Raw genomic sequence first — 57,671 nt, 5'->3', positions numbered from 1 at the left:
GTTTGTTAAATAACTGTCAATCAAACTTGGTTCTTGGTCGCGGTAAGAAATTTTGATTTCAAATTGTTCAAAAAACTTCGCAACAACCGGAATCACCTGACTTGCGTCACCACACCAAGATTCAGAAATAATCAATATTTTTCCTTTGAAATTTTTCCCGGCAAATTTTTCAACCTGTTCAGAATTCGGAAGATATTTCTCCGTCATTCTGTTCATTCTTTGGATTCCTAATCGGTAATATTCTGCATAATCAGCTTCTTGCGTATCTTTTGGATTTCCTAATCTTTCTCCTGCATCACGAAGATATTCTGTGTAAGAAACAGCGTTGTCCCAATATTGTTTGATGTCCATTATATTTTTCTGGTTTTATTAATTAAAGACATATCTGCCAAAACAAAAGCGGCCAAACTTTCCACAATAGGAACAGCTCTCGGAACTACACAAGGGTCGTGTCTTCCTTTACCTTCTACGATTACAGTTTCTCCATCTTTATTGATACTTTCCTGAGGACGTAGAATTGTTGCAACAGGTTTGAAAGCCACACGGAAATAGATATCCATTCCATTGGAAATTCCACCTTGGATTCCGCCAGAAAGATTGGATTGCGTTGTTCCATCTTGATTGAAAAGGTCGTTATGCTCCTTTCCTGTCATTTTTGCTCCACAGAAACCGCTTCCATATTCAAAACCTTTGCAGGCATTGATATTCAGCATTGCTTTTCCTAATTCTGCGTGGAGTTTATTGAAAATTGGTTCGCCTAATCCGGTCGGAACATTTTTGATAACACAAGTTACCGTTCCGCCAATCGTGTTGCCTTCTTTTTTGATTTCCTTGATTCTTTCAATCATTTTTTCAGCAGTTTCCTCATCAGGACAACGAACGATATTACTTTCGGTTTTAGAAAAGTCTAAATGTTGATAAGGCTTCTCACAGAAAATCTCTCCAACCGAAGAAACATAAGCATTGATTTCAATCTCAGGTAAAAATTGTTTTGCTAAAGCTCCAGCAACAACCCAGTTCAGAGTTTCGCGAGCAGACGATTTTCCACCACCACGATAATCTCGAATTCCGAATTTTTGGTCGTAAGTATAATCGGCGTGACTTGGACGATAGGCTTGTGCGATATGGTCGTAATCTTTGGAACGCTGGTTTTCATTTTCTACGATAAAACCAATTGGTGTTCCGGTAGATTTTCCGTCAAAGATTCCTGACAAAAATCGAACAGTGTCACTTTCTTTTCTTTGAGTAACGATTGCCGATTGTCCCGGTTTTCTACGGTCAAGTTCGAGTTGGATCTTCTCTAAATCGATTTCCAGACCAGCTGGAAAATTGGTGATAATTCCGCCATAAGCTTCTCCGTGACTTTCGCCAAACGAAGAAAGCGTTAAAAAGTTTCCTAAAACATTATACATATTACAAAATTAAGGATTTTTGAAGTGTTCTATTCTATATTTTTGTAAAATGAATACTCATAAAACTGTTCTGATTCTGGGTGCCAATTCGGATGTTGCAAAACAAGCCGCCAAACTTTACATTGATAAAGGCTATTTCGTGATTCTCGCTTCCAGAAATCTAAAATCTCTGCAGAATTTTGCTGATGAAAATCATCTGGATAAATCTAAATTTGAGATTAAATATTTCGATGCCACAGATTTCTCTTCTCATCAATATTTCTATGATGAATTGCCTGTAAAACCGAATATTGTAGTTTATTCTGCAGGGTTTTTAGTGGAAAATCAAGAAGCTTTAAGGAACTTCGAAGGAACATTTGAAATGATGAAAACGAATTACATTGGTGCAGTTTCTATTCTGAATATTATTGCGACAGACCAATCAAATAAAAACTTAGAAAGAATTATCGGCTTGTCATCGTTATCAGGTGTTCGCGGACGAAAAAGTAATTTCGTTTATGGAAGTACAAAATCTGCTTTTACACAATACTTGGCTGGACTAAGACAAGAATTGAATTCTAGAAAAATTATTGTAAATGTTTTGGTTATTGGTTATATCAATACTAAAATCAATGCTGGATTAGAACTTAACAAAAATTTGATAATGGAACCGGATTATGTTGCGAACTATATTGTAAATGCAGGTAATTCTTTCACAATTGTTCCAAACTGGAAATGGAAAATTATCTATTGGATTTTGAAATTATCTCCTGAATTTTTGGTGGCGAAGTTGCCTTAATACGAAAACTTTAATTCATATTATTTTAGTATGAATTAAAATTATTTTATAGATTTGTTCCTTTAAAATCGTTTTTAATGGAACTCAAATCATTAGATAAAGTCAAAAATATTACTTCAGACCAATTCGTTTCTCAGTATATGAAACCGAATGTTCCTGTAATTATCGAGGATTTTGTTGATTCTCAGAGTGCTGCATTCCAAAAATGGAATTATGATTATTTCAAGGAAATCGCCGGAGAAAAAGAAGTGGATGTTTATGGCGGGGAAATCCATTCTCTCAACAGAGCGGCAAGTAAACCGATTGCAAAAATGACTTTTGCAGAATATCTTGACCTCATTTCAGAAAAAGCAACAGAATATCGTTTGTTTCTTTTTAATCTACTGACCATCAAACCGGAACTAAAAAAAGATATTCAATACAAAGACATTACAAAAGGTAAAGTTCTTCATTGGCTCCCATTTATGTTTTTCGGAGGCGAAGGTTCCAATACCCGAAATCACGTTGATATCGATATGTCACACGTCTTTTTGACACAATATCAAGGTGTGAAAAGAGTTTGGCTGTTTCCACTCAATCAATCTGATTTACTTTACAAGTTGCCTTACAATTTTCATAGCATTGCCAATCTTAAAACTTCAACCCAAGAAGAATTCCCAGGATTGAAATATCTTAAAGGTTACGAAGCAATTCTCAAACCAGGACAAACACTTTATATGCCATCTGGCTGGTGGCATTTTATTCAATATGAAACGGAAGGTTATTCAATTTCGGTAAGAGCATTGCCATCTAAATTAATAGAAAAATGGCGAGGTTTCAGAAATCTAGTATTTACAAGACATTTTGATAATCTAATGAGAAAATTATTCAAGGAAAAATGGTTTAATTATAAAGTTTCAGTTGCCAAGAGAAGAGCTCAAAAAGCGATTGACAAAATCGAAGGAAAACATATTTTGGATGATATTCCTGATATTCCAATACATTTTTGATTGAAAAACATCATCTGTCTTGTACAACCTTATCTAAATAATAGCCATAATTAAAAGAAACAATATAAGAATGTTCTTGTTTTAAAAGTTTGTTGTCATTGAGATATTTTTGCCATTCCCAGGCTCTATCTGTTGGTGTGCAAATGTAAATTCCAGCAGAATTACAAAGTTTATCAGGATATCCAAGTCTTGTTTTTTCATTCAATTCTAAAATTTTGATTATTGCTCCAACTTCATTTTCTTTGATATTACTTCCGGTATAAGGATAGATAATATTAAATTTTAAAATCTCATAGATTTTATCATAATTTATTCTGCCATCATTATTCTTATAATCGACTCCAGCTTTATCCAAATAATATTCATAAAGTTGCTTTTCAGTGTGGGACTGATAAATGGAAAGAAAATCTTTTCTAATTTCCTCAGAATTCCAATTTTCAATATTGAAAAAGCCAAAATCTCTTTCTAAGAAAGAATATTTGTCCCGGAAACTTACTTTTTCAAATTTGATTTTATCTGCAAATTTTATTGCTTCTGGAATTTGTGAATAACCAATTTTTGAAAACAAAGTCAAAATATTATATCTAAAATCGTCTTCATCTTTTGATATAATTCTTATTTTGTCGACTTCATCTTTTATGTTTATTTTTTGACTGTTGAAATTTGCGTTACTTATTTTTTTGTCATCAATTGGATATTCTAATTTCTGTAAGCAAAGTTTTTTTATACGAATAATTTGATTTTCTAAATCAGGATTCTCAGTTTTTATATTATTTAAAATTTCAACTGCTAGAGAACCATTCCCCATAAACTTATAGGCATAATAATTAAGATTTCCATTGATACCAATTCTGCTGAAGAGTAAAGATTTTTTCAAATAAAGCTTTAATTGTTGATTATCATTTAATATTTTACTCCAGTTTTTGGTGTAATAGATATCTAGGATTCTAGAGACAGATTCTTGTAGATTTAATTTCTTTTGATAAATAAGAGTCCAGTATTCTAAAGGTGTAATATCTTCAATTTTGAGATTGTCAATTAATTCACTTTCAAGTTTTCTTCTTTCGGAAAATGATAATTTAGAACTTAACTTTTCAATGATCGGATCAAGTCTTTGGTTTCCTAAAAAATCAATGTTATTTTGTTTGCAATATTCTGTAAATAAAGAAAGTTGTATTAAGAATCTGAAAGGAAACATAGGAATTGAGTCATTTGTTCTTTCAAGAAAATTTTTATCCTTCTCTCCAGCTAATTTGGACACTCTTTCAGGGTTACTTTGTGATAATTTCACAAAAGATTCTAATGCAATTGCTTCATTATCATTATGTAAATCTTCAAACAAATCAGAAATTGAATCGGTCTTTTCTGATTTTAAAGTCTGATTTATAAAGTAGTTTTCTGAATCATTCCAAGTGAAATTTTTATAATTTTTTGAAAAATAAATTAATAAATTAAGAATAGAATTATTGTCGAAGTTATAACTTTTAGTATCCCAAGACAAAGATTTATGCCTGCCGATAGAACCAATATCCTTTCGAATCAAAATTCTTAGCAGATCATACATTTCATCTTTATCCCTGTTGTATTTATTAAATTTGTCTCTATCTCTGTAAAATTCTTCGCAAATTCTTAATAGACTTTCAGGATTGTTTTTCTGAATTAATAAAGCAATGTTTTTATTCTTAACCCAATCTTTTTTTAGGATTTCAGATTTTCTAATAATTAATTTTTCAAATTTTGACTTTGGAAGTTCTCTAAATTCTACAAATTCCTTTCTTTTGTCAATCGAAGTAATATAAAAAGCTTGTATCTCTTGAGAATATTTTATTTTACTATTATTTTTCTTTAAAAATTCTGAGAATTGTTTTGAACTAATACTGTCGATTACTATTTCTTTCGGCAAGAAAATTGAATTTTCAATAATAGCCCGTTTTGCCAAAATATGTTCTTCAGTTTCTAAATAATGATAGCCTAAAAATTCAGCAAGTTTTTTATGACTGTCAAGAAAAGGAACTATTTCATAGAAAGCATTTCTATTACCTTTTTCAAGGCTGTCTTTCAAAGAGTAAATTTTACTTTTTGAATATTGCTCATTTAAAAATTGGCAATTAAAAAGATTTAGAAAAAGTAAAAGGATTATTGGTATTAGTTTTTTCATAATAAAAAAGCGAGAAAAAATTTCCTCGCTTCTAATTTATGATTTTAAATCTAATTTCAATTCTAACTCTGTGAGTTGTTCCTGATGAATCGGCGCTGGTGCGTCAATCATCACATCTCTTCCTGAATTGTTTTTCGGGAATGCGATGTAATCTCTAATCACTTCGTTTCCGTCCAAGATGGCAACCAATCTATCGAATCCGAAAGCTAAACCTCCGTGAGGCGGAGCGCCATATTTGAAAGCATTCATTAAGAAACCGAACTGCGCTTCTGCCTCTTCTTTTGAAAAACCAAGCAAGTCAAACATTCTTGACTGTAAATCTTTATCAAAAATTCTGATAGAACCACCACCGATTTCGTTTCCGTTCAAAACCAAATCATAAGCGTTGGCTCTAGCTTTTCCTGGCTCGGTTTCCAAAAGATGGAAATCTTCGGTTTTTGGAGAAGTGAATGGATGGTGCATTGCGTGGTATCTTCCGCTTTCTTCGTCAAATTCCAACAATGGGAAATCTACAACCCAAAGTGGTGCAAATTCGTTTCCTTTTCTCAATCCAAGACGATTTCCTAATTCCATTCTCAAGGCTGAAAGCTGCGTTCTAACTTTATCAGCATTTCCACTCATAATTAGCATTAAGTCGCCAGGTTTTGAATTAAATGTTTCAGCGACACGCTGCAAATCTTCTTCAGAATAGAATTTGTTAACTGATGAAGTTACAACACCGTCATTTTGGAATTTAATCCAAACCATTCCTGTAGCTCCGATTTGAGGACGTTTTACCCAATCAATTAATTCATCGATTTGTTTTCTGGTGTAATCAGCAATTCCTTCAACATTAATCCCGACAACCAGTTCTGAATCATCAAATATTTTGAAATCTTTTCCTTTAACCAATTCATTCAGTTCCACGAATTCCATTCCGAAACGGATGTCCGGTTTGTCGTTTCCATATTTCTGCATTGCATCGGCAAAAGTCATTCTAGGGAAATCTCCAAACTCTTTTCCTGTGATGTCTTTCAATAATGTTTTGGTCATTCCTTCGAAAACATTCATAATGTCTTCTTGTTCTACGAACGCCATTTCGCAATCGATTTGTGTGAATTCCGGTTGTCTGTCAGCACGCAGATCTTCGTCACGGAAACATTTCACGATTTGGAAATATCTGTCCATTCCGCCAACCATCAACAATTGTTTGAAAGTTTGTGGCGATTGTGGCAAAGCGTAAAACTGTCCGGGATTCATTCTGCTTGGAACTACGAAATCTCTCGCACCTTCGGGAGTTGACTTAATCAAAACGGGTGTTTCAACCTCAATGAAACCAGAGTCTGAAAGATAGTTTCTAACTTTCTGCGCCATCTTGTGACGGAAAATCAGTTTGTCTTTTACAGGATTTCTTCTGATATCCAGATATCTGTATTTCATTCTCAATTCTTCTCCACCGTCGGTTTCATCTTCGATAGTGAAAGGAGGAAGTTCAGATGCATTTAATATTTTTAAATCAGAAACCAAAATTTCGATGTCGCCAGTTGGGATTTTGGGATTTTTGGAAGCACGTTCGATAACAATTCCTTCCACCTGAATCACAAATTCGCGACCTAATTTCTTAGCCGATTCCAATAGTTCTGTTGAACTTCTTTCTTCGTCCAAAACCAATTGTGTAATTCCGTAACGGTCTCGCAAATCGACCCAAATCATAAAACCTTTGTCACGAATGGTTTGAACCCAACCGGAAAGTGTTACTTTTTCATTCAGATTTGCCAGCGTCAATTCGCCGTTTGTGTGTGTACGGAACATTTTTTTTAAGATGTTAGATGTTAGACTTTAGATATTAGACTTTTAGTAGCCTAATTTCCGAATGCAAAGATAACAGATATATAAAAAATATATACATAATGTATAAATTAATTATACAGTGTAAATAAATTATATACAAAAGTTGAATCTTGGCGCAGCGCGTAAGGGATAGCAGTGGATATCCTTTTTCTGTTCTCTGAACAGGAAAAGATAGGAACGGATAGCCCGACCCGAGAGGCTGGATGAGCGCTGGCGAGGGATACGCCCAAAATGTTGGATAATTAAAAATTAATTCATAAATTCGTAATAATCAAATACTTAATTATTATGGGAAAAGGTGACCAAAAATCCACCAGAGGCAAAAGAGTACGTGGAAGCTATGGCAAAACGAGACCGAGAAAATCCTCTCAACCAATAGCTGTAACAGAAAAACCGACCAAAGTAAAAGCTGAACCAAAGCCGAAAACAGCAAAACCAAAAGCTGAAAAAGCTGAAAAAGCAGAAGAAACAGAAGAAAAGCCAAAAGTAAAACGAACAAAAAAAGCCGAAGAATAATCTTCGGCTTTTATATTTTAAATGTGGAATTATTTTCCAAAAATGCTTCCCAGCAGTCCACCCAATCCGCCTTGTTGAGATTGTTGCTGTTGGTTTCCACCGCCAAGAACATTGCCTATAATATCTCCCAAACCGCCGCCAGAAGATTGCGTTGCTCCGCCGATAACGCTTCCTAAAATATCACTCAAAGGATTGTTGGATGCCTGAGCTTCCTGAGCAGAACCGCCAAGAATTCCGCCTAACAAATCTCCTAATCCTCCTCCGGAATTGACATTGTTGGCTTGCTTTTGCTGACCGATATAACCCATAATCACAGGTGCCAAAGTTGCTAAAACCGGTCCGATTTTGTCCATAGAGATTCCTGTATTTGCTGATAATTGATTTTCTACGTTGGCTTTGTTTCCGCCAAAAATATGGTCAAGGATTGAGTTTCCTTCAGATTCTCTTTCAAGTGCCTGAGCTGGATTATTCAAGATGCTTCCATCGTGATGTTTGTCTAGGGTTGCATTCAGCTTGTCTGCTTCTTCGGCGTTTTCTGATTTCTTTTTCAAATAGCTAATCACCAAAGGTGCTGCTACAACCAATAATGCAATGATTTGATTTTTGCTGATTCCGAATTTGTTTTCAGCCTGTTCAGCGACTTGATTACCAGCGCTTCCTGTGATAAGGTCTAATAGACTCATAATTTATGTTTTTAAAAATGTTGTTAGTAAAGATAAACAATAAGACTAAAAGTTTTTGATTTCCTCCAAAGAATTTTTTCCTTTTCTGAGTTTTAAAAATTCCTGACAGTTGTTATACATAAAATCCGATGTATCAGCAGGTGTTTTGTCATTAAGATAATATTCTAAAACGCCAATATTCTCATTCATCCACGGTAAAAGATAATATGATAAACCACCTTTAAAAGATTTTTCTTTTTCAAAGTTTTGACCTTGAGGAATTTTTGAAACAATAACAAAGCTTAATAAATAGAAAAAAGGAGTAACTAAAACAGATAATGAAATAATCTTATATAAGTTTTGTTTATGATTTCTGATATTAATTATTCCTTCTATGATAAAAAGTAAAAAGAACAAATAAGCATTCAAAAAGAAAACATAATTGTCGGACACATTGTAGATGGTTGCAAATCCAAAAGGAATTAAAAAACTAATTAAATAAAATTGATTTTTAAAATATTTTATAGTTTTCAATTTTTTAAAAATAACTAAAACTCCTGGAATGACGAAAAGCCAAAAATTGTAAACCAAATACCCAAAAGCAACTGCAATATTTTTAGCAAATCCAGAAATTCCTTTGTTAACACTTCCTGTAACCCAATCAGAATTGCCAGAACCGTAAACTTTTGAAGTATCATAACCATTAATAAAAGCTAAGAAATATGGTCCAAAAGCAAAGGCTAAAAAAATTATTATACTGGATAAAATATTGATTTTAAATTTTCTATAAGCATAAAAGTTTAAGATAAGCCATCCTGGAATTAGCATGATGTTCTGAGCGTGAGCCCAAAAAGATAATCCTAAAACAAAACTTAAGTAGAAAAGATATTTCTCCTTCTTAAATTCTAAAAATTTAATAGAAAAATAAATGTAAAGTGCAATCCAAAAACTATTAAAGGTATAAACTTCAATAATTTCTGTCTGTTTCCAAAATGTAAAGCCAAAAGCAAAAATTAGTGTTCCGAGATAAGCATAGATTTCCTGCTTAAACTTTAGGTTAATAATTGAAAAAATAATAGCTAAAGTTAAAACCGAAAAGATCAAGTTAAAATACCTGACTGCAGGAATAGAATCTAGATTGAAAATCTGCTTAAATCCAATCAAAAAATTAGTATAAAGAAACTTACCAAAAACAGTAGTGTCATTTGTAAATTTATTAATTTCTGCTAGGTTTACAAATCCTAAAGCATCCCCAAAAGGAACTTTTGAAAAGCTAAAATACAAATAAAGTAAAAATAGAAAAGAAAAAAAGAAAATTCGGTAAAGATTCTTCATCCAGATTTAGTTTTTAAAAATCGGAACATTACTGCAAGCTTCCCCAAACATCAAAGATTTTACAAGCGGTTTCAGTTGCTCAACCAATTCTACATACGCATTGTTCGGAATCATCTCATCGCTGCAGCCTTTTACTAGAACACGTTTGTCTCGCATCTCAGAAAAATCATAAGTGTGGATAGCATTATGCATCAACAAAACTTCCAAATCTTCTCGATTTCCAAAAACAATTTTCTTCGCAACATCTGTAATTTTGGACGTAATCAGAAAGTAAGCCCACAATGGAATAATCACATCCTCAGAACAATAGATGTAAACATAAGCGTCTTTGTAAATCTCAGTATCAATGTTTTTGATTTTCTCACGGAAATCTTTTTCTTTCAGAATCATGCCTTCCCAAAGAAAATCCTTGATATCAATTCCCAATCTTTTCCCCTTCGGAACAAGGTCAGAAATATCAAAATTCACCAATCCACTTTCCGCAACTTTATTTTTAATTTCTTCCATTTTAATATCATTGTTTTAGGAGCTTAATCCCGCTATCCACTATATCTTTTTTGTCTTCGGCAGTTTGTCATTACTAGAACATTTCCAAAAGACAAAAAAGGATGCCGTTACTATCGGGGCTAGGCACTAGTCTGTAAAACAAATTTTTCCAGATTAGAACTTTCCCAAGCCTAATAGATCAAAAAGCTTTAATTTTGTTCAAAGTTAACTATTTTGAATGGAAAACTTCTTTAGATTTATCTATCGAAAAGACTTTCAAAATCTAAAACCCAGAAACCTTGAAATATTACATAATAGCAGGAGAAGCTTCCGGCGATTTGCACGCTTCCAACTTAATGAAAGCCATCAGACAAAAAGACCAAAACGCAGATTTTCGATTTTGGGGCGGTGACCTGATGCAGAAACAAGGCGGAACTCTGGTTAAACATTACCGTGATTTGGCTTTTATGGGTTTTCTGGAAGTCGTTCAGAATCTTAGAACCATTCTCAACAATATCAAATTCTGTAAAAAAGACATTCAGGAAAATAAACCTGATGTTTTGATTTTAGTTGATTATCCGGGCTTCAATTTGAGAATTGCGAAGTTTGCTAAAGAATTGGGAATTAAGGTTGTTTATTATATTTCGCCACAACTTTGGGCTTGGAAAGAAGGTCGTGTAGAAACAATTAAAAAATATGTGGATGAGATGCTCGTGATTCTTCCTTTCGAGAAAGATTTTTACAAAAAACATCAGGTCGAGGCTCATTTTGTTGGACATCCGCTTCTTGATGCAATCGAAGGTTTACCGCCAATTGATACTCAGAAATTCAAAAAAGAGAATCATCTTAACGATAAAGAAATCATTGCACTTCTGCCAGGTTCCAGAAAACAGGAAGTCTCCAAAATGTTGGAAACGATGCTGTCCGTGAGAAATGATTTTGCGGATTTTCAATTTGTGATTGCCGGCGCACCAAGTCTTGACAAAGATTTTTATGAGCAATTTGTGGATGCCGATGTCCATTTCGTTTCCAATAGAACTTATGATTTACTCAGATGTTCCAAAGCGGCTTTGGTAACTTCTGGAACGGCAACTTTAGAAACGGCTTTGCTCAATATTCCCGAAGTGGTTTGCTACAAAGGTAGCCGAATCTCCTATGAAATAGGAAAACGATTAATCAAGAATATCAAATATATTTCTCTCGTCAATCTCATTATGGACAAAGAAGTTGTGACAGAATTAATTCAAAACGAACTGAATACTAAAAATCTCGTTGAAGAACTTAATAAAATTCTCAACACGAATAAAAGAGACGAAGTTCTGAATAATTACGAAGTTCTAAGAACCAAACTTGGAGGAAGCGGCGCCAGTCAAAATGCCGCTGAAATTATTGTAAATCTGAAATAATGGCATTGGAAAGATTATTGCAAAAAATAGAATCGTTGCTTCCTGAAATTGATAAAGAAAATTTAAAAGTTTCCAAAGCATCGATTGGCTGGCATCTGGAACATTCTTTATTAATCCTGAATGCAAGTCTGAAAGGTTTAACGATGACCAATCCGGACAATTACAAACCAAAATTCAGTATCAAAAAGTTTATATTTCTCAATTTCGGACTGATTCCGAGAGGGAAAATCAAGTCTCCGAAGCAATTTATTCCATTAGAAACGTCGACCAAAGAAAGTATCGAAAAGCTTTTTAATCTGGCGAAACAGAGATTGGAAACTGTGAAAAATCTACCTTCAAAATCCTATATCACGCATCCTTTTCTTGGCGACCTCGATAAAAAAACAGCACTCAAATTTTTAGGACTTCATACCAATCATCATTTGAAAATTATCGATGATATTTTGAAATCTTAATTAATATTTAAAGATATTTTACCACAATATTTGTCATTCCATAGGAATCTAAATTCTTTTTATCAATTCTCATAGAGATTCCTACGGAATGACAAACTTTCTATTTTATTTCTTATCTTTATTCTAGGATACTTCGACTTGGCTCGGTGTAACAACTCTAATACTAAAGTTGTTATATTGAACTTGTAGAATGTCAGGCTGAGCGGAGTCGAAGCCTCTCATAAACACATAAGACACAAATGAACTTCAATGAAAAAACAGCCATTATTAATATTGCTGCTATGTTTCATTCTTGGAATTCTGTTTCAAGACTACCTGATGGTGAGTCAGATTTTTATCTTTTCTTTTCTGATAACTTCATCTGCCTCTCTTCTTTCTATATTAATTAGGAATGCGTTTTTCCAACGTATCAAATATTACTGTTTAGGATTTTTCTTTTTTTCGATTGGGATGTTTGTCCATTTTCAGAATTCCCAACAACCAAAACTTCCAACTTTAAAAGAAAAAGAAACGATTGTTTTTCAATTAGATAAAAAGCTTAATTCTAATGATAAGAATAGGAAATATTATGTTGAGGTTCTTGAAGTTTCTGATTTAAAGCAAAAAGAAAATTTTCCTTTTAAAACCGTTATTAGTATTCCAAAAGATGTTGAAGCTTTAGACTTTGAAAATTATTATAAAGCCGAAGTTTACATTCATCATCCAGAAGAAATCAAGAATGATTTTCAGTTCGATTACAAAAAATATCTGGCAAGACAAGAAGTTTATTTTCAAGCCTACCTTCCGAATGACATCCTAAAAACCGAAAAGAAATCAACGGATTTTAAAGATAAAATCAAACAAAAACGTTTGGATGTTCTCAATCAAATCAATCATTCTTCTTTGTCTCCGAAGATTCAGGAGTTTCTGAAAGGAATTATTCTCGCTGACAGAACTGAAATGGATGCTGAAACGGTCAAAGACTTTAATCAAACCGGATTGGTTCATCTTTTAGCGATTTCTGGTTCGCATATGGTCATTATTTTCTGGATAACACTTTTGATTTTGAACCAAATTCTTCCTGTGAAATTTAGAAAAATTTCGATTGTTCTGAGCATTCTTTTGATTTGGACTTTCGCTATTTTCATAGATTATGGAAGTTCCGTAATGCGAAGCTGTCTAATGATTACGTGTTATTATATGATGGTTTTGCTGCAACGGAAATCGGATTTGTTGCATTCTTTGGCATTATCGGCTTTTATTATTTTGATTTTTGATTCAAATCAATTGTTTGATGTTGGATTTCAGTTGAGTTATGTTGCTGTTTTAGGAATTTGGTGGCTGACGAATCCAATTAAAAACTTGTTCAGAAAACCAAAGTTCAAAGCTGAGAAGTTCTTTTACGAAATCTCTGCAATGACTTTCGCAGCACAGATTGCGACGTTGCCTTTGGCGATTTATTATTTTCATCAATTTTCTTTTGTTTCAATCATTGCTAATCTTTTGATTATTCCATTGTCTGAATTGATTATTGTTTCTTCCTTGTTAATTGTGGTTTTGATTGCTTTTGGGTTCAGTAATATTCCGTTTTTATACAAAGGTTTTGATATTTTTGTCCAATTTATTTTAAAACTGATTCATTGGTTTTCCGGTTTCGAATCTTTAATGAATAAAAATATTTCGCTCAATATTTTAGAATTAAGTATTCTTCTTGTGGCTATTTATTTTCTTAAATTTTTAATCAAAGACATTTTAAATCCGAAGAATCTGTTGAGGTTTTGTTTTTGTTTTCTGGCATTTTTCGCAGTAAGAATTTCATTCAATATTTTTAATTATAACAAAGAAGAAATGTTTGTTTACAACTTTTATAAAGAGAAAATTGTAATCGTTAAAAATAAAGACCACGCAATATTTTGGATGAAAGAAAGTAAGAACGAAGACAAGATTCGGGACTTCGTCATAAATCCATATTTGACTTCGGGAAGAATTAAAGACTTTAAAATCAATTATATTCCTGAAGATTCAGAAGCTTTTGTTTATCAAGGAAATAAATTTGAGTTAAAATAGTTTGAGTTAATATAACTTAACCATTAAAACTTAAATTAATGAAAAACCTGATTCTATTTTCATTATCTCTTTTGCTTTTCATTGTTTGTCTGACAATTGTTACTCATTCTGGAGATTCTTCTAAACTTTTGCTATTAGTTTTTCTAACTAACTTGATTTGTGGATTAAGCATTTCTTTTATGGTCTTTGCATTGTCTAGAAGCAATCATAGAAATGCTTTTATTGAAAGCTTAAAATACTCTTTTGGCATAAGCTCCTTGATAATGATTCTCGGCTATTTAACGTTTTATTTTCAACCAATTATTTTCTAATGATGAGGATATTTTACAAAGTATTAGCATCCATCTTGCTGTTTTCATCCGTTTTTATAACATTTATGTTAGGAGGAGCGTTAACTGTAGAGGGAAAAAATATATTTTCCCCATATATAGATACCCAATTTGCATCTCAATATTCACCTGAAAAATTTGAATTAGTAAAGATTGGACAAACTGTAGATGAAGTTGGAAGGATGATTGGCCAGCCTTTACAAAAGAATATAGATTCTATAAATAACAGAGCAGAATATTGGTACACAATGGATGGAAAGTTATCTGTAAATAATAAAGATGGAGATTTTGCTTGGTACAGGTCTATAATACACTTTGATGAAAAGAAAAAAGTTGTAAGCATAGACAAAGGATGGAGCTTTGATTAAATTAATTATTTTAAGTATTAATAAAAAAGGTCAAGACGTTTTATCAAAAACATCAAGACCTTTTGACTAAAACATCAAGACCTTTTTAATGACCTCTGCAAACGCTCTATCCATAGGACTTGCCAAAGGGTAAAAATTTTAATTAAAAAACAATAAAAAACCCCTTCAGAAATTGAAATCCTGAAAGGGTTTTATTTAAAAAGTCATATTGTTTTATCTTACTATTGGAGCCACTTTCTCACCAAACAGCTGGATAGAATTCATCATCACGTCGTGCGCCGGATCGCCAACATCCATATGTCCGATGAACCTTGTCAAGCCAAATAGCTCTTTCATCTCGTTGATTTTGTCCGCAACCTCGTTAGCAGTTCCAATAAACAAAGCACCGTCTTTGCTTCTTCCGCCCTCGTATTGCTCTTTGGTGTAAGGTGCCCAACCACGGGTTCTGCCGATTCTGTCCATCTGAGATTTGTAGTTGAAGAAATATTGATCAATATCCTTCTGGTCATCGCTCACAAAAGTGTGAGAATGGATGGCAATCTGCATTTTGCTTTCGTCGTGTCCGGCTCTCAGATATTCCTGCTTGTAAAATTCGATGAGGTTTTTGAATTGTCTTGGCATTCCACCAATGATTGCGACAATTAATGGTAAGCCCAGCTTCGCTGCTCTTAGAACAGATTCGGGAGTTCCACCAACCGCAACCCAAATCGGTAATACACCGTTGTTGAAAGCTCTTGGATAAACGGTTTGGTTTTCCATTGGTCTTCTCAAAATACCGCTCCAGCTGACGTTTTCTTCGTTGTTGATTTTCAATAATAAATCCAGTTTTTCCTCAAAAAGCTGATTGTAATCTGACAAATCGTAGCCGTACAAAGGAAACGACTCGATAAAGCTTCCTCTTCCAACAAAGATTTCTGCACGACCTTTTGAAATCAAATCAATCATCGAAAAATCTTCATAAACTTTTACAGGTTCTGAAGAACTTAGAACCGTTACACCACTTGCTAATTTTATATTGTCAGTAATACTTGCAGCAGCTGCCAAAAGAATCTCGGGAGAAGATACGGCATAATCTGCACGGTGATGTTCGCCCATTGCAAAAACATCCAGACCGGTTTGGTCCATTAGTTTTACCTGCTCAAGGATTTCGTTAAGTTTTACGCTTGCATCTCTATATTTTCCGGTTTTCGTGTCTAGAGCAACATCTCCAAACATCCCAATTCCTAATTCCATAATAGTCTCAATTTTTTAATGAAACAAATTTACGACTTCACATTTTGGTTCGCATTGATGTAGGATAATTATGATATTTTCAATTTGATCTCAATAAAAAGCCCCAGAAAAATCTGAGGCTAAAAAATTAAAAAAGAAGAAAAAAAAATTATTTTACAATGACTCTCTTCGTTTCGCCTTCAGAAGTTTTTACTAGATAGACACCTGTTGAAAGTTTGGAAGTATCAATAGTTAAAGCATTACTTTCTTTGGATAACATTTTTCCTGACATATCATACAACTCATAGCTTTGAACTCTGTTGAAATACAAGATATTTCCTTTATTAACCGGATTCGGGAAGATGTTGAATGTTGTTTTTTCATTTTTAACATTGCCTGCTGCTAAAGTTGGTGAAAGCGCTACTTCGTACATCGATAAAGTTCCGCTGATTTCGTTTGCAATCACAACATAACCCTTTCCTGTCCCTGAGTTTTCAGGAGCAATATAGGTGATGCCTTCCGGACCATTGTCGCCTCCATAAGCAGAAGTCATTCTGGAGTGTTTGTAATCTGTAAAGGTTACATTATTTGGGTCTGTTACGTTATAAACCATTACACCGCCGGTTCTTTCCAAAGTGATGAAAGCGAAAGTTTGCCCTGATATCGTTCCTAATGTCACACCCTCTGGTTCAGGACCTTTTGCACGGCTTCTTACTTTAGCGCCATTTGCTTCGTTATCTGCATTGAAAATCAAAGGATGATGGGCTGCGATATATCTTTCGAACTGATCGCCACTGTCATAAACGATTTGTTTTGTATCCGCATTGAAGATAGAGAAAGACCTTGCTCCTAAAGCGTGGATTTCTTCAAAGTCTGAGTTCGAATCTGTGTTTCCATTCACATTTGTTACGCGGAATCTCCCTAAGTTGTGAGAAGCTTTCAAGATGGAAGAGTTAGGGAAATTATTTGGATTTAAAACATAGCCATTAGCACCAACTGTCGTTCTCTCACTGAATCCACCTAAATCTTTTTCGTCTCCTTCATTCGCAGTTACCAGATAATTGGTGTTTCCGATTTTAAAGGAAGCCATTGCATCCGGATTATAATAAGCTTTTACAGGCCAGTTCGCAATCAAAACTTCACCGTTATTATCAGAAGCATCGAAGCCATTTCCTGGAAGACTCATATCTTTTTTGCCTAATCCCCAGATGTTTCCTAAAGTATTGGTCGTAAGGTCGACCTCGATGATTCCGTTGTTTTCCTGACAAGAAACCCAGGCTTTTTGGCTGTCTGAACTGATAGCGATATATTCCGGTTCAAGATCTTGAGCTAGTGTACTCGTAGATTTTACTTTTCTTCCACCAGATGCGATGAAGGCAGCTTCCTGAGCATTATAACCTTGGAAAGAAAGTGTTGTTACATTAGACTGAGAAATATTTGCAATTCCTGTTGAAATATCAATAATACTGATAGAACCTTCTGGGTCAACAGTGTAAGCATCATTTGGCTCGCCTTCGTTGGCGGTCATTACTTTGTTTCCGTCTGGTGTGAAAGTTACCATATCTGGTAAAACACCAACTGTCAATTGTTTCTGGAAATTTCCATTAATATCAAAGAAAACAACCGAGCCATTTTGCTGTGCATCTGTTCCGTTTGGTGACGCTACAGCTAGGATTCCGTTTTTCACAGCAATACTTGTGATTCCTCCATAAGGCTTCATATCCACGGTTTTGATAACCGTTGGAGTTAATGGATTTGAGAAATCAATAATATCAAAAACATCCGTCAAAGAACTGATCGTGAATAATCTCTTGGTTGCTGGGTCGTGAACTACAATCTCTGTAGAGCTGTTGCCGTTACTGGAAGGGTCAAAGCTTCCGATGTAATTCAACGTGATTTGGTTAGATGGTGCAGGAGCTGGCTTATCATTATCGATAATATAGACTGTAGAAGATGCATCTCCAGAAATAGTTGCACCAACAGGATTTTCAAGACTTAAAACAAAATATTCAGCCTGCTGTTCTTGTCTCGAATCATCAATAATTGGAATGTTAACGGTATAAGTTGAAGTTCCGGGAACAATATTAATAACCTCGGAAATGAAAGTGTAGTCATTATTGTCAGCGGTTCCGAAAGTTGGTTTTGCAATTAAATTAACTGTCGCAGTAGAAGGATTCGTAACATTGATTTTGAATGCTAAAGTTCCGGCACTTTCATCAACTTTAATTAGAGCTTTGTCTAATGAAATGCTTGTTCCCGCCGTTGTGAATGTACTAGAAGTAGAAGTTGTTACAGCATTGTCGCTTTCGTCTTCAACCATATTTGGTTTCAATGCCAAATAATAAGTTTGATTTGGATTTAAAGTTGCAGTCGGGATAATTGTAATTTGATTATCTGCAAATGTCGCTGTGAATGGAATTACGTTTCCTGAAACGTTATTTAATTTTAATTCAATAAGATTCTGAGCATTCGCAGAAGTGATTGGCGAGTTGTCAATCAATCTTACATTCTCATTGAATTTGATTGTAGGATTAACACTTGTTGAAGCATTATTGATATTGTTTGCAGGAGAATAAGTTACGGTCGGTGCTGTTGTATCAGTTCCACCGATGTTATTTCCATCCACTGTGAAATTGTCAAATCTGTTATTTCCAACAGCACCGCCGGCGCCTTGAGTAAACTGAACTTTGAGCTTGAAATTAGGATTGTTGGCAACACCTGCTACACCTGAAAAATCAAAAGTAATCAACTCAGGATTAGTATCTTTTGACACAACAGTTTGATATTCAATAAAATTGGTTCCGTCCAAAGAGTACGTCCAAACTTGATTCCCTGCACCGGAACCAGACCTTCTTGTTGAGAATTTGATAACTATATTATTATAGCCAGTTGTTGGGATATTGAATTGGATGGTTCCATTAATAGGATAATTATATCTCAAATGTGTTCCGGAAGCGTCGCCGTTTCTTGCATTCAGATTATCCACATTGAAGTTTTGTCCAGTCCCTCCAGCAAAATCAACAAACGTATCTGTACTTCCTGTGCCGGTTGAACTAGCGTTAATAGAGCCATTTATTAGAGTAGAGGTAGGAGTTGTAATACTTGCAGCATTAGCATTGTTGTTGAAGTTCCAATAATGGAGTAGAGACTGACTCTGAGCCGGGTTATAAAATAACGCAGCGATAGGCAATAGACCTTTGAAAAGGTAATTGTTTTTCATTTTTACTTTTATTTAGATTGGCGTAAAGATGAAACAATATCCTCTTCGGGTACTTTAAATCAAGTTTAATTAATATTTAATAAAGCTTGTAATAATGGGTGCTTTCGGGAAGATTTGAATTGAAAATTAATCCAGAATTATTATTAATATAATTGAATTCAGAACAATATTTTGCAATTTGGATATCCTTATTTTTTGTCTATAAGATTTGTGTAAATATTATGAATCAATCCATCTGCAACGGAAATTTTTGGGACGTAGATGTGTTTGATTTCTGCCCAATTCATGACATTATTGAAGATTTGAAGCGCCGGAACAATCACATCTGCGCGGTCTTCCCGGAACTGGTAAAGCTGCATTCTTTCTTCTACGGAAAGATTTTGCATCTCTTTCAGATATTTTTTGATGACAGAAACAGGCATTGGTTTTCCATCTTTGGTTTTGCTGAGAGAAAATATTTTGTTGATATTTCCACCGGAGCCGATGGCTACAACCGGGTTTTTACTTTTGATTTTATCTTTAATTTCCTCCTTCATTTCCTCCCAAATATTTGGAGTTACCAAACCATTTAGCAGTCTGATTGTTCCAATATTGAAAGAATGTTCATACTTCATCTTATCATTCTCATAGAAAGTGAGTTCCGTAGAACCGCCGCCAACATCCACATAGAGATAGGCGAAGTTTTTGTCAAGACCTTCTGCAACGTGATTTTCATAAATCAAAGTCGCTTCTTCATCGCCTGAAATGATTTCTATATTGATGTCGGCCTCTTCTTTTACAATGTCAATAATTTCCTGACCATTTTTGGCATCTCGCATTGCACTTGTGGCACACGCACGGTAATGTTCCACTTTGTACATTGCCATTAACTGACTGAAAATCTTCATTGTATTAATGGCCATCTGCTTTCTTTCCGGACCAATTTCGCCTTTGCTGAAAACATCGAAGCCTAATCGCAAAGGGATTCTAAGAAGATTCAGTTTCGTGAATTCTACTTTTCCTTTAGACTCTTTTACTTCATTGATGAGCAGTCTTGCGGCATTACTTCCTATATCTATAGCGGCGATTATCATTTTCTTGTGACGAATTTTAAAGCATAAATTTAAAGTAAATTCTTAATATTTCTGGTTTTTCAGGTAATTATAAGTTTCTATTTGTGACCTTTTCTGGTCTGTTTTATCACTTTCAACATATTCGTTTCGCATATTTTTGTCCAGGATTCTGGCTTTCACATTGTCTTCCAGCTGTATATCCAGCAGGGTTTTCAGTTCTTTTTTCAGGTTTTTTTGCAAAACCGGAGTGGCAGCTTCTATTCTGTAGTCCAGATTTCGGGTCATCCAATCGGCAGAAGAGATGTACATATTTTCCGCACCTTTGTTATAAAAATACATCACTCGGGCGTGTTCCAGATATTCGTCAACAATACTTATCGCATAGATTTTCTTCTTGAATTCTTTCTGATTCACAGCACAATAGATGCCTCGGACAATCATTTTGGTATTCACACCGGCTTGTGCAGCTTCATAAAGTTTCAAAATCAAAGTTTTATCACTCAGGGAATTAACTTTGACAATCATTTCTGCTTTTCTGCCAGCTTTGGCTTCTTCTATTTCTTTATCGATGTGAGCGATGATTTTTTCTCTCATAAAAACCGGACAAACCATCAAGGTTTTACAACTTTTTAAAGCGATGGTTGGGTCTGCTTTTGGTTTGTTAAGGGCAAGAAAAACTTTGTTGATGTCTGCCATTATTGCTCTGTTGGAAGTCATTAACAAATGGTCACCATAGATTTTTGCCGTCTTTTCGTTGAAGTTTCCTGTGCTGACAAAACCGTATTGGATGGTTCGGTTATTCACTCTTTTCTTGATGATGCATAATTTGGCGTGGACTTTTTTATTCGGAATTCCGAGAAGAACTTTTACACCTTCCAGCTCGAATCTGTCCTTCCACCAAAGATTAGACTCTTCATCGAACCTCGCCCTCAGTTCCAGCATTACCGTTACTTCTTTACCATTTCGAACAGCATTAATCAAAGCATTGGCGATTTTGGAACTCGATGCCAGTCTGTACGCCGTAATTTGGATTGATTTCACATCAGGATCCATCGCTGCTTCTCTCAATAGGTCAATGACAGAGTCATAAGAATGGTAAGGAAAAGTCAGTAACACATCTTTCTTGATGATCACATCCGTCACTCTCTGTTTTTTAGCAAATTCGGGGTGGATGAAAGTTGTCCTTTCTACAGGTTTCTGATAAGCCTTGAACACATCAGGAAAATCCATAAAATGCCTGAAATTATGAATTTTCTGTCCCGGAATAATACTGTCTTTTTTGCTTAAGCTTAATTTCTTGATGAGAAATTCCAGCAGAGCTTTATCAATTTCTTTATCGAAGACAAAACGTGTCGGTTTTCCTTTTCGTCGGCTTTTAATTCCTTTTTCGATTTTATCTGCTAAGGTTGTTTTGATGTCGTTATCCAAGTCAAATTCTGCATCTTTTGTCACTTTGAAACAATGTGCCGTATACTCGTCATAACCAAAATAGGAGAAAATATGCGGAAGATTATAGATAATTACGTCTTCCAAAAGCATCACATCTTTTTGTTCTTTGTCTTCTGTCGGCAAAAGAACAAATCTCCCGTTAGCGGTTACAGGAAGTTCAATAATCGCATATTGACTTTCGTATTGCCATTCTTTTCTTCGCATTGCCACACCAATGAAAAGACTTTTTTCCCGAAGGTAAGGCATGGGTTTATTGTCGTGAAGCAAAATCGGGATGACATTACTCTCCACTTCTTCATCAAAATATTTGACAACAAATTCTTTTTGCTCTGCTGTCAGATGTTTATAATCTTTGATAAAAACCTTTTCTTTTGCCATTTCGCGCTGAACATCTTTCCATGTTTTGTCAAAATCTTCCTGCTGATGGATAACCAATTTATTGATTTTTTGAAGAATTTTGGAAGGTGCATCGTAGAAAGATTCGGCAAGAAGTTTTTGTTTAAAGTCCATTGCACGTTTCAATCCTGCAACTCTCACGCGGAAAAACTCATCCAAATTATTAGAAAAAATTCCTAGAAAACGAATTCTGAGATGTATCGGAACACTTTTGTCCATTGCTTCCTGTAAAACTCTGGCGTTGAAACCGAGCCAAGTGACGTCACGCGGATTAAATTCTTGTGGCATTATCGGGTTTTTGATTATCTCAAAATTAGTAAAATTCATTGTATTAATTTGGGTTCGAAAACTACAATCTTAATGAGCTTACTAATGTTTCGAGAATGTCAATTAAATTTTAAATTGAGTATAAATGCTTTGTACAGGTTGCTTTTTGATATTATTTTAAATTTTTAATAAAATTATCTTGTTGTTTTGAAAAATTTAATACATTTGCTTCCCTTTTATTAAAAAAAATATAAATATGAAGAAAATTCTATTAACATTAGTAAGCGTTCTAAGCTTGAGTGCTTACGGACAAAGAACTTGTGGAACGGATAAGAAGATGGCAGAATTTTACGCTGCTAATCCACAAGCGAAAGCAAACAGAGAAGCTCTGAAAGATTATTTGGTTCACAATGACTATGCAAGTTCTAGAAGAGCAGGTGTTGTAACCATTCCCGTTGTTGTGCATGTTTTATATTCCTCTACTGCTATGAATATATCTGAAGCTCAGATTGCTTCTCAAATCAAAGTGTTGAATGACGATTTCAGAAAACTCAATGTAGATTTCAATACAGTTGTTCCTTCTTACTTCCAGGGAAACGCAGCTGATATGGAATTGGCTTTTTGTATGGCGACCAAAAAACCAGATGGTTCTGCGACTACAGGAATCGAAAGAAAATCTGTAACGGCAAATTTCAATTTTGATGACAATTATTACAAAACTTCGGGTTTGGTAGCTTGGGATCCTACAAAGTATCTTAATATTTGGGTTGGTAATATGTCAGCAGATTATTTAGGTTGGGCTTACCTTCCGGATTCTGCTGGTGCTGCTTACGATGGGCTTGCTATCGGATATAAACAGTTTGGAACTACAGGAACAGTTGTTTATCCTTACAACAAAGGTAGGACTGCAACGCACGAGATTGGCCATTATTTCGGACTGGAACATCCTTGGGGTTCTGTGGAAGATTATGGTAATTCTCCAGTAAAAAGTAATTGTGGTAAAACGGGTTGGGATGATTTCTGTGCTGATACGCCTGCTACTTATTATCCACACTTTACGAAACCAACCAACGTAAATATTTATACCTGTATTTCGACAAACAATGGTGCAATGTTTATGAATTATATGGATTACGTACAAGATAATCAGATGGCATTTTTTACAAACGGACAAAAAACAATCGCTCAGAATACAATGGTAGGACCAAGAGCTAGTTTATTGAATTCTAACGCTTGCTCATCAACTATGGGTGTTGATGATGTAGAGAAATCAAACTCGATTAATATTTTTCCAAACCCTGCAGTTAATTATATTTCAATTGCTTCGCCTTTGGTGAAAATCAATGAAGTGGAAATTTTTGGTAATGATGGAAGATTGGTGAAAAGAGCTAATATCAAAAATGAAACGGACAAAATTGATGTGAAAAACCTTCCTGTCGGAACTTATTATGTGAGAACTTATGACAATGGTAACTTCATCAAGTCAATGAAGTTTATCAAGAACTAAACTAACTAAAATTTGACTTAAACGAAACTCCGTCTAGTACGGAGTTTTTTTATTAATGACAATTTGTCACTTTTTATGTCGTGGTACAGATATTGAGAATTGCAGATTGTAATCATTAATAATAACAAAAAATAACATATAAAAATGAGTAAAATAATCGGAATTGACTTAGGTACTACCAACTCTTGCGTAGCAGTAATGGAAGGTAAAGATGCTGTAGTTATCCCTAACGCAGAAGGTAAAAGAACTACGCCATCTATCGTGGCATTCACAGAAGATGGTGAGAGAAAAGTAGGTGACCCTGCAAAAAGACAAGCTGTAACCAATCCAAAGAAAACGGTTTATTCAATCAAAAGATTTATCGGGACTCACTTCAAAGAAGATGCTCAGGAGATTTCTAGAGTACCTTATGAAGTAGTTGCTGGACCAAACGATACTGTAAAAGTAAAAATTGACGACAGAGAATATACACCACAGGAAATTTCTGCAATGACGCTTCAGAAAATGAAGAAAACTGCTGAAGATTATCTTGGACAGGAAGTAACAAGAGCGGTAATCACTGTTCCGGCTTACTTTAATGATGCTCAGAGACAAGCTACTAAAGAAGCAGGAGAAATCGCTGGTCTTAAAGTAGAAAGAATCATCAATGAGCCTACAGCAGCAGCTTTGGCTTATGGAATGGATAAGTCTCACAAAGACCAAAAAATTGCAGTTTATGATTTAGGTGGTGGTACTTTTGACGTTTCTATCCTTGATTTAGGAGACGGCGTTTTCGAAGTATTGTCTACAAACGGAGATACGCACTTAGGAGGTGATGATTTTGATGATGTAATTATCAATTGGATGGCAGACGAATTCAAAGCTGAAGAAGGTGTTGACTTAAAATCTGATGCAATCGCATTACAAAGATTGAAAGAAGCAGCTGAAAAAGCTAAAATCGAGTTGTCTTCTTCTCCTCAAACTGAAATCAACCTTCCTTATATCACAGCTACAGCTTCAGGTCCTAAACACTTGGTTAAGACTTTGACTAAAGCTAAATTCGAGCAATTATCTGCTGACTTGGTAAGACGTTCTATGGAGCCTTGTAAAAAAGCGCTTTCTGATGCAGGTCTTTCTATCTCAGATATCGACGAGGTAATCTTGGTAGGTGGTTCTACAAGAATCCCGATCATTCAGGAAGAAGTTGAGAAATTCTTCGGTAAAAAACCTTCAAAAGGTGTTAACCCGGATGAGGTTGTTGCTATCGGAGCAGCTATCCAAGGTGGAGTTTTAACGGGAGATGTTACAGACGTTCTTTTGTTAGACGTTACGCCACTTTCTTTAGGTATCGAAACTATGGGTTCTGTTTTTACTAAATTAATTGAAGCGAACACTACGATCCCAACTAAAAAATCTGAGGTTTTCTCTACAGCGTCTGACAATCAGCCTGCAGTAAGTATCAGAGTAGGACAAGGTGAGAGACCTATGTTCAACGATAACAAAGAGATTGGTAGATTTGATTTAACAGATATTCCACCAGCACAAAGAGGAGTTCCTCAGATCGAAGTAACTTTCGATATCGATGCAAATGGTATCTTGAGCGTTTCTGCTAAAGATAAAGGAACAGGTAAAGAGCAGTCTATCAAAATTCAGGCATCTTCTGGTCTTTCTGATGAGGAAATCGAAAGAATGAAAAAAGAAGCTCAGGAAAATTCTGCAGCAGATAACAAGAGAAAAGAAGAAGTTGAAATCTTCAACAAAGCTGATGGATTGATCTTCCAAACTGAAAAGCAATTGAAAGAATTCGGTGATAAATTGTCTGCTGACAAAAAAGCAGCAATCGAAACTGCACACGCAGAATTGAAAACCGCTTTCGAAGCTAAAAACGGAGATGATGTGAAAGTCAAAACCGAAGCTCTTGATGCAGCTTGGATGGCAGCATCTGAAGAAATGTATGCACAAGGTCAACAGGCTCAAGGTGCTGATGCAGGACAGTCTCAAGGAAGTGCAAACGGAGCAGAAGATGTTCAAGACGCCGATTTTGAAGAGGTAAAATAAGACTCATCGAGTCACGCAATATAGAAAGTCCCCTAGCGTATGCAAGGGGACTTTTGTTATTTTTTAGTTTGCGGAAAATGATAATTCGAATTTTAACATAATTATAACATTAATTATGAAAGCTTTAAAGTTTCGTGGCGTGGTTATTGTTTCTAATTGAAGCGATTCTCATGTTTAATTTGAGTTTTCATGGTTATTAGTTTTTACCCAGCCTCGGCTGGGTTTTTTATTTGCCACTAATTGATGAATTTTATTCCGAAAGAAATAATCCTTACATTCGTTTTACACTAAATATTTAATTAATGAAAATTTCAAAAATTCTGGTGCTCTTCGCATTGTTTGTAATCCAAATGAATTTCGCTCAGGAAAAAGCAGATGTAGTCCTGAATAAAGCCTTAAGCCAAGCTAAAGCAGAGAATAAAAATGTCCTTTTGATATTCCACGCTTCCTGGTGTGGCTGGTGCAAGCTGATGGAAAAGAATATGAATCTGCCGACAACACAACCACTTTTTGATAAGAATTATGTGACGGCTTATATTGATGTTCAGGAACGTGGCGAGAAGAAAAATTTAGAAAATCCCGGTGGGCAGGAATTAATGAATAAATATAAAGGAGAAACGGCAGGGCTTCCTTTTTGGCTGATGATAAATCCTAAAGGTGAAATTTTGGCCGATTCTTTTGATGATAAATGTGAAAATATCGGTTCGCCTGCATCCAAAGAAGAGGTTGCTTTTTTCTTAGCAAAGCTTGAGAAAACATCTCATCTCAACAAGACTGAACTTCAAACTGTACAACAGGTTTTTGTAAAGAAAAATTAAAATAAATCCCCGAGTGACATACCTGGGGATTTTTATTTTTTTGAAGAAGATTATCTGCGGTATTGATTTTTTTTATAATTTTCAACTAATTCTAAACCAAAAAATTATGAAAAAATTATTTGTTTGTATGATGGCTGTTGCCACCTTGAGTTCTTGTGACAAATTAAAAGAAACTGTGAATTCTGCAACGGAAGCAACTGTTGGGGCAGGAGAAATAGATTATCAGTTTTTTTCTAAGCCGGAAGAAGTGAAAAAATGGTACGATGAGATTGTTAAGAAATCCGGCGCAGGAGCCAAAGTGATGGATGAAGTTTCCTTTAACATTTTCCGTCCGTCAAAAGAAGGGATGATCCAAAGAGCTGGTGAAAAAGATTATTTGTATCTGACGATTGTTTATCAGGATAATGTGGACAAAAGGAGAGTGGAAGAGATACAATATCTTGGAAATGTAGACGGATGGCACCAACCGCAGAAAAAAGACATTCAGGTTTCTGGAATTGGTGCAGAAGACTTTAAATTGGAGGATGAACTTTTTGATTTTGGTCAGGTTTCTCTTGAGACCTTCAATAAAGTGATGGCGGATGCTCTAAAGAAATATAAAGACGATGCCAAGTATGAATACCAATATATCTCCAGTGTTTTCATCAAGAAAAACGGTTTTGATGTTTCGGTGAAAGGGAAATTGAAATCCAATTCACAATTGAAAACGGAAACTTACAGAACGGATCTGAAGGGCACTGAACAATAAACCAAAAAAATCCCTTAGCTTTTTGCTGAGGGATTTTTATTTGGAATCTGTTTTTGGAATACATTTTCCTACCAACTGATATACAATTTTTAGTCTTTCGACAGTTTCTTCCATATTTTTTGTCAGTTTTTTGACTTCTTGTGGATCTTTGGATTTCAGGACTTCGTCGCCACTTTTGGAAATGCATCTTTTGGTTTCTGTTTGGGAGATGGTTCCTTCCGGGGATAGTTTGCTGTGGATGCATTCGCAGGATTTTTTCGCTACTTCTTCCTCTATGGTTTGCGCTTTCGACAGAGAGAATGTCATTAATAAAAATAAGAACAGCATATATTTTTGAGAGGATGAGGTCATTTTGATCAAGGTTTGTATCAAAGATAAAATATTCTGGGTATTTGTGATGATGTGTTTTTATAATGTGTTATTATTTTATAGAATTCAATCATAATTTTATAGTTGAGTGTTTTGTCCCTATTGATAAGGTTTGAAGATCAACATAAAATAATTTAATATAATTTTAACTAAAAATATAGTTGTAAAATTGGGTTTAAGTTTCATCTTTGAATAACTAATTAAATAGTGATAAAAATTAAATCATAATAATTATGAAAAAAATACTCGTGATGACATTCGGCTTTCTTTATTCAGCTTTACATTTCGGGCAAACTAATGAGAGTGCCATCAGCAAAAATGTGGACCAGTTTGTGAACGAGCAGATGAAAAATTTGAAAATTCCGGGAATGGCTGTGGCTGTTGTCAAAAATGGAAAAGTCATTAAGAAAACGGTTTACGGTTTTGCAAATCTCGACTGGAAAAATAAAGTCACGGAACACACCAATTTCCAAATAGCTTCCTGCACTAAACTGCTGACATCTACGCTACTTTTGAAAACGATGTATGACAAGAAAATCAATCTGGAAGATTCTGTTTCGAAATATATCAAAGATTGTCCAAAAGAATGGATGGCTATTAAAATTGTAAACCTGATTAATCATTCCAGTGGAATTGCGGATTATTACGAAAGTGATGTCTATCTGCCCACCGAAAAAATTGTCGAGGCTGTTAAAAAACTGCCACTGATTTTCAAGACCGGTTCCAAACAGCAGTACGGGCAGTCGGATTTTATGGTGTTGTCTTATATTTTTGAACAGATTTATAACAAACCTTTTGTTCAGATTTTGAAGGATGAAGTGTCAATGCCTCTAAAAATGAATGATGGTGCTTTCGATATGGAATACAAAGTGAATGGTCAGTTTTTGCGAACCGATATCATCCCGGAAAAAATCACTACTTATTATGACCTTAATGGAAAAATGAAGGCCTATAAATATCTGTATCCTCAATACACTTATCCGGCAGGAGGCTATTTTGCATCGATTGATGATATGACAAACTGGGCCATCGGTTTGGACAACGAGATCCAATTTCCAAATTCTTTTTCTGAAAATTATATTTACAAAACAGACCAAATCGATGGTAAAGATGCTGATTTTTCAAAAGTTGGCTGGGTTGTCGGCAAAGAAAATGTCTTGTATGCCGGTCACAGTGGCGGGCCGGGATTGTCTGATATTTTGAGGTTTCCGAAGGAAGGCTACACCATCATTGTTTTGTCTAATGATGGCGAACTTTTGCCAACATTTTCACGGGCAATTGCTTCTTTTTATATTAAAGAGCTTAGTTCGAAATTGAAGATAGAAAAATTTGAGAGGGACTAGAAAGTGTTTGAAAAGATAATTTGTCATTCGTTGAAAAGAAGAGAATAAATTATCTTTGCAATCCTAAACAACAAAAAATGTTTTCAAAAATTACAGTTCACAGAGTCGGGAATAAAATCAATGGAGAATCTTTAACGCTTTCTCAGGAAGAGCTTCAGTTGGAAGATGAGATGAAAGAATTGCTGGGAAATTATTTCATCAATGCTTTCAAATCTGAGGAGCAGTTTCAGTTTTACAGTGATTCTTATTTGGTTAATAATCCTGTTTACAGTGCTGTGTCGGAGATTTTTGAAGATAAATCCAAATTCCAGTGGGAATCTGAAAACATTGCCAAACATCTTTACGAAGCAGCTGAAAATCCGAGAGTTCAGGCAGGTGAGATGTTCCTGGTTTACTTTGAAGGCGAAGTTTTTGAGTCTGCAGATGGCAAAAGTGAGAAGACGGATTCTATCGGGATTTTCAAAACCGAAAAGAGAGAAGGTTTTCTGAAAATCAATCCTCAGGACGAATCTTTTGAAATCGAAAGAGATTTTGGAATCAGTTTGTCAAAAATTGATAAAGCGGCTTTGATTTATAACAGCGAAAAAGAAAGTGGCTACGTTTTATCAGTGATAGATAACAACAAAAACGGCGACATCTATTATTGGTTTGAGGATTTCCTAAAAGTAAAACAACGCGACAATGAGTACTTCTACACGCAGGAAACTTTGTCTGTTTACAAAGATTTCATTACCCAAAAATTACCTGAGGAATTTGAGGTTTCTAAGGCTGACCAAGCCGACTTCTTGAATAAATCTATCAATTTCTTCAAAGATAAAGAAGAGTTCAAATACGATGATTTTGTCAAAGAAGTTTTGGTAGATGACAGTGTGATCGAAAGTTTTTCTAACTTCAAATCCGACTATGAGCAGGATATGCAGATTGCGATTGCAGAAGATTTTCCTATTAACAATCAGGCGGTTAAAAAGCAGCAGAGACATTTCAAATCCATCATCAAACTCGATAAAAATTTCCACATTTACATCCACGGCGACCGAGACAAATTAGAAACCGGACAGGATGATAAAGGGAAATATTACCGTTTATACTTCGATGAAGAGAAATAGAATTTTGAAATAATTCGATAAAATTATTCTCGCAGATTTTGCAAATTAAGCAGATTTATGAATCATCTGCGGGATCTGTCAAATCTGCGAGAATTTTTTTTACATTGTTTTTAAAGTCTAAATATTTCCAGAATTTAACATAATATTAGATTCAGTTATAAAAAATTTCTACCTTTGTGGCTATGTTGAACAAGAAAAACAAACAATTTCAGAAAATCATTTCGGTATTTTTCACCGCGATGTATGTTTTTGTGGTTTTGTTTTCTTCAGAATTACATAATCACAAGGGCGAATCTTTTTTCAAAGATTCTGGTTCCAAAAAAACAGAAAAGTCTATTACGAAGGAGCTTTCGAGTAATCAATCAGGTGACTGTCTGGCTTGTCATTTTTTGGCAACGGGCAACACGCTGGTTCCGGAGCAGTTCACTTTTCATTTTGAGAACCACACACAAGAAACCGAGCAGATCATCTCCGCTCAGGAAAAAATTTGGGAACAAACCAAATCAACCATTCAGCTTCGCGGTCCACCCGCACTTTCTTAAATTCCAATTTTCTCAATAATCCGTTGAGAACTTCTTTGAATTAATTCAAACCATTTTGGCAAGAGACGAAGTCTTGTAATTTCGGTAACGTAAATATCAACCATTTAAAAGGAGACGAAGTCTCGACATATTGGTAGTAGGTAAAAATCCGAAAATTATTTGGGCAGCTTTATCCGCCCTCCACTCCCGCTTTTTTCTTTTTTTGCTAAAAAAGAAAAAGAGCTCCGTTCAGGTCGGGCTGCGTGTGATTCAACGCTCCAAAATTGCGTCAATAATTAATTCAATAAAAAAGATGGACTTTAGAATTGAGTTTTAATATCTCTAATCTAAATTCTAGCATCTACCTCATATTACACATTTTACAAAAATGAAACACATTATAAATCTGATGTTGGTCTTTTTCGGGCTTTCATTAGTAACTGCGCAGAGCTATTCTGTAGAGGGAACTGTTCAGGATTTTCATGACAAAACAATGTTGGAAAATGCTGTTGTAACGTTAGGAAATTCTACCACGAAAACCGACAAAAAAGGAAGGTTCTCATTCAGTAGCATCTCTGCAGGGTCATATCAACTGGTCGCAAAGCATCCTCTCTGCGACGATTATACTGAAAATGTAAAAGTCGACAGAGACTTGCATTTGGCCATCACATTGGAGCACCATTCCAACGAGATACAAGGCGTTACACTCCACGGCAGTCACAAAACCAAAAGTTCTGTGATTATGAGTACGCTGGACAAAACAGAAATTGAGAGGAATTCCACGGAAAATCTGGGAAATTTATTATCCAGAATCACAGGTGTTTCAGCTTTGAAAACGGGGAATAATATCACAAAACCTGTTATCCGTGGCTTGTACGGAAGCCGAATTTCTATTCTGAACAACGGTGTGAAAATGGCTGAGCAAGAATGGGGAGTAGAACACGCACCCAATGTGGATGTCAACGATTTTGAACACATCGATGTTGTAAAAGGTGCTTCCGCTCTGAAATATGGCAATGAAGGTGTTGGCGGTGTTGTCGTTTTGGAGCCAGCTATTTTACCCAAGAAAGATACGATAATGGGCAACATTAGACTTTCCGGAATTTCTAATGGAAGAGGAGGCGAGTTAGGCGCTACAGTCCTTAAATCCTGGGAAAATGATTGGTTTATAAAAGCTGGTGGAACTTACAGAAAAACAGGTGACCAATATATTCCACATCATACATTGCAGAATACGGGTCAGGAGTTTAATTCTTTTAATTTCTCTTTCGGGAAACATAGTTTTCTACAAGGGTTTGATGTTTCTTACAGCGGAACCAATCAGGAATTCGGGATTTACAAAGGGGCGCATTTGTCGAGCCCGGAGGATTTCTACAATGCTGTGAATTTTGGGCAACCTTATTTTTTGGATAACTTCAGTTACGATATTGATAATCCTAAGCAGGAAGTTGCGCATCATATTGCTAAAGTTTCCGCTTACAAACGTTTCGCCGATTTTGGGAAACTGACTTTTCAATACAGCTTTCAGTATAACCGAAGAAAGGAATTTGATATCAGACGAGGAGAATTATTTAATGTTCCATCAATGGACTTGAGGTTAATTACGCATTCTGCCAGTTTGGTTCATTTGATTGAGCGTTTGAACTGGAGTTTAGAAAGTGGAATTTCAGGAAATTTTCAGGATAATTTCCCGGACCCAGCAACCAAAGCAAGACGTCTGATTCCGGATTATTACCGATATGACGCCGGCGCATTTTCAATTTTCAAATATAGATTCAGTTCAAAATTGAATGCAGAAGCTGCAGTGAGATATGACTTCAGCCGATATGATGCGTACAAATATTATGATTCTGATAAATGGAATGATAACTATGCCAACCAATTTTCGGAATTCTTTGTAAGCGAATCCGGAAGCCGAATTCTGACAAGACCGATTCTGGATTATCATAACCTCTCTGCCAATGTCGGTCTGAATTATAAACCAACTCAAGATTTTGAATTCAAACTCAATCTTTCGAGAGCGGAAAGAACGCCGAATCCTGCGGAACTTTTTGCGGACGGATTACATCACTCTGCAGCCATAATGGAGGAAGGGAATCTGAGTATCAAAAAAGAAACGATTAACAACGTGAATCTTTCTTTGGCAGGTCAGTTTGATGTCTTGAAAGGTCTTCATATCGAAGCGAATCCTTATCTGATGTATTCTGATAGTTTTATTAATCAAATTCCGACGGGTGTTTTGAACACCAACAGAGGCGTTTTCCCTGTAGAATCTTATCAGCAAGTTAAAGCAAGAGTGCTAGGTGTGGATATGGATGCAGAACTGTCAATTTTGGATAATCTGAAATGGAAATCAGGTTACAGCGTTTTGAGAGGCGATGACCTAACGAACAATCAGCCATTGATTCTGATGATGCCGGCGAGAAACAGAAACTCAATTGAAATTATGCTGCACAAGCCGTCTCAATTCTATATAACATTAGAAAATGACAATGTGTTCAGGCAGAAACGTTATCCGATTGCCAATCTTCCTGTTACTTTTATAAAAGATGGTGTGGAGAGAAGTGAGATTGTCGATTTCAGTACGCCGCCTGCAGCCTATACAAGTTTCAATGCGACATTGGGCGCCAACTTATTCAAACATCTGAATGTCAATTTCAGAATCAACAACTTATTTAACACAGAGTATCGAGAATATCTGAACAGGCTTAGATATTATATGTACGAGCCGGGAAGAAACTTCGTGGTAACTCTGAAATACAATTTTTAATTATTACAAACTTAAAATTTAAATCGAAATGAAAAAATTATTAAATATTACACTAGCACTTTTAGCAGCCTTTTTTATCTTGTCTTGTAGAAACAGCGATGATGATGTTCCAGAAGACGTACACGAGCACGATGAAATCGGAAAAGTAGTTTTGACATTAACTAATAAAGCTAATGCTAGTGATGTTCAAACTATTAGTGTAATTTCTGGTGTTGCAGATGGGCATTTGCATTTGCACGCTGGCGATACTTATTCTGCTGTTTTGGATTTCCAAATCAAGCACGATGATCATTACCACTCTTCGGATGAGATAGAGGAAGAGAAGGATCATCATTTTATTACATTCAATCCTGCTAATGCGGATATTGTTGTCGTGAGAGCTGCTAATGATATTGTAAGAACAGATGGACAAAAATTAGGTCTTAGAACAGAATGGACCATTAATTCTACACAGGAAACCGGAAAAATGAATATCAAGTTGGTTCACGGTCCAGCTACAGTTAATCAAAATTATCCTTCTGCAGCTAATCAGCTAGGTCAAACTACCGGAGGTGAAACAGATGTTGATATTACTGTAGATGCTCATTAATCCAATATTTATTTAATATGTTGAAATAAAGATGTCTTTCCAAAAGGCATCTTTATTTTTTTGCGAAAACTTTATGATTTTTTTATAAATATCAAGGAAGTAAATAATTTTGAATTTCCTCAGAATTTACCTACTTTTGCAACCTAAAAATTTCAATTAATGAACGTTACAGCTAAAAACCACGATGAGGTAAGTGCATTACTTACAGTGACATTGGAGAAAGCAGATTATAAGGAAAAAGTAGAAAAGCAATTAATCAACTATGCAAAAAATGCGCAAGTTCCTGGATTCAGAAAAGGGAAAGTGCCATTGAGTATGGTAAGAAAACAATATGAAGCTGGTATCGCTTTCGAAGAAATCAACAAGCAGGTTTCTGAAGCTCTAAACGGTTATGTAAACGAAAACAAACTGAGATTGGTTGGTCAGCCGGTTCCTCAGCCAGTAAACGATTTCAACCACAATGCAGAATCTTTATCTGTAGCTTTTGAAGTTGGATATGAGCCAGAATTCACTGTAGATTTGACTAAATATGAAGCGCCTCACTACAAAGTAGAAGCTTCTGACAAAGAAATCTCTACAAGTGTAGAAAATATGCAAAAGCGTTTTGCAGAAAGAGTTCCTGAAGAAAAAATAGGTAAAGATTCTTACGTAGCTTTAGAAGTTTCTCAGGTTGTAGAAGCAGACGCAGAAGGTGAGCACCACCACGCTCCGAAAAATGTAACTATTTCTAAAGAGCAAAAAGAAGCTTACGATTTGGTTAAAAAATTGAAGAAAGATGATTCTGTAAAAGTTTCTAAAGAAGACCTTGCTGCTAAAGAAGAATTGGCAAAACAATTAGGTTTCTCTAAAGAAGAGGCAGAGCACCTTCACCACAACGAGGTTGAAGTAACTGTAAAAGATATCTACGGATTGAACCTGGCAGAACTTAATCAAGAATTGTTCGACAAAGTTTACGGTAAAGATGTTATCACGACTGAAGAAGAATTGAAAGCGAGAGTAAAAACTGAGTTGGATGAGTATTTCCAACAAAATGCTGATGTTCATTTCGTAAACAAAATTTTGGAGCAAGTAAACGAGAAAGAAGAAATCAAATTACCTGAGGCATTCTTAATCAAATGGTTGTTGTTCTCTAACCAGAACATCACTTCAGAGGAGCAAGCAAAAGAAATCCTTGAAAACGAGAAAAATATTATCAAAGGTCAAATCCTAGAAGGAAAATTGATGAACGATAATGAGATCAACTTGGATTATGCAGAAGTTCTTGGACAAGCTGAGCAATTGGTAAGAAACCAGTTAGCCATCTATGGAATTCACCACTTAGGAGATGATGAGGTTCAAAAATATGCTGCAGAAATGTTGAAAGATGAGAACCAGGTAAGACAAATTTCTTCTGAAGTAGCTATGGCGAAACTGAAAGACGTTATCCTTGAGAAGTCTAAAAAGAAAGAAACTAAAATCTCTCACGATGAGTTTCTTGAAGTATTGAAGAAGTAATTTCCTCAAAATATATTGTGAAAAACGCTCCAGATTTTTTGGAGCGTTTTTTTATTTTTTATAATTCAGAAGTTCGAGGTAAGGATTTCCTTTTAAGCCTAATAACTCAGCAAAAGCAGGTTCTGTTTTCCAACCTTTTTCTTTTAGATTGATGATTTGCTTTCGGAATTCTTCGCCCTCCTGTTCCAGAATGTCATATTCTATTATCATATGACGATAAGCATTTTGAAGTTTCGTCGGAACGTTCTGAGCAAATAACTCTACCGGAAATTCTTCTATAGTGAAATTGCAAACCAGAGAATCAACGCCATTCATTTTGCAAAAGTGAATTTCAAAGTCCTTTTCATTCTGAAATTCATTAATGATAAAATCTTGAGCTTTAATCAAATCATCACTCTCCAAAATAATATCCAAATCGCTTTTTTCGATATTGATATTAATGGGAAAAGTGCCTGTGAGAATAGGATTGTATTCCTTTAATTTATCAAAAATCTGATGTTTTTCTAAGACAAAATGAATTCTTTTCTGTATTTCAGAACCGTTTTTAAGATAATCTAAATTCAGAAAATTCATTAGTACAAATTTTTATTTGTCAGTCTGAAGCTCTCGAAGACTCATTTAATTAAAAATTCAAAAACAACCTCGGATTGATCGGCTGATTATTTTTATGAACTTCATAATGAAGATGAGGTCCTGTAGAACGTCCTGTATTGCCAGATTTTGCAATGATTTGGTTTACTTTCACTCGGTCATTAGCCTCAACCAAAAGTTCGGAAAGATGACCGTACAAAGTCACAAGACCGTTGCCGTGTTCTATCATCACACAATTTCCGTAACCGCCTCTTACGCCAGAGAAGATTACTTTTCCTGCGGCGGCTGCTTTTACAGGGCTTCCGTAAGCTACAGCTACGTCTAATCCTTTGTGGAACTGCATCTGGTCTTTTTCTGCCGGCGCATTGCTGGATGCATTTCTGTCTTCTTTTACCACAGCTTGTCTTTTTACGACATTTCCAAGACTGTCTTTTTCTTCTGCGATATTAGAGTTATTGGCAACTTCTGTAGATTTTGGAGGAATTGGATTTTTTCTGATTCCAAAATTAGAAGAGATGTAGCCATCTGTCGGAATTCCCAATGGAACTTGCTGTAATCTTTGTTCCAAATCTACCAAATATTGGCTGTATCGGTTGCTCACTTTTGCCAGATAAATTTCATTTTGAAGGCTGTCTTTAGCCAAATTTTCTATGCGAATGTCAGAAACATTTTTAGATTTTAGGAATCCATCGATGCTGCGGATACTTTGGTCTACCATCGCCAAATCGGTTTTCAGCTGAAGATGGTCGATGCTGTCTTTCTCGTTATTGATTTTGACGATGTTTACCTGATAGACCTTATCATCTTTGTCATTGTAAAATTTCCCGATGACTAAGCCTTCTATAAAACAAATCACCAGCAATATTATAAGAACAATATTTTTTTTCTTTTTCGATTTTAGAAATTGGACCATTAATAGATTTTTAAAATGGATTGCAAAAATAATAAATTTTTATTTTTCCTAATGTTAATCGTACTTAAGAATGTGATTTGTTATAATGAAAGTTAATTTTTATTAATTAATTGTTAAACGGGATTTACATTGATGTAAAATCATAAATTATATTAGATTTGTAGCAATGAAAAAGACGACAAAGAATGAGTAAGAAATCGACTAAATCATCTAATAACGTGCGCGTTGGCGTTTTAGGAAGCGGAAGCTTTGCTACTGCGATCGTTAAAATGCTGGCCGAAAACTGTAAAACTGTCAATTGGTGCGTGAGAAACGAGTTTGTGAAAGGCGCAATAGAACAACGCGGACACAATCCAAGTTATTTGACAACGGTTTCTTTCAACCTGAAGAAGCTGCAGATTACGACAGATATCAACGAGTTGGTCTCTAATTCTGATGTGATTATTTTGGCAGTTCCTTCCATTTATTTAGCAGAATCTATGGAGAAACTGACTTGCGAATATCAGGACAAATTATTCTGTTCGGCTATTAAAGGGATTGTTCCAAAGCATAATGATATTGTTGCGCATTATTTGAAAGATGAATTCAAAATCGGGTTCAAAAATCAAGCGGTCATTGCTGGTCCTTGCCACGCAGAAGAGGTGGCGATGGAGCGTTTGTCTTATTTGACGGTTGCTGTGGCACAGAAAGAGGATGCTGATGTTTTGCAGGAGATTTTGTCTTCCTGTTATATCAAAGTCAATACAAGTTGTGATATTCTCGGAAACGAGTATTCTGCAATTCTAAAAAATATCTATGCGATAGGCGCCGGGATTGCAAGTGGATTGGGTTATGGAGATAACTTTATTGCGGTGTATGTTTCCAATGCGATTCGTGAGATGGAAACCTTCTTGGAAGCGATTTATCCGGAACCAAGAGACGTGAATGATAGTGCTTATCTTGGAGATTTGATCGTTACGGCTTATTCATTATTCTCAAGAAATAGAAACTTAGGAAATCTTATTGGGAAAGGTTATACAGTAAAGTCTGCCATCCAGTCAATGAGTATGGTGGCAGAAGGTTATTATGCAACAAAAGGTATTTACGCTATTTGTCAAGAGAAAAAATTAAAGTTGCCGATTATTAATGCCGTTTATGACATTCTTTATGAAGGGAAAAATGCGGAGAAACAATTTGCGAAACTGACGGATAAATTGACGTAACCAATTGTTAATTAACAAAACATTACGATTTTCTATTAAGTGATTGGAATAGAATTTGCGAAATTTGATTCGTTGAAAAATAAACACAAAAACAAAAATGAAATATTCAAAATTTAAACTGGCTCAGGAAGCTATTAAACACAAAGGTTTTTTGCAAAAGATTCCGTCTGTTTTCAGGATGATAAAATTGTATTACAAAGGCGAATACAAAATGAAGTTTACAGATATCCTTTTGCCGGCTTTGGCTTTAATTTATGTCATTTCTCCCATCGATATTATTCCGGATTTCGTTCCTGTAATTGGCGCTTTGGATGATTTGGCTATCTTAGCTTTAGCAATTCCTTTATTGATGAAAGAAGTTGACAAATTTTTACTTTGGGAAAGTCAGAAGAATAATCCTGATACGAAAATCATCGACGCAGAAATTGTAGAGTAATAAAATACTTAGAATAAAAAAATCCCGACTCAGTTTTGAATCGGGATTTTTATTTTTAAACGCTAATCACCTCCTGTATCTCTGGAGCAAATTGTTTGATGGTGTTTTCCACACCCAGTTTCATTGTAGAAGCACTGATACCACAGCTAGAGCAGTTTCCTAGTAATTTCACATAGACTTTGTCTTCCTGCACATCTACTAACTCAATATCGCCGCCATCTTTTTGCAAAAACGGACGGATGCTGTCCAAAGCGTCCATCACTTTGGTTACCAGTTCTTCTTGAATTTGATTAATATTATTCATTTTATTATTTTTTCTTAGGCGAGCAACCAGCCATCGTCGTGATTTTCACAGCTTCGGTTGGTGGCAAATTGGTGTTTCTTTCTACAAGACTCTCAACCATATTTTGAGCAGTTTTGGTGTAGATGTCAGAGATTTTAGAATTTTCCTGCAAAGCAGCTGGTCTTCCTACATCTCCGGCTTCTCTGATGCTCTGAATCAAAGGAATCTCTCCCAAAACCGGAATTCCCAAATTCTCTGCCATAAACTGAGCGCCCTGTTTTCCAAAGATATAATATTTATTCTCAGGAAGCTCTTCCGGCGTGAAATAAGCCATATTTTCTATCAATCCCAAAACCGGAATGTTGATGCTTTCCATATTGAACATAGCAATTCCCTTTCTTACATCGGCCAATGCAACGTGTTGAGGCGTACTCACAATCACAGCGCCTGTAACCGGAACTTCCTGAATAATAGAAAGATGAATGTCGCCAGTTCCCGGAGGAAGGTCAATCAAAAGGAAATCCAATTCTCCCCAATCAGCATCACGAATCATCTGATTCAATGCTTTGGAAGCCATTGGTCCTCTCCAAACTACAGCCTGGTTAGCACCTGAAAAATATCCAATCGATAACATCTTCACACCGTAATTCTCGATGGGTTTCATCAGATTTCTACCGTTCACTTCTACAGAAATTGGTTTTTGACCTTCTGTGTCAAGCATTGTAGGAACAGATGGTCCGTAGATATCCGCATCCAGCAATCCAACTTTGAAACCCATTTTTGCCAACGTCACCGCAAGATTTGCCGCAACAGTAGATTTTCCAACGCCACCTTTTCCGGAAGCAATGGCGATGATATTCTGGATTCCCGGAATCTGTTTTCCTTTGATTTCGTTCGTCACAGGAGTTGCAGGCAATTCAGGAGAAGCGATTTTCAATTTCAAGTTGATATGTTCCCCGAATTCCGAAGCAAAAGCTTGTTTCATAGCAACTTCCAATTTCTTTTTCTCGTGCATTGCAGGCGAGTGAGATGTCATATCGATATACACATCATCGCCCATCACTTGGAAATTACTCACAAGGTCATCCACTTCTATCTCTTTCAGAAAATCCTGAACTTTTGATTTCGTCAGCATAAAATTTATTATTCTTTAAGTGGCTACAAAATTACGGATTTTAAAATTAATTTAGAATTAATTGAATTTATGATTTTGTCTATCTGAATGATTTTTGGCAGGTTAAGTTGGGTGGGAGAGTTTGAGAGAAATAGAGATTAAAAATTCACGAATTCTCAAACTCTACAACTCTACAACTTTTTTCAGAAGCCGGGAACCTGCTGTCCACTATATCTTTTTTGTCATTGCGAACGAAGTGAAGCAATCTTTAGAAATTTTCCCCGCAATGACAAAAAAGGATGCAGCTCCCATCAGGGCTATGGATTTAGTCTACCGATTTTAACTTCGTCTACAAAACACAATTTTGTCATTCTGAAAGAAACCCAACGAAGTGGTTCGACGAAGTCAATCTCAGCCATTATGGAGTTTGAATTTATAAAGTCTTCGAGAGACTCAGACTGACATTCGTGAAAGAAGAACTATTAATATCAAAATGTCACACTGAGCGGAGTCGAAGTGTCTTCAATTAAGATTAATCAACTCTAAAAGTCAAATTATTATCATTCGGATTTCCATTGGTGTTGAGTGCGCTGTAAGGCGTCGTGAACCAACCACTTTTGTTCATTACAAACCGGAACTCATAAGTCTTTCCTTTCTCGAATTGAGATTTCGGCAACACCAATTCAAACGTATTTTTGTCCTTTAATACCATTTGATAAGCTTTATTCCCGGGATTCCAATCGTTGAATGAACCAGCAACAGCCATTTTCGTTATTGCTTCAGCGTTTAAGTTTTTAGGAACTTTGTAAGTAAAAATCACTTTATCATTTTCAATCAGATAACCATAAATTTCCTTTTTAATATTAGGTTTATTAATAATTTCAGAAGCAACTGATTCTTCCCTTGACCAATACGGATTTGCTAATTGTTTATCAATCAATCCTGCAATATGATTGACTATAAAATAAAGTGGGGGAAAAGAATTGTATTTGTAGCCGTTCGACATAAAAATGATTGACAAATCATTGTCAGGAAAAATACTGTAAGCATTGATGTTTCCGCCGGAAAAACCATAAGACGTTACATTTCCAGTTTTGGTAATTTCCCAACCGTGCGCAAAAATATCTTGTTTATTGGTATAATCAAAAGGTTTCCACATCAACTTTTTTGTCTGGTCTGTGAGGAATTTGTTGGTGTCAAGATTAATGCTCCATTGTAAAAAATCAGGAAGCGAAATTGCTAAGCCATTCGCAGGATGAGCTCTCAAACCGCCAACGTGTGTAGATTTTTTAAACTGTTTCAGAGAATCATTATATCTGTAAAGCTGGATTCGATTGGGGATTTCTTCAAGAGAATTGGAATTGATTATGATTTTATTCTTTGCATCAGAAAATTGATTTTTCAGAACAAAATCTTCAAATTTTTGTCCACTTATCTTTTCGACAATCATCGCCAAAATCATATAATTAGTCTGATTATAACTATATTGATTTCCTGTTTCGAATTCCATTTTTTCTTTGGACAGTCGTTCAAAAACTTCAGAGTTGGAAATGTCTGTAGGTAAATTATGACGCTCAAAATCAGGAATGCCAGATGAGTGGGATAAAAGATTTTTTACTTTGACATTTTGCCATTCTTTTGGAAGATTATCCAAATATTTTGAAATGTTATCTTCTAAAGACAATTGTCCTTTCTCAATCAATTGGAAAACGGCAACATTTGTAATTAGTTTTGTAGTAGAATAAACTCTGAAAAGAGAATTAGCATCTACTTTCTTCCCAGACTCTAAGTTTTCTCTGCCATAATATTTTTGAAAAATAATTTTATCATTTTTGATAACACCAACCGCCATACCAGGAATTTCAAAAGTTTTCATCACTTCGGTCAGGTAATTGTCAATGGCTTTTGTCTGTTGTATTTTTTGACAAAATCCTAAAAATGAAATATTTAAGAATAATAGAATTAAGAATGCTTGTTTCATTAGTACTGGCTTACGACATAAGGACAATTCTGAAGTATGTTTTGTTACATCATTAAAAAGAAATTTTGTCATTCTGAAAGAATCTCAGCAGTTTAGATTCCTCCGGAATGACAAAATTGTATTTATATATAATGTAAAATAAATATCTAACTCTCCAACTGTCCTTCCCACTTACTCACAGCAGAAGTCGCCAACGCATTCCCAAGAACATTAGTCATACTTCTTCCCATATCGCAGAAATGGTCGATTGGTAAAATCAAGGCAATCCCCTCAACTGGAATATCAAACATTCCGCAAGCCGCAACAATGATGACAAGACTCGCTCTTGGAACGCCGGCAATACCTTTACTCGTTAACATCAAGACCAAAAGCATTATGATTTGTTGCCCGAGAGGCATATCAATACCGTAAATCTGAGCAATGAAAATCGAGGCAAACGTCATATACATCATACTTCCGTCTAGATTGAAAGAATATCCCAATGGCAAAATGAAAGAAACAATCCTATTATTACACCCAAATCTTTCCAGTTCTTCTACCAACTTGGGAAAAACTGCTTCGGAACTTGTGGTGGAAAATGCAATCAACAAAGGTTCTTTGATTCTTCTCAATAAATCAAAAAGGCGGTTGCCAAGAATCATATAACCCACTAACAAAAGCACAACCCACAGAACACCTAGGGCAAAGAAGAAATCACGAAGGTAGATTGCATAAACTTTGAAAATTGTAAAACCATTGGTAGCAACCACCGCAGATATTGCTCCGAAAACACCCAACGGCGCCACCCACATTATATATCCAACCATTTTCAAAATCGCGTGAGCAATTATATCTAAACCTTTGATAACTGGTTTTGTGTATTCTTCGCCCATTGCGGATAAAGCAATCCCGAACATTACGGAGAATATCACAATTTGCAAGACTTCATTGGTCGCAAATGCTTCGAATAAACTCTTTGGAATGATATGTTTTACAAAATCTTCCATCGTAAAACCTTTGCTGCTGCTTACAATTTCGGAAGCTGAGGCTGCATCCTGGATTGGTAATTTTGTCACGTGACCTGGCTCCAGCCAATTCACTAAAACCAAACCGATTAACAGAGAAACCAAAGAAGCAGATATGAACCAAAGCATTGCTTTAGTTCCTACACGTCCAACCATTTTGATGTCGCCCATTTTTGCAATCCCAACTACCAAAGTTGAGAAAACCAAAGGCGCAATAATCATCTGAATCAATCGGATAAAAACTGTTCCCAGCAATTTGATGTTTTGAGCGAATTCTTCCTTAGAGTCCGGATAAGTTGTGTGGACAATTCCTCCTAAAACAACACCCAAAATCAATGCGAAAATAATCGCAAAAAACAGTTTATTCTGACCCTTCATAAGTAACTTTTATTATAAATTATTTTTAAACGCAAAGATTATTTATTGAAATGAAATTGAGAAGGCAAATAAATAAATTTTCCAAGCGTCAATTTGTTTTCAGCAAAAAATCTTTGTTTCCTAAAAAATATTTTCAGTTTTCGAAATCTTTGCAATTAGAATTACAAGTATTGAAACTAAAACATTTTCAAAGTCCAATTTAAATTGAAACTGAACAAAACTAATATTTTTGAGAGAATAACCACTAATATTTTAAATTAATATTAAGACAATCAAATAAAAATAGCCGATTCTCATCAATAAAAATAAAATAGCATTCACGCACAGTTTAAATTAGAATTCGTTCTTTGTATAAATCTGATTGTGAATGAAATCGCCATTAAATCAAATATGAAAAGAGATGTTGAAATTGTCATTATTTCTGATGTGCATCTTGGAACTTACGGTTGCAAGGCGAAAGAACTGTTGAGATATCTGAATTCTATCCGTCCCAAAACTCTGATTCTGAATGGCGATATCATCGACATCTGGCAGTTTAAGAAATCTTACTTTCCGAAGTCTCATTTGAAAGTGGTTAAAAAATTAATATCGTTTGCAACCAAAGAATCCGAGGTTTTTTACATCACTGGAAATCACGATGAAGCGTTTAGGAATTTCACAGATTTCGAATTAGGAAAACTGAAGCTTTGTAACAAACACGTTCTGAAGTTGGGCGACAAGAAAGCCTGGATTTTTCATGGTGATGTTTTTGATGCATCGGTTCAGCATTCCAAATGGATTGCGAAGTTGGGTGGAAAAGGTTACGATTTGCTCATTGCAATTAATAATCTCGTGAATTGGTTTCTTGAGAAAATCGGAAGGGAAAAATATTCATTCTCTAAAAAAATCAAGAATAATGTAAAGAAAGCCGTGAAATATATTGGTGATTTTGAATTGACAGCTTCCGAACTGGCGATTGAAAATGACTTTGATTATGTGATTTGTGGACATATTCATCAGCCTCAAATCCGAGAAGTGGTTGGAAAAAAAGGAAAATGTATGTATCTGAATTCCGGTGACTGGGTGGAAAATCTTTCGGCTTTGGAATATCATAATGGCGACTGGAAACTTTTTGTTTATGAGGATGAAAAACATAATTTAATCGATGAAGAACCAGAAGAGATGAAGGAAATAGACAGTGCAGAGCTGATGAAAATCGTGACGCAGGTTGTGTAATTGAGAAAGTTGCTTATCATATTTAAAACTAAGGTGTTAAAGATTGAAACAGAGGTGAAAGAATATAAAACAACATCGATGAAAATGAAAACCACATTAGTATAATATAAAACAAAAGTGATGAAAGTGAAAACTAATTTGTTATAACTGATAACAATTACGCAAAAAATTGAAACAGGGCTGAGAGAAATAAAAACAACATCGAAAGAATATAAAATAGAGATGTGAGAAGTGAAAACTATTACAAATCATAATACATCTTACGATTATCTATAAAAACACAAATATTTAATTTTTTTAATCCTTATGAAAATATTATACGCCTTCCAAGGCACAGGAAACGGACATCTTGCCAGAGCTCAGGAAATCATCCCGATTTTGAAAAAACACGCATTGGTGGACACTTTAATCAGTGGACATCAAACACAGTTGAAGTCCGATTTTGATATCGATTACAGGTTCAAAGGGGTGTCTTTGCTTTATAACAAAACGGGAGGTTTATCTTACAGAAAAACTTTTTTTGAGAATAATTTCTGTAGAGCAGCGAAGGTGATAAAGGATTTGGATTTGTCTGCCTACGATTTGATTATCAATGATTTTGAACCACTGACTGGCTGGGCAGCGAAACTAAGGAATCTTCCCATTGTAGAATTGAGTCATCAGGCTTCTTTAACTTTCAAGGAAACACCGAAACCGGATAAAAAAGATTGGTTTGGAGATTTTATTCTGAAACATTATGTGCCTTGTGAGAAGAAAATAGGATTTCATTTCGAGAACTATAATTCCCATATCAAAAAGCCTGTCATCCGACAAAAAATAAGAAAACTGAATCCTGAAAACAAAGGTCATTATCTAGTTTATCTTCCAAGCTTTTCTGATGAAGTCATTACGAATTTCTTAACAAGAATTGATGTTCAGTGGAAAGTTTTTTCCAAATATGCTAAACAACATCAGAAATTCAATAATGTGGAGATTTTCCCAATTGATGAAACAAAATACTTAGAGTTGTTCGAATCTTGTGAAGGAATACTTTGTAATGCTGGTTTTGAAACACCGGCGGAAGCTTTGTTTATGAATAAAAAATTGTTTGTAATCCCGATTGAAAATCAATATGAACAAGAGTGTAATGCTTTTGCTTTGGACAAATTAGGTGTTGCAAATTCGGATAAATTGGACCCGATAAAAATCCGTGAATGGATTAATTCTGACCAAATGATAGAGGTGGATTATCCGGATAATATCGAAAGTATTTTGACGAAAGAGGTTTTGTTTTAGCCATACAGTTTGTTATTCCGTAGGAATCTAAGCTTAGCTGTCGAGATTTCTACGGAATTACAATATTGTGTGTTATATTTTAATCATTTTGATCAGCTTTTCTTGCCTCCGAACTTATTTAGATTCATCATCAGCGAGAGCATAAAATAACGTTTCAACACAAGTTCTTCTCTGTCTTCGATGTAATTGTCGCCGATGTTTCTGATGGCATTTTGACGTTGATTCAGAACATCATTGATGTTGAATCGCAGTGTCATTTGTTTTTTGTAGAATTTGTAATTCACGCTGGCATTCCAGAAATAAGAGGTCCTGTTGAAACCTGCGGAAATGTTATTATTCTTAGTCACATTGATATCGTTGCTGAAATAAAGATTGGATTTCAAAAAGTAATTCACCATTCCGATAGTGTAATTCTGTTGAGCCGCACGTGTTTTATCAATCCGATAATTGGTGTAATTGGAGAAGTTATAATTGAGATTGGCAGAACCTGTCAGATCCAGAACATCCCTCAGGTTGAGCCTTACGGTCATCTTCGGCGCAATATTGTAAATCGTGTTGGTGTATTGGACACCATCTACAAAACCTTTTCTGTAGGTATAACTTGTCAGAAATGATGGCGAAATCCGGAATTCATTTTTATCCCATTTGTAGGTTTTTGAAAAACGGCTATCCCAACTCAGTGTTTTGTTTCCGCTAATGTTGGCAAAAGTCCTGAACTGCCTTCCTGTATCGTCATAGTAAGAAAAATCGGAAACATTATTATCCGTATAATTGAATTTTAACGAGGTTGAGTAAGTCATGTGCTTGGGAAGATTCCTATTCACAAAATAAACTGAAGTCGTATTTATCCATGTGCTTTTCAAATCAGGATTTCCCTGTGTCGTAAGCAACGGATTGGAAAGGTCTATGTAAGGGTTGAGTGCCGTCATCTGAGGTGCTGTAAAATCGCTTTGGTTGGATAGTTCCAAGGATTTGCTACTGGAAAACTTGTAAACGAATCTCGTGTTATAATTCGGGAAAACGAAGTTTTTTCTGAAATCGATATTTTCATTATTAAAGAAAGAATGAAAATCGTTGTTGTTGATTTCCAGATTAGCATTGAAGAAAAACCGGAATTTGGTTTTATTCAAATCATAACCCATCACAGCATAAAGCGAGTTGATATCCTGATTGATTGTATTAGACAATAGCGAGTTATATGTAGAAAATTCTCCTGTTGCCGTATCAAAATCGTGAACTTTTCTATCATTTTTGAGTGACAGAGATTTGTAGGTAATTTCTGTGGAAACGATGGCCGAGTCGGAAATTGGTTCATCGTATCTCGCATTGAAACTAAAATCTGTATTTTGATTTTTAGAAACTGAGCGCTGGTTTCTGTAATCGTTTTCTTCCGGAGACTGATGAAAAATGGTCGTCGTAAGATTATAATCGGTACCACTGTTATCCATCACGTTGCTGCTGACAGACGCTGAAAAAGTTCGTCTTTGTTTCTGAAATCTTCTTGTAATTCCTAAGGATTGTGAAAAACCATTATTGACAGATTTTTGTTTGACAGAACCCGAACTGGAGTTGAGAAGGACATCATCCCGCAAGGTTACAGATTGATTGTCAGAAGTGCTTTCGGTGGTATTGTTATTAAAATTGGAAGAGAAAATAATGTTTGTGAACTTGTCAAGTTTCAAAATTGAATTGGTGCTGAATCCCAATCTTCGCAAATCTCTGTCGCCAGTACGTTCTGTATTTCTATCTAATTTGTAGTCGGGCAGAAAGGTGGTTCGGGCAGATTTGGAGTAAGTTTCGGAGTTTCGTTCATAATAATTGGCATTCAATCTTTCCAAATCGAAGTTGTCAAACTTGTTAGAATAGGTCGCATTCACAATTGTTGTACTGAAAATTCCTGCTCCGGAACCCGTTTTTCCTGATAATCCGGCATTAATATTATTGGAGCCTGCCGCTAAAGAAAGCCGTGAATCCTGTTTTATTTTTGTAAAAAAAATGGCGCCGTCATAACGATCATCCGAACCATAACCTAACCTTATGTTGCTTGTAACTCCGACTTTATTTTTAGGATCCATTTCAAAATTCACTGTGAGGCTGTCCGTGATTGGCGCTCTTCCCGTCAGTTCTTCTTCCTTGGTTTTGGAAGTGGTAACCTGTATTTTTTTGATGATGTTGGCAGGAATTGTTTCCAGTTCCGTTTTTCCGTCTTTATCAAATAAGGGTTTCCCATTGATGTGGATTTTGCTTACTGATTTTCCGTTAACCGTAATTTTTCCATCCGCATCGATTTCAGCACCTGGAATTTCTTTCAGCAAGTCGTCTATCTTGGAGTCAGGTTTTACTTTCAGGTAAGAAGCGTTGTACTCAACAGTATCTTTTTTAATTTTCACAGGCGAAACCGTGATTTTGACTTCCTCAATATTGGTTACAAGTTCTTTGCTGAGTTTTACTGCTCCTAGATTTTCATTTTGATGAATGGACTCGAATTTTCTAGAGAATGGTTTGAGTTTATCTCCGGAAATCTGTAGAAATGAAGCTTCGTTTTGTGGAGGAACTTTGATGCTGAAGTTTCCGCTTTTACTTGTTCCAATGTAATTGATAATCGCCGAATCCTTTTGTTTCATCAAAGAAACGGTGATATTTTCCAACGGATTATTATTTTCGTCCGTCACTTTTCCTGTTACGTTGTAGGTCTGCGCATTCAGTTTCAGAAAAGTGAATATGAAAATAAGCCAGAATTTTTTCATCAAATGTTAATAGTTTTCGGCATCAAAAATAGAAAAAACCCCTGAAAAATCAGAGGTTTTAATTTTTATTAAGTTTTGAAATTAAGCTTTCAAATATCTTGCATAAGCATAACCTTCCTCACCGTCAGCAGTTTTGATTTTCCACCAGTCGTCAGAAGACTGCTCAACCAAAGTTACTGTTTCACCTTTTGCTGCTTTTCCAACAATAGAAGCTTCTGTAGAAGGTTCTTGTCTGATGTTAAGATTAGACTCATCTGTTGCAACAGTTAAAGAAGCACCAGCTGCCAATCCGGAAACTTGCACATCGATATTAATATCTGTTGCTGTATATGAGGAATCTATGGCGCCCAAAGCATTCCAAACTGTATCTTTTGCTGCGCTGCTAGACGCTTTTCCTGTGATATATAGAACACCGTCTTGCTCCTGCACAGAAAGATCAGATAGTCCTGCAGACTGAGCTGCTGAAACTACACTTGCATATTTGTCTTGTAAACTCATTTGTGATTATTTTACAGTGATTTTGTTATCGTATTTACCAATTTTAAGAGCATCTACAGACTCTTTCACTTTTCTTGCGTTAGCAGAAGTTGTAGAACCTGTCAACGTTAATGTTCCCGCAACATCTTCAGCTTTTACGCCTGGGATATCTTTCAATGCAGTATTTACTTTAGCTAGAACAGCAGCGTCAACCATATTCACTTCTACAGGAGCAGCCATTGGCGCTACAGTTGCCATATCGTGAACATCTTTCACGCCCTCTACTTTTTTAAGAGCTGCAATAGCTGCTTGTTTGTCAGCTTCTGTTGCGAAAACTCCGCTCAAATGTGCTTGTCCTTCCTTCACTTCCACAGAAGTTCCGGGATAAGCAGTGATTGCTGTAGTTGCGTTGGTCGTTAATTCTGCATCAGAAACTTTCTTTTTGCAGGAAACGGCTGTCATCGATACCATCAAGGCAAGAGCAGCGATTTTGAATGTTTTTTTCATAGGATAAAATTAATTAAGTTGTGTTTTTTAAAGAGTAAAATTGATGCCAAAAGATTTTGTTGACTTTTTCTTGATATTCAGATTTTAAACTTTCACTTATTGTAAAGTTAATTTTTTTTTTGATACAGCACTGAACTTTAAATAAATTTAACAGACATTATTATAATGTATTATTTAATCCTCAAAAACTCCTTCGCCAATTCTATCATTTTTGGGTCGCCGGTATATTTTCCTTTTTCGTCAGATAGTTTCACAGTCGGAATCCATTCATTATTAATTCCTTTTACACTAATGAGTTTCATTACGATGTTCATTGGTTTAAGTCCAACATCATTAGTAAGATTGGTTCCGATTCCGAAAGAAATTCCGATTTTACCTCTGCAGTAATTGGTGATTTCTTCAACTTTTTCAAGATTCAGTCCGTCAGAAAAAATAATGTATTTGAATAATGGATTGATGCCGTGCTTTTGATAATGCGCAATGGTTTTATCAGCAAATTCAAACGGGTCGCCGCTGTCATGACGTACGCCGTCAAACAACTTTGCAAACTTTTTATCAAACTGCTGGAAGAAAACATCCGTGGTGTATGTGTCGGAAAGTGCAACTCCCAAATCGCCACGGTAAACATTAACCCAATTTTCCAAAGCAATAGAATTGGCCGTTTTGAAACCAAATTCTGCGGCGTGAAACATAAACCATTCGTGGGCATGTGTACCAATTGGTTTTACGTTGTAAAGCATAGCCAGATGAACATTGGAAGTTCCTGTAAAAGTCGATTTTTTATCCTGAATCAAGGCATCCATCACCAATCTGTGAACTTTGTAAGAATGTCTTCTTCGTGTTCCAAATTCAGCAAAAGGAACGCCCAATTCTGTCAAATGAACCGCTTTTTCTACAGTTTTATTAATGACCTCTTCGTTGGTTTGTCGCTCCATATGATTCATCTCATAATGAAGTTCGCTGATAAGTGCTAGCAAAGGGACTTCCCAAAGAATGGTTCTGTACCAGAGACCTTCCACCGAAACTTTTAGTTCGTTGCCATTTTGTTCAATCTTCACTTCAGAAGGGTCGTAATGAAAACCTTCCAAGAAATCGAGGTAGGGTAGAGCAAGATATGGACAAGTGGCTTTCAGATATTTTTTTTCGTCTTTGGTCAGCTTCAGTTCTGCCATTGCGTTGACAGACTTTCTAAGTTCTTCTGCAAAACCTTCCGGAAACTGATGTTTTCCCCGGTTGATGAATTCGTATTTTACAATCTCGTTCGTGAATAATTTCACTACTGCATTTTGCATTGTAATCTTGTAGAAATCGTTATCCAGAATAGAGTTTAGTCTTACCTCGCGCATAAAAAAATCATTTAAACAAATCTAAGGAATTTTGTTGAGGAGATTTTAGAATCTTGTGGAATTTATCATAATGGCACAAAGATTTTCTTTTTGATTTATAGTATGTTTTTGAGGCACAAAGTTAACTTCGTCAATATGAAAATTTTTGATTTTTCTCATGTCTTAAAAACAGTTAGAGGAAAATATTTTCATAGTGCTTTTGTGTTAGACTTCATGGATTAAATTAAAGCAAAACTTTCCAAAAGTAATTTTCAAATTACAATCCTTACTTTTGTCAAAATTTTTTGAAATGATAAAAGCGCTGATGTATTTTGTAGTTGGAACCTTGATTAGTTTTTTCTTGAGACGTTTTACAGGAGAACCCGCAGAATTTTTGGTAGAACTATATGTTGCTTCTGCTTTCGGAATTGGTTGGGGATTGGCTTATTTTGTAGACCATCCGGAGTGGCCGCTTCCAAAGAAAATGGGAATCTCCTTTATTGGGATTATTGTTCTTGTAGCTATTGGCTTAATATTTTTCAATTTCGAAACTGCTTTGCCGTCCATTATCAAGTTTTCTACGGTCTTTGTAGCTTATTATATGATAGCGAGTTTCCGGGAAAGTAAATCGTTGAGGTATTAAATATATTTTGGGCAGCTTATCCGCCTTCCGCTCCCAATCTTTTTGTTCCGCTGCGCTACACAAAAAGCATTTCCGCTCAAGTCGGGCTGCAGCAATTCAATGTACAAAACAAAAACCTTTCAAAGCTTGAAAGGTTTTTCATTTATATTAAATCTTAGTAAATCATATTTAATGAATCATCAGGAAGCTGACTACGCCTAAACCCATCACCAGAAACATAAAAGCAAAGAAATTAAACATAAACAAAATGCTTCCAATGATAAAACTGATAATACCGTGCGTATGATAAACCTTATAATGGGCTATAAAAAAATAAATGATACTGTAGAAGAATAGAACATTCATCAGCAGATATATAAAGATATTGATTGAATTATTTAAAACATCGGTTAACTTATATAGTGTTGAGAACAGTAAAATTGTCAGTAGCAGGAAGCAGAAATAATGCAGTGTAAAAATGCCGTGGTCAAAATACCACCATTTTTTCTTGTTGTGGAAAATCCATAGGAAAAATGCAAAAATCGGAAGATAAATGAATAAGGCTTTTGGCAAATTATGAAAAGATACCTCGCCCAATTTTTTTAGGATTTCTCCTTTTGTAATACCTTTTTCCTTTAGCTCGAAAAATTTGTGAGCAACAGGAACATTGATGAAATCGAAGAATGATGGGTTTTTTGCTTTTGCAGAGTCAAATGATTTTCTGGTTGTATAACCATTATATTCAAACTTATCATCCAGTTTCTTACTCATATCAAAGCTGTCTTCGATATCACTTAATTTTGCAGAATCTTTTAGTAAAGTATTAACTTTACTAATTGTGACAGAATCCGTTCCCTTCATTTTTTCTTGCGCTCTGATGCTGTCAAGCTGTTTCGAAGTTTCTGCAAGTCTATTCAGTGAGATTATCTTTTCTTTTCTAGAGTCTTTTTTTCCTTCAAAATTAATGTCGAAAGGCGGGAAAACAGCAAATAGGAAAAATGTTATGAAACTGATGAAAATGTAAAGTTTAACCGGCGGAACAAATTTTTGTCTTTTACCTTCCAGATAAGTATTGGTCAATTTACCGGGTTTGAAAAGCAGATTTTTAAGAGTTCCCCAAAATTGTCCGTCGTAATGTGTAAAATCCTCTACAAAGTGAGTGAAAAGATAATAGAAAGGCTGCCTTGTCTCTATGTTCTGCTGTCCGCAATGGGGACAATAATGTTTCTCAACAATATGTCCGCAGTTTAAGCAGTCTTTTTCTTTTCTCAGTTTTCCGTGGCTCATTTTATAGAATTTTTTCAAAAATATAAAAAAGCAACATTATATAATGAGTCCAGTATTAATTAATTTTTAAAATCAATGTCAGGATTTATTTCAATAACTCATTAATAATTAGAAATTTAAAATATTTCTTTGGGGAAAATTTTTCATCCGAGAAAATTTTGCTACCTTTGCACACCCGTAAGGGAAAATTATGTTTAATCGTAAACGATAAATTGTGAATACATTAAGTTACAAAACAGTATCGGCAAACAAGGCTACAGCAAATAAAGAATGGGTTGTTGTAGACGCTGCTGAGCAACCGTTGGGAAGACTAGCTTCTACCGTTGCAAAGATTTTGAGAGGTAAGCACAAAACGAATTACACGCCACACGTAGATTGTGGAGACAACGTAATCGTTTTGAACGCTGGGAAAGTTACGCTTTCCGGAAACAAGTGGGCAGACAAAACTTACATTTGGCACACTGGATATCCAGGTGGTCAGAAGTCTATGACTGCTGAGGAGCTTAAGAAAAAAGATGCTCTTAAAGTATTAGAAAAATCTGTAAAAGGGATGCTTCCTAAAAACAGATTAGGTTCGGCTTTATTCAAAAACCTTTATTTATATGAAGGAACAGAGCACAAACACGAAGCTCAACAGCCAAAAGTAATCAATGTTAACGAATTCAAATAATTAATATGTCTACAGTACACAAAATCGGAAGAAGAAAAACTTCTGTTGCAAGAGTTTATGTGAAGCCAGGAACTGGTAACATCACTATAAACGGTAAAGATGCTAAAACTTATTTCTGTACGGATGTTTTAGTTTATAAAGTGAATCAGCCATTTTTATTGACAGAAACTTTGGGTCAGTATGACTTAACTGTTAATGTTTTTGGAGGAGGTATTACTGGTCAGGCAGAAGCTATTAGACTAGGAGTTTCTAGAGCATTGTGTGAAATTAACGAAGAATTCAGATTACTTCTTAAGCCACACGGATTGTTGACTAGAGATGCAAGAATGGTAGAGAGAAAGAAACCAGGTCAGAAAAAAGCGAGAAAGAGATTCCAATTCTCAAAACGTTAATTTTTCAGATTCAGGATATCAGATACAAGATACAAGACTTTATGTTTTCTTCTTGGTTCTCGATTCTTGGCTCTATTATCTAAACAAAATATTGCCCGTTACGTTTAGCATCCAAACTTTACTCCCATCTAAAGTAAAGTTGATTGCGGAAAAGCGGAAAGTAAACTAACAAAAAACAAGAAAACATGGCAAAAGCAAATGTAAAAGACCTTTTAGAGGCTGGCGTACACTTCGGTCACATGACTCGTAAGTGGAATCCAAATATGGCTCCATACATTTTCATGGAGAAAAACGGTATTCACATCGTAGATTTACATAAAACAGCTGTTAAATTGGACGAGGCTTGTACAGCTTTGGAAAAATTAACTTCTGCAGGTAAAAAAGTTCTTTTCGTAGCTACTAAAAAGCAAGCGAAAGAAGTAGTAGCAAAACACGCTGCCGAACTTAACATGCCTTACATCACAGAAAGATGGCCAGGTGGTATGCTTACAAACTTTGTAACTATCAGAAAAGCAGTTAAGAAAATGAACTCTATCGATAAAATGAAGAAAGATGGTACTTTCGAAACTTTATCTAAAAAAGAAAGACTACAAGTTGATCGTCAAAGAGCAAATCTTGAGAAAAACTTAGGTTCTATCTCAGATATGGTTCGTCTTCCTTCAGCTATTTTCGTAGTTGACATTATGAGAGAACACATCGCAGTAACAGAGGCTAAAAAATTGGGTATCCCAGTTTTTGGTATCGTTGATACCAATTCAGATCCAAGAAAAGTGGATTTCGTAATCCCAGGAAATGATGATGCTTCTAAATCAATCGATATGTTGTTGAGCGTTGTTTCAGCTTCTATCAAAGATGGTTTGTCTCAAAGAAAAGCAGATAAAGAAAAATCTAAAGAAGAAGGCGAAAAAGTTTCTGCAGAAGCAGATGCTGATTTCGATGCTGAATAATTAGAATCTTTTCTAAAATATAAAAAGCGGTTCAATTTATTTGAATCGCTTTTTTTATGAATTATTTGGGCGCCTATTTCCGCCTTCCGCTCCCTATCTTTTTGCACGAAGATTTCAGATTAAATAGAACTCAAAGTATAAGCAAAAAAGGATTTCCGCTCAAGCCTAACGAAGTGGTTCATCGATTCAAATAAATTAAATATTAAATTGAAGATAAGTCAGGGCGCAGATTCGGCTTCCAATCAACAGTCGTCAATCAATACAAATAAAAACCCCTTCAGAGTTTCAAACTCTGAAGGGGTTTTTATTTTATACCAATAGCAAAAAGCTAATCGCCATAAGGAAAATGCTATCCTTTGAATTCTCCCATTGCAATAAACTTATCTTGTCTTTCAGCAACCAATTTCTCAACTGGCAATTTAGAAAGCGTTTTGATGTCTTTCAAGATGAATTTCTTCACGTTGTCGAAAGTTGCAGCATTATCATAATGAGCGCCTCCAAGTGGTTCAGGGATAATGTCATCAATTAATTTTTGCTTCAACATATCATCAGCAGTAAGTTTCATTGTAGTGGCTGCAGTCTCTTTGTATTCCCAGCTTCTCCAAAGAATAGCTGAACAGTTTTCCGGAGAAATTACAGAATACCAAGTGTTTTCCAACATATAAACTTTGTTTCCAACACCAATTCCTAATGCACCTCCACTAGCACCTTCACCAATGATGATGGTGATAATCGGAGTTTTCAATTGGCACATTTCATAGATGTTTCTGGCAATCGCTTCACCTTGTCCGCGTTCTTCCGCTTCAAGACCAGGATAAGCTCCAGGCGTATCTACGAAAGTTACCACAGGAATATTGAATTTCTCTGCCAATTTCATCAATCTAAGAGCCTTTCTATAACCTTCCGGGTTAGACATTCCAAAACGTCTGTGCTGACGTTCTTTGGTAGTTCTTCCTTTCTGAGTTCCGATTAGCATTACAGTATTTCCGCTGATGCTGGCAATTCCGCCAACCATTGCGGGATCGTCCCCAAAGTTTCTATCGCCGTGCAATTCAACAAAACTCCCTGCATCTGCCAAACCATTGATATAATCAAGTGTATAAGGTCTGTCCGGATGTCTGGAAAGCTGAACTTTTTGCCAAGGCGTAAGGCTTCCGTATATTTTTTTCTTAGTCTCTTCTATTTTTGTTTTGATCTTTTTGCAGGATTCATCTACATCAATTCCGCTTTCTGTGCCTAGTTGTACACATTTTTCGTATTGCTCGATCAGTTCTTTTACAGGTTGTTCAAATTCTAAATACTCCATATTTTGTTTGGATTAAACCGTTCAAAAATAATCTATTTTTTTTAAATGGATTCTAATATTAATAAAAAGTCTTCGAGAGCCTCAGACTGACAAATTAATTAGTTTAAACTAATAGCTTTTTCTATTCTTGCCAATGTTTCTTCTTTCCCGATAATGTTCATAATGTCTGGAACATCCGGGCCTTTCAATTCGCCTACCAAAGCGAGACGAAGAGGCATCATTACTTTTCCCATTCCTATAGAATGTTCTTCTGCAAAATGATGAATAGTATTTTTCAAAGTTTCTGAATCAAATTCTGAAGTTTTCAGTTTAGTTGAGAAATCTTTTAGGACTGCAGAAGTGGTTTCGTTCCAAGCTTTTTTGGTTGCTTTCTCATCGTAAGAAGTTGGGGCTTCAAAAAAGAATTTTCCGTCATTGTAAATGTCAACTACGAAAGTCGCATTTCTTTCTTTCATCAATGAAACAATTTGTAGTAATTTATCATCAGAAAGATTTAAACTTTTAACCTCATCCAAATCTTTGAATAATTGTAAAACTTCTTCATTAGATTTCAATTTCAAATATTCCTGATTGAACCATTTTGCTTTCTGTGGATCGAATCTTGCGCCAGCTTTATGAACTTTATTAAGGTCGAATTCGGCAATCATTTCGTCTATTGTTAAAATTTCTCTATCATTTGCAGGTGTCCAACCTAACAATGCCATCATATTGATGAAAGCTTCAGGGAAATAACCACATTCTTTGTAACCTTTTGAAATAATTCCTGTTTGTGGGTCTTTGAAATCCAAAGGAAATACTGGAAATCCAAAAATGTCACCATCTCTTTTGCTTAATTTTCCAGAAAAGAGACTAGATAAAAATTCTTTTATAAGGCTATTAAGATTATCATCATTTTCGTTTTTTTCTAATGTAGATTTATCAAAGAAATTTTGAAGGTATGAAAGCATTAATGTATTAACTTCAACAAAACTGTATTCTTTATTTTTATTAATAAATGCATTTGAAAAACTTATTGAAAAATTATTAATGTTTCTAATAAAGTCTTTGCCAGAAATCGTTTGTTTCAATATTAATGATAAATGCGCAAATTCAGGAGCTTCCCAACTCATCGCTTCATACAACAAAACGTGCAAAGGCATAGAAGGCAACCATTCTTCACCTCGGATAACGTGAGAGATTTTCATTTCAAAATCATCAACCACATTAGCAAAATGGTAAGTTGGCATTCCGTCATTTTTGATCAAAACCTTGTCATCAAGCGTATTTGTATTCACAGAGAAATTTCCTCTGATGATATCCTGAAGATTAAGTGTTCTGTCAATTGGCATTTT

Annotated in this window: 50 protein-coding genes (2 of these 50 running past the window's edge); 25 read left to right on the top strand and 25 right to left on the bottom strand. The window is 35.4% G+C overall.

Annotation, left to right across the window (positions count from 1 at the left end):
• On the bottom strand, window positions 1–351 hold the 5' portion of the coding sequence (locus BUR19_RS18615) for a thioredoxin family protein (RefSeq protein ID WP_074237011.1). Its footprint begins 216 nt before the window's first position; the window shows 351 of its 567 coding nt (coding positions 1–351); it begins with the start codon at window positions 349–351; its stop codon lies off the left edge, out of view.
• Window positions 351–1,412: a chorismate synthase gene (aroC, locus tag BUR19_RS18610; RefSeq protein WP_074237010.1), complete on the bottom strand. Its 1,062-nt coding sequence runs from the start codon at window positions 1,410–1,412 to the stop codon at window positions 351–353. Before aroC ends, BUR19_RS18615 begins: the two co-directional genes overlap by 1 nt.
• Window positions 1,413–1,461: 49 nt before the next feature.
• Here aroC and BUR19_RS18605 point away from each other — a divergent pair, with 49 nt between their 5' ends.
• Complete coding sequence (locus tag BUR19_RS18605) at window positions 1,462–2,190, top strand: SDR family NAD(P)-dependent oxidoreductase (protein WP_074237009.1); 729 nt, start codon at window positions 1,462–1,464, stop codon at window positions 2,188–2,190.
• Window positions 2,191–2,267: 77 nt separating this feature from the next.
• On the top strand, window positions 2,268–3,179 hold the full coding sequence (locus tag BUR19_RS18600) for a cupin-like domain-containing protein (RefSeq protein ID WP_074237008.1): 912 nt from the start codon (window positions 2,268–2,270) through the stop codon (window positions 3,177–3,179).
• A gap of 10 nt (window positions 3,180–3,189) precedes the next feature.
• On the opposite strand, the gene BUR19_RS18595 is transcribed toward BUR19_RS18600, so the two are convergent.
• Together BUR19_RS18595 and aspS are read right to left on the bottom strand one after the other, a co-directional pair.
• Entirely contained in the window at window positions 3,190–5,241 is a 2,052-nt protein-coding gene (locus BUR19_RS18595; protein WP_139297433.1) for a hypothetical protein, read from the bottom strand.
• Window positions 5,242–5,373: 132 nt separating this feature from the next.
• Window positions 5,374–7,128: an aspartate--tRNA ligase gene (gene aspS / locus BUR19_RS18590; protein WP_074237006.1), complete on the bottom strand. Its 1,755-nt coding sequence runs from the start codon at window positions 7,126–7,128 to the stop codon at window positions 5,374–5,376.
• A 327-nt stretch (window positions 7,129–7,455) separates the two neighbouring features.
• On the opposite strand from aspS, the gene BUR19_RS19255 reads away from it, so the two are divergent.
• Window positions 7,456–7,683: a 30S ribosomal protein THX gene (locus tag BUR19_RS19255; protein WP_074237005.1), complete on the top strand. Its 228-nt coding sequence runs from the start codon at window positions 7,456–7,458 to the stop codon at window positions 7,681–7,683.
• A 29-nt stretch (window positions 7,684–7,712) separates the two neighbouring features.
• Here the strand turns inward: BUR19_RS19255 and BUR19_RS18580 are convergent, their stop codons facing one another.
• From BUR19_RS18580 to BUR19_RS18570, 3 genes are read right to left on the bottom strand one after another with little or no spacing between them, the layout of a single operon-like run.
• Window positions 7,713–8,366 (bottom strand): DUF937 domain-containing protein, encoded by a 654-nt coding sequence (locus BUR19_RS18580; protein ID WP_074237004.1) that lies wholly within the window; start codon window positions 8,364–8,366, stop codon window positions 7,713–7,715.
• 45 nt (window positions 8,367–8,411) lie between these two features.
• Window positions 8,412–9,680: a protein O-mannosyl-transferase family gene (locus BUR19_RS18575; RefSeq protein WP_074237003.1), complete on the bottom strand. Its 1,269-nt coding sequence runs from the start codon at window positions 9,678–9,680 to the stop codon at window positions 8,412–8,414.
• A gap of 6 nt (window positions 9,681–9,686) precedes the next feature.
• On the bottom strand, window positions 9,687–10,187 hold the full coding sequence (locus BUR19_RS18570) for a DUF2480 family protein (RefSeq protein WP_074237002.1): 501 nt from the start codon (window positions 10,185–10,187) through the stop codon (window positions 9,687–9,689).
• 278 nt (window positions 10,188–10,465) lie between these two features.
• Between BUR19_RS18570 and lpxB the strand changes: the two genes are divergently transcribed.
• The 4 genes from lpxB (at window position 10,466) to BUR19_RS18550 (ending at window position 14,770) form a co-directional block, all read left to right on the top strand.
• Complete coding sequence (lpxB, locus tag BUR19_RS18565; protein WP_074237001.1) at window positions 10,466–11,572, top strand: lipid-A-disaccharide synthase; 1,107 nt, start codon at window positions 10,466–10,468, stop codon at window positions 11,570–11,572.
• Window positions 11,572–12,027, top strand: a complete 456-nt coding sequence (locus BUR19_RS18560) for a DUF1569 domain-containing protein (RefSeq protein WP_074237000.1) — start codon at window positions 11,572–11,574, stop codon at window positions 12,025–12,027. Before lpxB ends, BUR19_RS18560 begins: the two co-directional genes overlap by 1 nt.
• Window positions 12,028–12,276: 249 nt before the next feature.
• The gene (locus BUR19_RS18555; protein ID WP_074236999.1) at window positions 12,277–14,073 is read left to right on the top strand and encodes a ComEC/Rec2 family competence protein; all 1,797 of its coding nucleotides are present in this window, start codon (window positions 12,277–12,279) and stop codon (window positions 14,071–14,073) included.
• Window positions 14,074–14,383: 310 nt separating this feature from the next.
• A complete protein-coding gene (locus BUR19_RS18550; RefSeq protein WP_139297431.1) occupies window positions 14,384–14,770 on the top strand; it encodes a hypothetical protein in 387 nt (128 codons plus the stop codon).
• A 213-nt stretch (window positions 14,771–14,983) separates the two neighbouring features.
• Here BUR19_RS18550 and BUR19_RS18545 read toward each other — a convergent pair whose 3' ends face one another.
• The 4 genes from BUR19_RS18545 to ppk1 all read right to left on the bottom strand — a co-directional run bounded on the left by BUR19_RS18545 (window position 14,984) and on the right by ppk1 (window position 22,387).
• The gene (locus BUR19_RS18545) at window positions 14,984–16,003 is read right to left on the bottom strand and encodes an LLM class flavin-dependent oxidoreductase (protein ID WP_074236997.1); all 1,020 of its coding nucleotides are present in this window, start codon (window positions 16,001–16,003) and stop codon (window positions 14,984–14,986) included.
• Window positions 16,004–16,151: 148 nt separating this feature from the next.
• Window positions 16,152–19,202 carry a choice-of-anchor I family protein gene (locus tag BUR19_RS18540; protein WP_074236996.1) on the bottom strand — a complete coding sequence of 1,017 codons (3,051 nt, stop codon included), beginning with the start codon at window positions 19,200–19,202 and terminating at the stop codon, window positions 16,152–16,154.
• 188 nt (window positions 19,203–19,390) lie between these two features.
• The gene (locus BUR19_RS18535; RefSeq protein ID WP_074236995.1) at window positions 19,391–20,275 is read right to left on the bottom strand and encodes a Ppx/GppA phosphatase family protein; all 885 of its coding nucleotides are present in this window, start codon (window positions 20,273–20,275) and stop codon (window positions 19,391–19,393) included.
• Between the two features lie 42 nt (window positions 20,276–20,317).
• A complete protein-coding gene (gene ppk1 / locus BUR19_RS18530; protein ID WP_074237051.1) occupies window positions 20,318–22,387 on the bottom strand; it encodes a polyphosphate kinase 1 in 2,070 nt (689 codons plus the stop codon).
• A 235-nt stretch (window positions 22,388–22,622) separates the two neighbouring features.
• Between ppk1 and BUR19_RS18525 the strand changes: the two genes are divergently transcribed.
• From BUR19_RS18525 to BUR19_RS18510, 4 genes are all read left to right on the top strand, one after another.
• Window positions 22,623–23,873: a zinc-dependent metalloprotease gene (locus tag BUR19_RS18525; protein WP_074236994.1), complete on the top strand. Its 1,251-nt coding sequence runs from the start codon at window positions 22,623–22,625 to the stop codon at window positions 23,871–23,873.
• Window positions 23,874–24,017: 144 nt separating this feature from the next.
• Window positions 24,018–25,910 carry a molecular chaperone DnaK gene (gene dnaK, locus BUR19_RS18520; protein WP_074236993.1) on the top strand — a complete coding sequence of 631 codons (1,893 nt, stop codon included), beginning with the start codon at window positions 24,018–24,020 and terminating at the stop codon, window positions 25,908–25,910.
• A gap of 302 nt (window positions 25,911–26,212) precedes the next feature.
• On the top strand, window positions 26,213–26,728 hold the full coding sequence (locus BUR19_RS18515) for a thioredoxin family protein (protein ID WP_074236992.1): 516 nt from the start codon (window positions 26,213–26,215) through the stop codon (window positions 26,726–26,728).
• Window positions 26,729–26,834: 106 nt separating this feature from the next.
• The gene (locus BUR19_RS18510) at window positions 26,835–27,476 is read left to right on the top strand and encodes a hypothetical protein (RefSeq protein WP_074237050.1); all 642 of its coding nucleotides are present in this window, start codon (window positions 26,835–26,837) and stop codon (window positions 27,474–27,476) included.
• Between the two features lie 36 nt (window positions 27,477–27,512).
• Here BUR19_RS18510 and BUR19_RS18505 read toward each other — a convergent pair whose 3' ends face one another.
• Window positions 27,513–27,827, bottom strand: coding sequence for a hypothetical protein (locus BUR19_RS18505; protein WP_139297429.1), 315 nt, complete (start codon window positions 27,825–27,827; stop codon window positions 27,513–27,515).
• A gap of 251 nt (window positions 27,828–28,078) precedes the next feature.
• Between BUR19_RS18505 and BUR19_RS18500 the strand changes: the two genes are divergently transcribed.
• The 6 genes from BUR19_RS18500 to BUR19_RS18475 all read left to right on the top strand — a co-directional run bounded on the left by BUR19_RS18500 (window position 28,079) and on the right by BUR19_RS18475 (window position 35,668).
• Window positions 28,079–29,188 (top strand): serine hydrolase domain-containing protein, encoded by a 1,110-nt coding sequence (locus BUR19_RS18500; protein ID WP_074236990.1) that lies wholly within the window; start codon window positions 28,079–28,081, stop codon window positions 29,186–29,188.
• Between the two features lie 77 nt (window positions 29,189–29,265).
• A complete protein-coding gene (locus BUR19_RS18495) occupies window positions 29,266–30,294 on the top strand; it encodes a nucleoid-associated protein (RefSeq protein WP_074236989.1) in 1,029 nt (342 codons plus the stop codon).
• 182 nt (window positions 30,295–30,476) lie between these two features.
• Window positions 30,477–30,836 carry a hypothetical protein gene (locus BUR19_RS18490; protein ID WP_074236988.1) on the top strand — a complete coding sequence of 120 codons (360 nt, stop codon included), beginning with the start codon at window positions 30,477–30,479 and terminating at the stop codon, window positions 30,834–30,836.
• A gap of 367 nt (window positions 30,837–31,203) precedes the next feature.
• Window positions 31,204–33,585 carry a TonB-dependent receptor gene (locus tag BUR19_RS18485; RefSeq protein ID WP_083600825.1) on the top strand — a complete coding sequence of 794 codons (2,382 nt, stop codon included), beginning with the start codon at window positions 31,204–31,206 and terminating at the stop codon, window positions 33,583–33,585.
• 28 nt (window positions 33,586–33,613) lie between these two features.
• Window positions 33,614–34,174, top strand: coding sequence for a hypothetical protein (locus BUR19_RS18480; protein ID WP_074236986.1), 561 nt, complete (start codon window positions 33,614–33,616; stop codon window positions 34,172–34,174).
• Between the two features lie 159 nt (window positions 34,175–34,333).
• A complete protein-coding gene (locus BUR19_RS18475; protein ID WP_074236985.1) occupies window positions 34,334–35,668 on the top strand; it encodes a trigger factor in 1,335 nt (444 codons plus the stop codon).
• Between the two features lie 51 nt (window positions 35,669–35,719).
• On the opposite strand, the gene BUR19_RS18470 is transcribed toward BUR19_RS18475, so the two are convergent.
• Together BUR19_RS18470 and BUR19_RS18465 are read right to left on the bottom strand one after the other, a co-directional pair.
• A complete protein-coding gene (locus BUR19_RS18470; RefSeq protein ID WP_074236984.1) occupies window positions 35,720–36,241 on the bottom strand; it encodes a DUF4269 domain-containing protein in 522 nt (173 codons plus the stop codon).
• 49 nt (window positions 36,242–36,290) lie between these two features.
• Window positions 36,291–37,172, bottom strand: coding sequence for a M23 family metallopeptidase (locus tag BUR19_RS18465; RefSeq protein WP_074236983.1), 882 nt, complete (start codon window positions 37,170–37,172; stop codon window positions 36,291–36,293).
• A gap of 185 nt (window positions 37,173–37,357) precedes the next feature.
• Here BUR19_RS18465 and BUR19_RS18460 point away from each other — a divergent pair, with 185 nt between their 5' ends.
• The gene (locus BUR19_RS18460) at window positions 37,358–38,374 is read left to right on the top strand and encodes an NAD(P)H-dependent glycerol-3-phosphate dehydrogenase (protein WP_074236982.1); all 1,017 of its coding nucleotides are present in this window, start codon (window positions 37,358–37,360) and stop codon (window positions 38,372–38,374) included.
• A 97-nt stretch (window positions 38,375–38,471) separates the two neighbouring features.
• Entirely contained in the window at window positions 38,472–38,810 is a 339-nt protein-coding gene (locus tag BUR19_RS18455) for a YkvA family protein (RefSeq protein WP_074236981.1), read from the top strand.
• Window positions 38,811–38,865: 55 nt separating this feature from the next.
• On the opposite strand, the gene BUR19_RS18450 is transcribed toward BUR19_RS18455, so the two are convergent.
• The 4 genes from BUR19_RS18450 to BUR19_RS18435 all read right to left on the bottom strand — a co-directional run bounded on the left by BUR19_RS18450 (window position 38,866) and on the right by BUR19_RS18435 (window position 43,570).
• Window positions 38,866–39,114: a NifU family protein gene (locus BUR19_RS18450; RefSeq protein WP_074236980.1), complete on the bottom strand. Its 249-nt coding sequence runs from the start codon at window positions 39,112–39,114 to the stop codon at window positions 38,866–38,868.
• Between the two features lie 4 nt (window positions 39,115–39,118).
• On the bottom strand, window positions 39,119–40,228 hold the full coding sequence (locus BUR19_RS18445; protein ID WP_074236979.1) for an Mrp/NBP35 family ATP-binding protein: 1,110 nt from the start codon (window positions 40,226–40,228) through the stop codon (window positions 39,119–39,121).
• 511 nt (window positions 40,229–40,739) lie between these two features.
• Window positions 40,740–42,188 carry a serine hydrolase gene (locus BUR19_RS18440; RefSeq protein ID WP_074236978.1) on the bottom strand — a complete coding sequence of 483 codons (1,449 nt, stop codon included), beginning with the start codon at window positions 42,186–42,188 and terminating at the stop codon, window positions 40,740–40,742.
• A 146-nt stretch (window positions 42,189–42,334) separates the two neighbouring features.
• Complete coding sequence (locus tag BUR19_RS18435; RefSeq protein WP_074236977.1) at window positions 42,335–43,570, bottom strand: dicarboxylate/amino acid:cation symporter; 1,236 nt, start codon at window positions 43,568–43,570, stop codon at window positions 42,335–42,337.
• Between the two features lie 390 nt (window positions 43,571–43,960).
• Here BUR19_RS18435 and BUR19_RS18430 point away from each other — a divergent pair, with 390 nt between their 5' ends.
• Both BUR19_RS18430 and BUR19_RS18425 read left to right on the top strand, forming a co-directional pair.
• Window positions 43,961–44,785 carry a UDP-2,3-diacylglucosamine diphosphatase gene (locus BUR19_RS18430; RefSeq protein ID WP_074237049.1) on the top strand — a complete coding sequence of 275 codons (825 nt, stop codon included), beginning with the start codon at window positions 43,961–43,963 and terminating at the stop codon, window positions 44,783–44,785.
• Window positions 44,786–45,091: 306 nt separating this feature from the next.
• A complete protein-coding gene (locus BUR19_RS18425; protein WP_074236976.1) occupies window positions 45,092–46,060 on the top strand; it encodes a glycosyltransferase family protein in 969 nt (322 codons plus the stop codon).
• A 92-nt stretch (window positions 46,061–46,152) separates the two neighbouring features.
• On the opposite strand, the gene BUR19_RS18420 is transcribed toward BUR19_RS18425, so the two are convergent.
• The 4 genes from BUR19_RS18420 to pncB form a co-directional block, all read right to left on the bottom strand.
• Window positions 46,153–48,807: an outer membrane beta-barrel protein gene (locus BUR19_RS18420; protein WP_074236975.1), complete on the bottom strand. Its 2,655-nt coding sequence runs from the start codon at window positions 48,805–48,807 to the stop codon at window positions 46,153–46,155.
• A gap of 81 nt (window positions 48,808–48,888) precedes the next feature.
• Window positions 48,889–49,305, bottom strand: coding sequence for an SH3 domain-containing protein (locus tag BUR19_RS18415; protein ID WP_074236974.1), 417 nt, complete (start codon window positions 49,303–49,305; stop codon window positions 48,889–48,891).
• Between the two features lie 6 nt (window positions 49,306–49,311).
• Entirely contained in the window at window positions 49,312–49,791 is a 480-nt protein-coding gene (locus tag BUR19_RS18410; protein WP_074236973.1) for a BON domain-containing protein, read from the bottom strand.
• A 170-nt stretch (window positions 49,792–49,961) separates the two neighbouring features.
• Complete coding sequence (gene pncB / locus BUR19_RS18405; RefSeq protein WP_074236972.1) at window positions 49,962–51,137, bottom strand: nicotinate phosphoribosyltransferase; 1,176 nt, start codon at window positions 51,135–51,137, stop codon at window positions 49,962–49,964.
• 289 nt (window positions 51,138–51,426) lie between these two features.
• Here pncB and BUR19_RS18400 point away from each other — a divergent pair, with 289 nt between their 5' ends.
• Complete coding sequence (locus tag BUR19_RS18400) at window positions 51,427–51,759, top strand: hypothetical protein (RefSeq protein ID WP_074236971.1); 333 nt, start codon at window positions 51,427–51,429, stop codon at window positions 51,757–51,759.
• Between the two features lie 168 nt (window positions 51,760–51,927).
• Here BUR19_RS18400 and BUR19_RS18395 read toward each other — a convergent pair whose 3' ends face one another.
• On the bottom strand, window positions 51,928–53,025 hold the full coding sequence (locus tag BUR19_RS18395) for a DUF3667 domain-containing protein (protein ID WP_074236970.1): 1,098 nt from the start codon (window positions 53,023–53,025) through the stop codon (window positions 51,928–51,930).
• A 214-nt stretch (window positions 53,026–53,239) separates the two neighbouring features.
• On the opposite strand from BUR19_RS18395, the gene rplM reads away from it, so the two are divergent.
• The 3 genes from rplM (at window position 53,240) to rpsB (ending at window position 55,034) form a co-directional block, all read left to right on the top strand.
• Window positions 53,240–53,695 carry a 50S ribosomal protein L13 gene (gene rplM / locus BUR19_RS18390; RefSeq protein WP_074236969.1) on the top strand — a complete coding sequence of 152 codons (456 nt, stop codon included), beginning with the start codon at window positions 53,240–53,242 and terminating at the stop codon, window positions 53,693–53,695.
• Window positions 53,696–53,700: 5 nt separating this feature from the next.
• Window positions 53,701–54,087 carry a 30S ribosomal protein S9 gene (rpsI, locus tag BUR19_RS18385; RefSeq protein ID WP_074236968.1) on the top strand — a complete coding sequence of 129 codons (387 nt, stop codon included), beginning with the start codon at window positions 53,701–53,703 and terminating at the stop codon, window positions 54,085–54,087.
• A gap of 185 nt (window positions 54,088–54,272) precedes the next feature.
• A complete protein-coding gene (gene rpsB, locus BUR19_RS18380; protein ID WP_074236967.1) occupies window positions 54,273–55,034 on the top strand; it encodes a 30S ribosomal protein S2 in 762 nt (253 codons plus the stop codon).
• 349 nt (window positions 55,035–55,383) lie between these two features.
• Here rpsB and BUR19_RS18375 read toward each other — a convergent pair whose 3' ends face one another.
• Together BUR19_RS18375 and gltX are read right to left on the bottom strand one after the other, a co-directional pair.
• Window positions 55,384–56,340: an acetyl-CoA carboxylase carboxyltransferase subunit alpha gene (locus BUR19_RS18375; protein WP_074236966.1), complete on the bottom strand. Its 957-nt coding sequence runs from the start codon at window positions 56,338–56,340 to the stop codon at window positions 55,384–55,386.
• 98 nt (window positions 56,341–56,438) lie between these two features.
• Window positions 56,439–57,671, bottom strand: the 3' portion of a protein-coding gene (gltX, locus tag BUR19_RS18370; protein ID WP_074236965.1) for a glutamate--tRNA ligase. Its footprint extends 489 nt past the window's final position; 1,233 of the gene's 1,722 nt are visible here — the last part of the coding sequence; the start codon falls outside the window, past its right edge; its stop codon occupies window positions 56,439–56,441.

This window comes from Epilithonimonas zeae (assembly GCF_900141765.1).
Lineage (GTDB): Bacteria > Bacteroidota > Bacteroidia > Flavobacteriales > Weeksellaceae > Epilithonimonas > Epilithonimonas zeae.
The sequence above is the reverse complement of the archived record's forward strand: the minus strand, read 5'-3'. Positions and strand labels throughout refer to the sequence as shown.

What these genes read in the sequence shown, in the direction of transcription:
- BUR19_RS18500 (WP_074236990.1), top strand. Translation starts at nt 28,079, where the DNA reads ATGAAAAAAATACTCGTGATGACATTCGGCTTTCTTTATTCAGCTTTA.
- BUR19_RS18475 (WP_074236985.1), top strand. Translation starts at nt 34,334, where the DNA reads ATGAACGTTACAGCTAAAAACCACGATGAGGTAAGTGCATTACTTACA.
- BUR19_RS18430 (WP_074237049.1), top strand. Translation starts at nt 43,961, where the DNA reads ATGAAAAGAGATGTTGAAATTGTCATTATTTCTGATGTGCATCTTGGA.
- BUR19_RS18400 (WP_074236971.1), top strand. Translation starts at nt 51,427, where the DNA reads ATGATAAAAGCGCTGATGTATTTTGTAGTTGGAACCTTGATTAGTTTT.
- BUR19_RS18460 (WP_074236982.1), top strand. Translation starts at nt 37,358, where the DNA reads ATGAGTAAGAAATCGACTAAATCATCTAATAACGTGCGCGTTGGCGTT.
- aspS (WP_074237006.1), bottom strand. Translation starts at nt 7,128, where the DNA reads ATGTTCCGTACACACACAAACGGCGAATTGACGCTGGCAAATCTGAAT.
- dnaK (WP_074236993.1), top strand. Translation starts at nt 24,018, where the DNA reads ATGAGTAAAATAATCGGAATTGACTTAGGTACTACCAACTCTTGCGTA.
- BUR19_RS18605 (WP_074237009.1), top strand. Translation starts at nt 1,462, where the DNA reads ATGAATACTCATAAAACTGTTCTGATTCTGGGTGCCAATTCGGATGTT.
- BUR19_RS18540 (WP_074236996.1), bottom strand. Translation starts at nt 19,202, where the DNA reads ATGAAAAACAATTACCTTTTCAAAGGTCTATTGCCTATCGCTGCGTTA.
- BUR19_RS18450 (WP_074236980.1), bottom strand. Translation starts at nt 39,114, where the DNA reads ATGAATAATATTAATCAAATTCAAGAAGAACTGGTAACCAAAGTGATG.
- BUR19_RS18580 (WP_074237004.1), bottom strand. Translation starts at nt 8,366, where the DNA reads ATGAGTCTATTAGACCTTATCACAGGAAGCGCTGGTAATCAAGTCGCT.
- BUR19_RS18550 (WP_139297431.1), top strand. Translation starts at nt 14,384, where the DNA reads ATGATGAGGATATTTTACAAAGTATTAGCATCCATCTTGCTGTTTTCA.
- BUR19_RS18495 (WP_074236989.1), top strand. Translation starts at nt 29,266, where the DNA reads ATGTTTTCAAAAATTACAGTTCACAGAGTCGGGAATAAAATCAATGGA.
- BUR19_RS19255 (WP_074237005.1), top strand. Translation starts at nt 7,456, where the DNA reads ATGGGAAAAGGTGACCAAAAATCCACCAGAGGCAAAAGAGTACGTGGA.
- BUR19_RS18470 (WP_074236984.1), bottom strand. Translation starts at nt 36,241, where the DNA reads ATGAATTTTCTGAATTTAGATTATCTTAAAAACGGTTCTGAAATACAG.
- pncB (WP_074236972.1), bottom strand. Translation starts at nt 51,137, where the DNA reads ATGCGCGAGGTAAGACTAAACTCTATTCTGGATAACGATTTCTACAAG.
- BUR19_RS18455 (WP_074236981.1), top strand. Translation starts at nt 38,472, where the DNA reads ATGAAATATTCAAAATTTAAACTGGCTCAGGAAGCTATTAAACACAAA.
- rpsB (WP_074236967.1), top strand. Translation starts at nt 54,273, where the DNA reads ATGGCAAAAGCAAATGTAAAAGACCTTTTAGAGGCTGGCGTACACTTC.
- BUR19_RS18420 (WP_074236975.1), bottom strand. Translation starts at nt 48,807, where the DNA reads ATGAAAAAATTCTGGCTTATTTTCATATTCACTTTTCTGAAACTGAAT.
- BUR19_RS18465 (WP_074236983.1), bottom strand. Translation starts at nt 37,172, where the DNA reads ATGGTCCAATTTCTAAAATCGAAAAAGAAAAAAAATATTGTTCTTATA.
- BUR19_RS18510 (WP_074237050.1), top strand. Translation starts at nt 26,835, where the DNA reads ATGAAAAAATTATTTGTTTGTATGATGGCTGTTGCCACCTTGAGTTCT.
- BUR19_RS18395 (WP_074236970.1), bottom strand. Translation starts at nt 53,025, where the DNA reads ATGAGCCACGGAAAACTGAGAAAAGAAAAAGACTGCTTAAACTGCGGA.
- BUR19_RS18560 (WP_074237000.1), top strand. Translation starts at nt 11,572, where the DNA reads ATGGCATTGGAAAGATTATTGCAAAAAATAGAATCGTTGCTTCCTGAA.
- rpsI (WP_074236968.1), top strand. Translation starts at nt 53,701, where the DNA reads ATGTCTACAGTACACAAAATCGGAAGAAGAAAAACTTCTGTTGCAAGA.
- BUR19_RS18555 (WP_074236999.1), top strand. Translation starts at nt 12,277, where the DNA reads ATGAAAAAACAGCCATTATTAATATTGCTGCTATGTTTCATTCTTGGA.
- BUR19_RS18505 (WP_139297429.1), bottom strand. Translation starts at nt 27,827, where the DNA reads ATGACCTCATCCTCTCAAAAATATATGCTGTTCTTATTTTTATTAATG.
- BUR19_RS18535 (WP_074236995.1), bottom strand. Translation starts at nt 20,275, where the DNA reads ATGATAATCGCCGCTATAGATATAGGAAGTAATGCCGCAAGACTGCTC.
- ppk1 (WP_074237051.1), bottom strand. Translation starts at nt 22,387, where the DNA reads ATGCCACAAGAATTTAATCCGCGTGACGTCACTTGGCTCGGTTTCAAC.
- BUR19_RS18375 (WP_074236966.1), bottom strand. Translation starts at nt 56,340, where the DNA reads ATGGAGTATTTAGAATTTGAACAACCTGTAAAAGAACTGATCGAGCAA.
- BUR19_RS18575 (WP_074237003.1), bottom strand. Translation starts at nt 9,680, where the DNA reads ATGAAGAATCTTTACCGAATTTTCTTTTTTTCTTTTCTATTTTTACTT.
- BUR19_RS18425 (WP_074236976.1), top strand. Translation starts at nt 45,092, where the DNA reads ATGAAAATATTATACGCCTTCCAAGGCACAGGAAACGGACATCTTGCC.
- BUR19_RS18525 (WP_074236994.1), top strand. Translation starts at nt 22,623, where the DNA reads ATGAAGAAAATTCTATTAACATTAGTAAGCGTTCTAAGCTTGAGTGCT.
- BUR19_RS18545 (WP_074236997.1), bottom strand. Translation starts at nt 16,003, where the DNA reads ATGGAATTAGGAATTGGGATGTTTGGAGATGTTGCTCTAGACACGAAA.
- BUR19_RS18490 (WP_074236988.1), top strand. Translation starts at nt 30,477, where the DNA reads ATGTTGAACAAGAAAAACAAACAATTTCAGAAAATCATTTCGGTATTT.
- BUR19_RS18410 (WP_074236973.1), bottom strand. Translation starts at nt 49,791, where the DNA reads ATGAAAAAAACATTCAAAATCGCTGCTCTTGCCTTGATGGTATCGATG.
- BUR19_RS18570 (WP_074237002.1), bottom strand. Translation starts at nt 10,187, where the DNA reads ATGGAAGAAATTAAAAATAAAGTTGCGGAAAGTGGATTGGTGAATTTT.
- BUR19_RS18515 (WP_074236992.1), top strand. Translation starts at nt 26,213, where the DNA reads ATGAAAATTTCAAAAATTCTGGTGCTCTTCGCATTGTTTGTAATCCAA.
- BUR19_RS18480 (WP_074236986.1), top strand. Translation starts at nt 33,614, where the DNA reads ATGAAAAAATTATTAAATATTACACTAGCACTTTTAGCAGCCTTTTTT.
- BUR19_RS18485 (WP_083600825.1), top strand. Translation starts at nt 31,204, where the DNA reads ATGAAACACATTATAAATCTGATGTTGGTCTTTTTCGGGCTTTCATTA.
- BUR19_RS18440 (WP_074236978.1), bottom strand. Translation starts at nt 42,188, where the DNA reads ATGAAACAAGCATTCTTAATTCTATTATTCTTAAATATTTCATTTTTA.
- BUR19_RS18435 (WP_074236977.1), bottom strand. Translation starts at nt 43,570, where the DNA reads ATGAAGGGTCAGAATAAACTGTTTTTTGCGATTATTTTCGCATTGATT.
- BUR19_RS18600 (WP_074237008.1), top strand. Translation starts at nt 2,268, where the DNA reads ATGGAACTCAAATCATTAGATAAAGTCAAAAATATTACTTCAGACCAA.
- aroC (WP_074237010.1), bottom strand. Translation starts at nt 1,412, where the DNA reads ATGTATAATGTTTTAGGAAACTTTTTAACGCTTTCTTCGTTTGGCGAA.
- BUR19_RS18415 (WP_074236974.1), bottom strand. Translation starts at nt 49,305, where the DNA reads ATGAGTTTACAAGACAAATATGCAAGTGTAGTTTCAGCAGCTCAGTCT.
- BUR19_RS18445 (WP_074236979.1), bottom strand. Translation starts at nt 40,228, where the DNA reads ATGCTGACGAAATCAAAAGTTCAGGATTTTCTGAAAGAGATAGAAGTG.